The following is a 43,236-nucleotide window of genomic DNA, read 5'->3' as shown; positions in this document are numbered from 1 at the left end:
ACCGTGTCAACCCATTTTTTTCAAGAAATTCACAGCCTTATCAACCGTTCCTTCCTCAATACATCAACAAAGCTTTCACCCCGTCAACGCCGCCAAACCAAACAATTAAAACCGAAATCTCAATCGCCTAACTCAACTCCAAGGACAAACCATTCTGTCGCTTGCGACGCTCGCCGCCCTCGGTGAGCGCCATATAGACCCCACAAAGCAAAACTGTCAACGTTCATTCATAAAAAAATACAAAGTTTCTTTCCACAGACAAAACCAGGCAACTTTACCAAACATTAATCAACCAAACCAGCATGATTCCAAACCAAAAACACAAAGGGCGCTCTACGCGCCCTCACCCAGCTCAATCTCTCTATATATAATAGCACTCAGCGCCGCGGCGGGCTGAACCAACCCATCCGCTCCGCAACATTATCCGCCAATGCACGTACCCGCGCGCCCATCGTCTCAACAATCTCCGGCCGAGCCTCAACCGCCATCATCGATAACGCAATCCCAGCCGATGGATGATTGGGTCGATCACAAATCGATGCCCCAATACAAAACATACCCTCTCGCAGCTGACCATCATCAACCGAATAGCCCCTCTTCTTTACGTCCGATATTTCAGAACCAAGCTGCTTCAAAGATTGAACACTCGAAGGCGTAATAGGCGTCGGCCAATCGGAAGGTAGGTGGCGAGCAAGCTCCTGCTCAGACATTGCCGCCAACATCGCCTTACCCGTCGCAGTAAAGACAGCCGGTACACGCATACCAATACGGAACGTGATACCAAGCGGTGCAGAAGAGTTGCGGCAGGACAGATAGATGACTTCTGGGCCTTCAAGATGGGAAAGCGTCAATGTATATGCACCAAGCTCTTCCGCTTCTGCCACCGCTTCATGAAACGCATCCACAATATCGCTGCTTGCCAGAAAGACATTGGCCCAGCGAACCGACTGCGCGCCCATTGTAAAGCTTCCATCGCTATTGAGCTTCAATAACTTCAAATGCGTAAGAGTCTGGCAAAGACCGTGAACACTGCTTTTGGGCAGGCTGGTCTGGCGAACGAGATCGGAAAGTTTGATGCCTTCGCGGCTCTCGGCAACGCAATCAAGAATTTGCGCTGCCCTGACCACAGCCGGAACCAGTTTCAAGGAACTTTCTTCATCGAGTACGGTTTTGTCCATATGCCCTCTTTGACCAATCGACAGGCGAATTGACTTTAGCGCTGTCGGCTGATTTATTCAGTATATCGTATGTCGTTCAATATAATGAACGACCGTCTGACGCAACATCGGGATGGAATATCAAATATGCTCGCTTTGAAAGACCCCTCACTGCTTAAATCGCAATGCCTTGTGGATGGAAACTGGATCGACGCAGCAGACGGCAAGACCATTGACGTAACCAATCCGGCAGATGGTTCTGTCATTGGCACCGTTCCTTCCCTCTCTGTCGATACTATTAAAGAAGCAATCAACGCTTCGAACAAGGCACTTCCGGCATGGGCTGCGAAGACCGCCAAAGAACGCGCTGGAATCCTGCGCAAATGGTTTGATCTGATTGTCGCCAGTGCAGACGACATTGCCCTTATCATGACATCGGAACAGGGCAAACCACTCGCCGAGGCGCGTGGTGAAGTTCTTTATGCTGCATCTTTCATTGAATGGTTCGCAGAAGAAGCCAAACGCGTCTATGGCGACACAATTCCGGCAACACAGCCCGGCCAGCGCTTGACCGTCATCCGTCAGCCAGTCGGTGTGACCGCTGCAATCACGCCATGGAACTTCCCGGCGGCAATGATTACGCGAAAGGCAGCGCCCGCACTGGCTGCTGGCTGCACGATGATCGTCCGCCCGGCTGATCTCACCCCGCTAACCGCGCTTGCGCTTGGTGTTCTGGCTGAAAAGGCTGGCATTCCTGCAGGCGTTCTGCAGATCGTGACCGGCAAGGCCCGCGAAATCGGCGCCGAACTCACCAGCAATGACATTGTCCGCAAGCTTTCCTTCACCGGCTCGACCGAAGTTGGCCGCCTGCTGATGGCGCAGTGCGCCCCAACCATCAAGCGCATCTCACTTGAGCTTGGCGGCAATGCACCCTTCATCGTGTTCGACGATGCAGACATCGACGCTGCTGTGGACGGCGCGATGCTTTCCAAATATCGCAATGCCGGTCAGACCTGTGTTTGCGCCAACCGCATCTATGTTCAGCGCGGCGTTTACGACAAGTTTGCTGAAAAGCTGGCAGCGAAAGTGAAAGAACTCAAAGTCGGCAACGGCACCGAGCCGGGCGTCGTCATCGGCCCGATGATCGAAGAAAAAGCCATTACCAAGGTCAAAGCGCATATTGAAGATGCGGTTTCAAAAGGTGCAAAGCTCATCTCAGGCGGCAAGGAACTAGGTGGCCTGTTCTTTGAACCGGGCATTCTGACCGGCGTTACCTCGGATATGCTTGTTGCCAAGGAAGAAACCTTCGGTCCGCTTGCACCACTCTTTGCTTTCGACACAGAAGAAGAAGTGATCGCTGCTGCCAACGACACGATCTTCGGTCTAGCTGCTTACTTCTATACCGAGAACTTCAGCCGTGCGATCCGCGTCAGCGAAGGCCTGGAATATGGCATGGTCGGACACAATACCGGCCTGATCTCCAACGAAGTCGCACCATTCGGCGGCGTGAAGCAGTCGGGCCTCGGTCGCGAAGGCTCGAAATATGGCATCGAGGAATATCTCGAAACCAAGTACATCTGCAGCGCCTACAAGCCCTGAAATTACGCTTAGCGACATTAAAAGGTGGCACGCATTGTTCGTGCCACTTTTTTTATTTATAGACGACGCAGACAATCCCTGGGTGCTTGCCCGCAAAAAATCCGGAAAACTTCATGCTGCGCCGACTCTATGACTGGACGATCTCGCTTGCTGCCCGAAAGTCTGCCGAATATTGGCTCGCTTTCATCGCTTTTGTAGAAAGCTCGGTATTTCTGGTGCCAGCCGATGTGCTCTTTCTTCCTATGGCGCTCGCGCGGCCTGAACGCGCCTATCGCTATGCGCTTGTAGCGACGATCTTTTCCGTTCTTGGCGGCATAGCGGGATGGTATCTCGGCTATCATGCTTATGAACAGGTCGCCAAACCTGTGCTTGAAATGTATGGCAAGCTCGACACATTTGAGCAAATGCGCGGAACGACCAGCGCCGACATGATTTTGCTGATGCTCATCACATCCGGCCTATCGCATTTGCCGCCAATCAAGGTTGTCACAATTCTGTCCGGTGCGGCGGGCATCAATATCTGGCTGTTCATCGCATCAGCCATCATTGCACGCGGCGCACGCTTCTTCTTCCTTGCATGGCTGTTGAAGCGTTATGGTGAACCGATCCGCCACTTTATTGAAAAGCGCCTCGGCCTGCTGGCTGGTCTGGTTGCCGTCGTGCTAATTGCACTGTTCTTAGCGGTTAAATATCTTCACTTTTGATTTTGCCTCAAGTCAGTCAAATTTAATTGCTTGGAAGCAAAGCAGTATTTTTGATTACTAGAGCGCATCCCGAAAAGTGGGAACCGGTTTTCGGAACAAGATGCGCGAAAAAATAGACAGAGCCAGTGTGGCGCAGGAAATTTCATATGGCATTTGCACTTAACAAACCGGTCGGCAAAACGCAGGCTTGGACCGCAGGCATCATGACGGTGGGCCTCGCCGCAACTGTCGGAACGGCTTTAGGCTTTGAGCATCTGGCTGGCTTCATGCCCTGCAAGCTCTGTCTTGAAGAACGCACGCCATATTATGTCGGCGTCCCGGTTCTGGCTGCGGCCTTTATTTCCTATGTCTTGAAACTGCCACCGGTGCTGATACGCGGTCTTATTCTGGTCGGCGCGCTGCTGATGACCTTTGGTTTGGCGCTTGCCATCTATCACACCGGCGTCGAACTCAAATACTGGCCAGGTCCGGCTGATTGCAGTGCGGCCACCATGAAGGTCACACTCGATGCAGGCAATCTGCTCGGCGATCTCAACGCGACCCACCCGCCTGCATGTGACAGCGCGCCGGGCTTCTTCCTCGGCCTGTCATTTGCCGGATGGAACGTCGTCGCAAGCCTGCTCTTTGCAGCGATTGGCTACTACGGTGCTTTTGCAAAAGGTGGGAAGTAAGAGCGAATTCTGAGGAAGTTTTTCTTTCTTCTCAAGAGGTCAAGTATCTTGATCAAAAAACGGCAGGCCGTGGCGAAAATGGTGATTTTCAAGTACCGAAGCGGAGTGTACTTTTGGGTACATGAGCATCGGAACGCAGACAAATTGCCATTTGCAGACCGGCATGGCGACTTTTGGAACAGATACTAAGGCTCCAATTCGACATCCCAGTAAAGAAAGTCGAGCCAGCTGTCGTGGAGATGGTTGGGTGGGAAAAGACGCCCATTGTTATGCAGATCCTGCACAGTGGGCTGGACCGGCTTCTGGCGCGGCCACATATGCGCGCTTGCCGGCATCAAGCCGCCTTTGCGCAGATTGCATGGGGAACATGCGGCGACCACATTTTCCCACGTCGTCTCGCCGCCATGGCAACGCGGGGTGACGTGATCAAACGTCAGATCATGCGGTGAGCCGCAATACTGACATTCAAAACGATCACGCAGAAAAAGATTGAAGCGCGTAAACGCCGGATAGCGCGGCGGCTTCACATAATCCTTCAGACAGATCACGCTTGGCAAACGCATGGAAAACGATGGCGAGGATACGACCTGATCGTATTCCGCCACGATATGCACACGTTCAAGAAAGACCGCCTTGATCGCATCCTGCCAGGACCAGAGCGATAAAGGATAATAGCTGAGCGGCCGATAATCCGCATTGAGAACCAGAGCAGGCAAACCACTGCTCGAAACGGTTCGGGGAGAGACGGCTACATTCAAGGGCGCACCTCCTTCAGAGCAACTCCGAAAGGAAAAGTGCGAATGGCTTTCCGTACGGAATTGCGCTCTTCATCGAAGCGCTGCGCGTCCATTCTGGGCGCAACCTACAACGCTCCAACCTTGTAATAGCATTTCCAGCAAAAGTGCTAAGCGGTTTTGCGTAGGATAATGCGTAGAAACAGATGGTTACAGCGGGGCCACCGCTGTAAGGCGGCAGTGCGATAGGCAGGATACCAAGTTTCTGCGAATCGAAATGCCGTCATTCACCTGATGCAAATAATGTAATCCCGACGTGACAGCATTGTGAAGCAGAAACGCATTTATGTCCCCGGAAACACGCAACTTTTACAGAAGGGGCGCAGCCTCCCGTCCCTTGATCGCAGCGTAATATGCCCAGAACAAACGTGCTGCCACACCGCGCCATGGTGCCCAGTCTTCTGCAAGCAAGCGAAGCGCCTTTGTATCGGGTCTCGTTTCATGCGCAAAAGCGTGACCGACAGCCGTTTGCAACGCCACATCGCCAGCCGGAAACACGTCGGGATGACCAGCGGCAAACAGCAGATAGACTTCAGCCGTCCATGGACCGATGCCCTTGATAGCGGTCAGCGCCTTGATCGCTTCTTCGGCAGGCAGATCGCACAGCCCATGCAGATCGATTGCCTCTTCTTCCAAAGCTTCACTCAAAGCAAACAGCGTTCTCTGTTTTGGTCGCGAAAGCCCGGCAAAACGCCATGCCTCTTCCCCGCCTGCAATATAAGCTTGCGGTGTCATCGGTTCGATCACCTGTTTGAACCGCGCCCATATTGCTGCCGCGCTTGCAGTTGAAACCTGTTGCGCAACGATAATTGAGGCCAGACTTTCAAAGCCCGGCTGAGACCTTCGAAGCGGAACAGCGTGGGACCGACTGCGGATATCGAGCAACCGTTTGTCGGCTAATCCCAGTGCGTCAAGCCCGGCTTCAATATCGTCCAATGTATCGATCCGCCGCATCGCCTGGCCTTCCATTTCAGTTAGAGCGCCGTGCGTCCTTTCGGACGCAAAAAGGACGCTCTAAACTATCGAACCTACGCATCGTGCTTTCCGAAAATCGATTCCGATTTTCGGGCCAATGCTGTAACTGCAAAGTACCAATGCAATCAGATGACAATCAACTGACATGATCATGACCCAGCCCGTATATCGCTTCGCTCCAAGCCCCAATGGTCAATTGCATCTTGGCCACGCCTATTCCGCACTTCTCAATGCACAAATGGCACGGACAAGCGAAGGGCGCTTTCTGCTTCGCATGGAAGACATCGACACCGCCCGCTGCACACCGCAACTTGAACAGGGCATCTACGATGATCTCCACTGGCTCGGGCTTGAATGGGAACAGCCGGTACGCCGCCAGTCAGAGCATTTCGGCGAATATCGCAATGCACTGACCAAGCTTGCCGACAAGGGGCTCGTCTATCCCGCCTTTCTGAGCCGCACCGAAGTGCGCGAGATCATCGGCGAAGCACATGCCAAAGGCCAGGAATGGCCCGCCGACCCTGACGGTACACCGCTTTATCCGCAGGGCGAACGAAACTTGAGCGAAAAAGAGCAGATGGAACGCATCGTCTCCGGTGCCCCCTATGCATGGCGGCTCGATATGGAGAAAGCGCTTGAGGTGGCTGGCGAAACGCTGTCCTGGAACGAAATCGGCACCCAAATCAACACTAGGCCCATTAAGGCAAATCCTGCGCAATGGGGCGACGTGGTGATCGCCCGCAAAGACACCCCCACCAGCTATCATCTTTCTGTCGTGGTGGATGATGCGCTGCAAGGCATCACGCATATTGTCCGCGGACGCGATCTGTTTCATGCAACATCCGTGCATCGGCTTCTGCAAAAGCTTCTGGGCCTGCCGGAACCGCTTTATCATCATCACGATCTGGTGCTGGGCGACGATGGTTTGAAACTATCCAAAAGCCGCAAGGATACGGCACTCAGCAGCTTGCGCGAACAGGGCTTTACGCCTGACGATATCCGCGCAAGACTGTCGCTGTAAAAACTATTTTCGCCGCAGCGTCACAGATGATGTGCCCGCACGCTGATTGACGAAAGCGCGCTAAAGCGGTTCAAAGACAGCATGATAGCTGGCACTGAAGAGTGCTGGCGGTGATTTTGTTTATTTTGAAGGAGGCAGAGCCATGGTTTCTCAGAAAGCCGGTAACTACGTTGAGATAGAAGGCTTGCGCGTTGCCCCTGAACTGGTGGAGTTTCTGGCCAAGGAAGCCGCACCCGGCACTGGCATCGAACCAGACGCCTTCTGGAAGGGCTTCGCCGCCATCATCCGCGATCTCGCACCGAAGAATCGCGCCCTTCTCAAGAAGCGCGACGACCTGCAGGCCAAGATCGATGCCTGGTACAAGGACAATCGCGACAAAGGCTATTCGCAGGCTGACTATCAGCAATTCCTGAAAGATATCGGCTATCTCCTGCCCGAAGGCGGAGAGTTCAAGGTCTCGACCGCTAATGTCGATCCGGAAATCATGCATATTGCAGGACCGCAGCTTGTTGTTCCGGTCATGAATGCCCGCTATGCGCTCAATGCCGCCAATGCACGCTGGGGTTCGCTCTATGACGCGCTTTACGGCACCGATGCTATCTCTGAAGATGACGGCGCGGAAAAAGGCAAAGGCTACAACCCGAAGCGCGGCGAGAAAGTCATCGCATGGGCCAAGAATTTCCTCGACGAAAGCGCACCGCTCAATGCGGGCAAGTGGGCCGACGTCACCGGCCTTTCCGTCACGGACGGCAAACTCGCTGTAACGCTTGCCGACGGTTCGAGCACCGCCTTGAAGGACGGTAGCCAGTTCAAGGGATATAATGGCGATGCGGCGGCACCGACCAATGTGCTGCTGGCCAAGAACAACATGCATGTTGATATCGTAATCAATGCGGACAGCCCGATCGGCAAGACCGACCCGGCGCATATCGCAGACATGGTTCTGGAATCGGCCGTCAGCACGATCCAGGATTGCGAAGATTCGATTGCAGCAGTCGATGCGGAAGACAAGGTTGCCGTCTACCGCAACTGGCTCGGCCTGATGAATGGCAAGCTCGAAGACACCTTCGAGAAGGGCGGCAAGCAGATGACGCGCCGCCTTAATGGCGACCGCAGCTATAAGGCTGCCGATGGCTCGGAACTCAGCCTCAAGGGCCGTTCGCTGATGCTGGTGCGCAATGTCGGCCACCTCATGACCAATCCGGCGATCATTGATGCCGAAGGTCACGAAGTGCCGGAAGGCATCATGGATGCCGCCTTCACCAGCCTGATCGCACTGCATGATATTGGCGCGAATGGTCGCCACATGAATTCGCGCGAAGGCTCGGTCTATATCGTCAAGCCAAAGATGCACGGGCCGGAAGAAGTGGCATTCGCCAATGAAATCTTCACCCGCACCGAAGAGCTGCTTGGTATGAAGCCGAATACGCTGAAAATCGGCATCATGGATGAGGAACGCCGCACCACGGTTAACCTCAAGGAAGCGATCCGCGCCGCCAAGGAACGCGTCGTCTTCATCAATACCGGCTTCCTTGATCGCACCGGCGACGAAATCCATACCTCGATGGAAGCTGGCCCGATGATCCGCAAGGGCGATATGAAGCAGGCTGCCTGGATCGGCGCTTATGAGCAGTGGAATGTCGATATCGGTCTTGAATGCGGCCTTTCCGGCCATGCGCAGATCGGTAAGGGCATGTGGGCCATGCCGGACCTGATGGCTGCGATGCTGGAACAGAAAATCGCCCATCCGAAGGCTGGTGCGAACACCGCCTGGGTGCCATCGCCAACCGCTGCAACGCTCCACGCAACTCATTATCATCAGATTGATGTTGCAAGCGTTCAGGAAAAGCTTAAGAGCCGCCCGCGTGCCAAGCTCGACGATATTCTGTCGGTGCCGGTCGCCCCGCGTCCAAACTGGACGCCGGAAGACATCCAGCACGAAATCGACAACAACGCACAGGGTATCCTCGGTTATGTCGTGCGCTGGGTTGATCAGGGCGTTGGCTGCTCGAAAGTGCCGGACATCAACAATGTCGGCCTGATGGAAGATCGTGCAACGCTGCGCATCTCGGCACAGCACATCGCCAACTGGCTCTATCATGGCGTGGTTTCGGAAGCGCAAGTCATGGAAACGCTTAAGCGCATGGCAGCTGTTGTGGACAAGCAGAATGAAGGCGATCCACTTTATCGTCCGATGGCCGCAAACTTCGACAAGTCGATTGCTTTTCAGGCCGCTTGCGATCTGGTTTTCAAGGGCCGCGAACAGCCGAATGGTTACACCGAGCCAGTCCTGCACCGCCGCCGGTTAGAACTGAAAGCGCAAGGCTAATCAGGAATTATTCGGACAGAAAGAAAGCGGCGGGAGAAATCCCGCCGTTTCTGTTTTCGAAATCGCTTGACTCCATTATAATAGATATTAATTCTAAGATAATGGAAAACATGAATGAGCATCTCGACAACGCCATTGGCGAAAATCTGCGCCGCCTGCGCCTTGCGCAAGGTATGACGCTGGATGCGCTTGGTGACGCGTCAGGTGTCAGCCGCGCCATGATCTCGCGGATCGAGCGTGGCGAAACCAGCCCGACCGCACAGCTTCTGGCGCGCATTTGTGCAGCGCTCGGCACATCGCTCTCAGCCTTCTTTGCCGATGCGGAAGCCCCAGCCTCTCCCTTGCTCACGCATGATCGCCAGCCAGTCTGGCGTGATCCGGATACGGGCTATATCCGGCGGTCTGTTTCACCACCGGCGACGGGATCGAATATCGACATGATCGAGGTCGAATTTCCCGCAGGCGCCAGAGTGATCTTCGCACCACAGGCGGCCAATGCAGGCATCACACAGCATTTGTGGCTCCTGAATGGGCAGATGGAAATCACCGTTGGAGCAACCGCCTATCAGCTCCATACCGGCGACTGTCTTTATATGCCGCTCGTTGAAGGCATCACCTTTCATAATCCCGGCACCTCGACCGCCCGTTATACAATCGTACTCGAACGCCGCAGCAGTCTCTGAAAGTACAATATGATTCGTGTCCTTAACTACGAAGACGTAGGCTCTGCCCTTCTCCCTCTGGCAGAAATCCTGACCGATTGCGTTAATGATGGCGCGTCAGTTGGCTTCATGGCGCCATGTGAATGGCAGGGCTTCATCCCCTACTGGAACCGCGTCTTTAATGAAGTAGAGCGAGGCGACACGGCCCTTCTGGTTGCCGAGCATTGCGGCGAAATCGTCGGTACGGTTCAGCTTGGTCTCACACAAATGCCCAATCAGCCGCATCGTGCCGATCTTAAAAAACTGCTGATCCATCGTAAGGCGCGCGGCCTTGGTCTTGCACGCAAGCTGATGGAAGCCGTTGAAGAAGAAGCACGTAACCGACGCAAGACACTTCTCTGCCTGGACACCGCAACCGGCAGTCCCGCGGAAGCAATTTACACCCATCTCGGCTGGGAGCGGGTGGGCGTTATCCCGAATTATGCGCTTTATCCTGACGGCAGCCCCTGCGCGACCACACTTTTCTATAAAGGCCTCTGAAATGACCCTCACCATTCGCTTTGCCAACGAAGCTGACCTCCCTGCTCTGCTTGCGATCTACAATGATGCAGTCGAGAACACGCTCGCCATCTGGAACGAAACGCTCGTCGATCTGGAAAACCGTCGCGAATGGCTCAAAGCCCGCAACCGTGACGGCTTTCCGGTTCTGGTGGCCGAACGTGAGGAACAGGTCGTCGGCTATGCGAGTTATGGCCCTTTCCGTCCGTTTGAAGGTTTCCGCCACTCATCGGAACTCTCTGTTTATGTGGCAAGCAATGCGCGCGGCGGCGGTATCGGACGCGCACTTCTGGCAGAGCTTGTGGAAGAAGCACGCGAGCGTAAAGTCCATGTGCTGGTCGCGGGTATTGAAGCAGGCAATGCCGCATCCATCGCATTGCACAAATCGCAGGGTTTTTCAGATTGCGGCACGCTGAAACAGGTCGGCCAGAAATTCGGACGCTGGCTTGATCTGACCTTCATGCAAAAGATACTCTAATCAGCACCGTGCAATAGAAAGCGCAGCGGGCCATTGCCCTGCTGCGCTTTTTTTGTTTATACAGACGTATTCGCAAGGACCCGGTGAAAGCCCGGGTGGCTCTTCTGGCCGCCTATCCGCCAGACAACGCAACAACATTCCCCATTTTTACAATCGGCCATGTTGAATCGGACGGCTCTCAACGTCCGTCTTCTATTTGCGGAAAATTCAATGACACGTCTTGCTGCCTACCGCCGCGAGTGGTTCTCCAATATTCGCGGCGATATTCTTTCCGGCATCGTCGTAGCACTTGCCCTTATCCCGGAAGCCATCGGCTTTTCGGTCATCGCTGGCGTCGACCCCAAGGTCGGTCTCTTCGCCTCTTTCGCCATTGCCTGTGTTTCGGCCTTCACCGGTGGACGTCCTGGCATGATCTCTGCTGCAACCGCTGCAACTGCTGTGGTGATGGTCTCGCTCGTCAAGGAACACGGTTTGCAATATCTCTTTGCAGCCACGATCCTGATGGGCATTCTGCAAATCTTTGCAGGCTTCCTAAAACTCGGGCGCCTGATGCGGTTTGTATCGCGCTCGGTCATCACAGGCTTCGTGAATGCGCTTGCTATCCTCATTTTCATGGCGCAGTTGCCTGAACTTATTCATGTTCCGGTTGAGACCTACTGGATGATCGCAGGCGGTCTCGCCATCATCTATCTCTTCCCTCGCTTAACCAAAGCCATCCCCTCGCCGCTGGTTGCCATCGCCGTGCTCACCACGCTTGCATGGACAAGCGGCATGGATTTGCGAACCGTTGGCGATCTCGGCGAGTTGCCATCAGCATTGCCGATCTTCGCGCTTCCACAAGTACCGCTGACGCTGGAAACGCTGCAGATCATCCTGCCATATTCGATCACGCTGGCAGCTGTCGGCCTGCTTGAATCGCTGATGACGGCCCAGATTGTCGATGACATGACGGATACCAACAGCAACAAAAACCAGGAATGTATTGGTCAGGGCACCAGCAATATCGCATCCGCCATGATTGGCGGCATGGGTGGTTGCGCCATGATCGGACAGTCGGTGATCAATGTGTCGTCCGGCGGTCGCGGCAGGCTTTCAACTTTTGTTGCTGGCTCTTTCCTGCTGTTTCTCATTCTCGTTCTCGACGATCTGGTGCGGATCATTCCGATGGCCGCACTGGTGGCCGTGATGATCATGGTATCGATTGGCACCTTCTCATGGCGCTCGATCCTCGATCTGCGCCGCAACCCGCCATCCTCCTCCATTGTCATGCTGGCAACCGTCATAACGGTGGTTTCAACGCATGATCTTGCCAAGGGTGTTCTGGTTGGCGTGCTGCTTTCCGGCGTGTTCTTCGCAGGAAAAGTCGCAAAGATGTTCCGCGTGAGCGAAACAACGAGCGAAGATGGAACCGAGCGCACCTATACCGTTCAGGGCCAGATCTTCTTTGCCTCGGCACAAAACTTCATTGCAGCTTTCGATTTTTCATCACCTGCAAAAAAGGTGACGATCGATGTCAGCCATGCCCATCTGTGGGACATCACCTCGGTCGGTGCGCTCGACAAGGTGGTGCTGAAATACCGTGCCAGCGGTACGGATGTTTCGGTGATCGGCTTTAATGAAGCAAGCAGCGATATGATCGACCGCTTCGCTGTCCACGATAAGGAAATCGGCGCCGCAAAACTGGCGGTACACTAGAGCATGTCTCCCAAAAGTGAGAAGCGGTTTTGGGACAAAGACATGCTTAAAAACAAAGAAAAAGGGCCGCTTTCGCGGCCCTTTTTTATCAGTTCGGCTGTGGAACGGCAGTCCCGGTCGAAAGCTCTGTCAGACCGATATCACCTTCTACCTGATCGCTGCGGGCCATCAGGTAGAGGCCGAGCACAGAGGTCAGAACCGCGATGAACACCAGATACCAGGCATGTGCCATCGGGTTAACCGCCAGAAGCGAGGTTACGATCACCGGCGTCAGTCCACCAAAGACCGCATAGGAAATATTGTAGGAAAACGAGAGGCCCGAGAAGCGAACGGGTGCCGGGAATGCGCGCACCATCACATAAGGGACCGCGCCAACCATGCCCACCGAAAGACCCATCACCGCATAAAGCGCGAACAGAACAGGCAGGGAAACCGCCGCATAGGTGTAGAACACGAAAGTTGCAACACCGAAGAAAATGCCTGCAACCGCAAAGAAGCGGCCACTGCCAATGCGATCAACAATCGCGCCTGCGCTCACCGTTCCGAACATCAGAAACAGCGTGCCGAAGCTTGTGGCGGCAAGCGACTGCAAAGGCGTGTAACCATAAAGCTTCTGCAGGAAGGTCGCAGTCATCAATGTGGTGACGACGATGCCAGCCGACAGAATCCATGTCAGCAGCACGGAAATGATAACGCCATGCATGTGGTTGCGAAGAACAGTGCCGAGCGGCAGCTTGTCCTTAAGAAGATGGCTGTTCTTCATCTCGGTGAAGATCGGCGTTTCAGCCAACCAGCGGCGCAGGTAAACGGCGAACAGGCCGAAAACACCACCGATGAAGAACGGAATGCGCCATGCGTAACCGGCGAGTTCTTCCGGCGTGAAAATCCAGTTGATGGCGGTCGCAATCAGCGAGCCGATCATGATGCCGAGCGTCAGGCCCGAGCACAGGAAACCACACGCCATGCCAACACGATTGGCGGGAACATGCTCCGCCACAAAGGTCCATGCACCGGGGACTTCACCACCGATGGCAGCGCCCTGCAACATGCGGAAGATGATCAGCAGGATCGGCGCGCCAACACCAAGCGTTGCATAGGTTGGCAGGCAAGCCATGGCCAATGTCGAGATCGACATCAGAAACACCGAGAAAGCGAAGACGCGCTTGCGGCCAAACTTGTCGCCAAAATGCGCCAGCACGATGCCGCCAATCGGGCGCACCAGATAGCCGGCTGCGAAAATGCCAAAAGTCTGGATCAGCACCAGCCAGTCCGGCATATCCGGCGGAAAAAACAGATGTCCGATAACGCTCGCGAAAAATACAAAGATGATGAAATCATAAAACTCCAGCGCGCCGCCCAATGCCGAAAGGCCAAGGGTGCGGAAATCCTGCCGGTTTAGCGGTCGGGGATTGATGCTTGTAGGGGAGTTTGTCGATGCCATCGATTCGTTCTCTTCTGATCGGGTATCCTGATATGAAGCCCTGTTTAAGGGCTTCGGTTTAATGCGCCAATTGTGCCTTCGCTGCAAGGCTTGACTTTAAGCCAACAAAACTTATTTTAGAACTATTCTAAACTATGGATTTGAGAAATGCTCAGCCGGTTCTTCAATAATGGTCGCCGCCCCTTTGATTCACTCTCCGAACAGGAGATTCTAGCGCTCGCAATTTCGTCCGAGGAAGACGATGCGCGCATCTATCTTGCTTATGCGGATGGGCTGCGCGACGAGTTCCCGCAATCGGCGAAAATCTTCGAGCAGATGGCCGCAGAAGAGCATGAACATCGCGATGCATTGATTGAGCGGCACCGCGCACGCTTTGGCGACCGCATCCCGCTTATTCGTCGCGAACATGTCAGCGGCTATTACGAACGCAAGCCGGACTGGCTGGTACGCCCGCTTGGCATCGACAAGGTGCGCGATGCAGCAGCGCAAATGGAAGAGCAGGCCTACCGCTTTTACATTGAGGCCGCAAAACGTGTGACAGATGCACAGACCCGCAAGCTTCTGGGCGACCTGGCACAGCAGGAAAAAAAGCACGAGGCCAAGGCTGAGTCGCTTGAGAACGAACTGACGCCGAATAATGTGCAGGACGACGAGCGTGCGGCCGAACGCAAACAATTCATCCTGACCTATGTGCAGCCGGGTCTCGCGGGATTGATGGACGGTTCCGTTTCCACCCTCGCACCAATCTTCGCGGCAGCTTTCGCCACTCAGGATACATGGCAGACGTTCCTCGTCGGCCTTTCAGCCTCGGTCGGTGCGGGTATTTCGATGGGTTTCACGGAAGCCGTGCATGATGATGGCAAGCTTTCAGGCCGTGGTTCACCGATCAAGCGCGGCATTTCCTGTGGCGTGATGACGACACTGGGCGGCCTTGGCCACACCCTGCCCTATCTCATCAAGGATTTCTGGACCGCAACGAGCATCGCTGCAATCCTGGTTTTCTTCGAGCTCTGGGCCATCGCCTTCATCCAGAACCGCTATATGGAAACGCCGTTCTTCCGCGCAGCCCTTCAGGTTGTCTTCGGCGGCGCGCTTGTTCTGGCAGCAGGCATATTGATTGGTAGCGCTTAAACCCGTACCTCGTCACGAGGCTGAGAAACCGGGCCTTCAAAGACATCAATCGCAATGCGGCCCTGCCGGGAAACGGTGACAAAACTGTTTGCCGGCACAGCCATCCAGTTGGCAGCCTCACCGTCAAGCGGCTCGGATACAACACAGATGCCGGATACACTGCCCAGCGTCGCCGTATAAAGCGTCGGCGCAAAGGCATCGGTAGCATAACGGATTGCATAAAGCTGATTGCCATCCGAAAAAGCAGCCGTCAGCCGCAAGAATGGTGGCACCCCGGCGCGCACGGCCTCTTCCACGATTGTCCCGACCATGCGCTTCATGGCTAGAACCGGATCACTTTCGAGACCAAATTCCAGCATCAACAGAAAGATCAGCTCAGAATCCGTTGCGCCATGCTTCTGAACATAAATCTCATCGCTCAGATGGCTTTCAAGCCTGCGGCGCAACCGGTCAAAATCCCCGATCTGCCCATTATGCATGAAGCTCCAGCGCCCCGAGACAAACGGATGACAGTTGGAACGACTTGTCAGCCCACCTGTTGAGGCGCGGACATGCGCAAGAAAAAGGCGCGACCGGATTTGCCGTGCAAGGCTGCGTAAATTCTGATCGGACCAGGCGGGCAAAATATCCCGATAAAGCCCCGGCTCGCTTCGGTTGCCATACCAGGCGACGCCGAAACCATCGCCATTGGTACGCGTTTTCGCTTCATGCGCGTCGTGGCTTTGCGCCACGAGCGAATGACATGGAGACGATATGATGTCTTCCAGATAGGTTTCAGGTCCGAGATAGGCGGCCCAACGACACATTTTCGATCCGGTGTTTACCGGCCCCGGTTATGAGTCCGCTCATAAAGCTGGCGAACGATTGTGCTCGCAGTCTTCTCGAACAAAAATGGCAAAATTGCATGAATGAGTGCGGCGAAGGCTGCACAAAAAAGCTTGAATGAAAAGCGACCAGCAAAGGCCATATGCTGAAAATAGGTTTCGTCAACTGACTCTGGATGTTCAGTAAAGAGGCGTGTGATGCGAGTGGTCATTGGAAATACTCCCGTCAATGAGCAATTCGTTCCCTTTTGTCCGGTGCTCTAAAGCGCCTTACTAGAAAATCATTCTAGCAAAAGCAGACGAGATGAAATCTCAATTTATCCTTGATAATTGACATTTTATGAGACAATCATCCCAATATGAAACTCACTTTAGACGAAATTGACCGCAAAATCTTGGATGAATTGCAGATTGACGGCACTCTGTCCGTTGATTCTCTCTCCGAGCGCGTGCATCTTTCCCGCAATGCCTGCTGGCGACGGGTCAAGCGCATGGAAGACGCGGGGATCATCAAGGCGCGTGTCGCTCTGATTGATGCCGAGATGGCTGGTTGCGGCCTATCCGTCTTCATTCTGGTTCGCACATCGAGCCACGACCCCGATTGGCTTGGCAAGTTTCGCAGCGCCATGGCACGCTTTCCGGAAATCGTCGGCGTCTACCGCATGACCGGCGATCTCGACTATGTGCTCAAAGCGCGCGTTTCCGACGTCAAAGCCTATGACCGCCTCTATCAGCGATTGATTGCCAGTGTACCCTTATCGGATGTATCAGCGTCTTTCGTCATGGAGGAGATCAAGGAAACGACAGCCGTGCCGCTCGATACGATTTGAGTGCTGCGCGACCGTCACGCAACAGCAAGGACATCCAAATGAGCCGGTTTCACAATAAGCGCATTCTGATCACAGGCGGAACGAGCGGCATGGGCCTGGCGGGTGCCCGCCGGATCATTGCTGAAGGCGGTCATGTTGTTCTGACCGGTATGAACAACGAACGAATTCACTCAGTCCGTCAGACGCTCGGTGAGAAGGCTGAAGTCATTCGCAATGACGCTGCCGATCCTGATGCAGCAAACAGTCTCGCTGAAGCGGTGAAAGCCATTGGTCCGCTTGATGGGCTTTGGCTGAATGCAGCCTTTGCTTCGCTGGGAGCGCCTGAAGACATCACGGCTGCGGATTTCGATGCCATGATGGCAACCAATGTTCGCGGGCCAATGCTCCAACTGGCCAGCCTTTCGCCATATCTCAATCAGGGCAGCTCGGTCGTCGTCACATCGTCCAGCTCAACCTATGAAGGCGCTGCAGCCACCAGTCTTTACGCTGCAACCAAAGGCGCGGTCATTGCCATGACACGCTCCTGGGCGTCCGCGCTCGCACCCCGTGGCATCAGGGCCAACGTCATCGTTCCCGGACCAATAGAAACGAATTTCCGGCATTTTCTGCCCGATGAGGCGCGAAGCGGATTTGAACGTTTTGTCGTCGATCAGGTGCCGCTCGGGCGTGCAGGTACGGCTGATGAAGCAGCAGCCGTGGCTCTTTTCCTGCTTTCTGATGACGCATCCTATGTTACCGGCAGTCAGTATGCTGTGGATGGCGGGCTCATTAAATACTGATCCATCAGCAAAAAGCATGATCCTGTGCCGCACTATCATTGCAAAACTGAAAATAGGCGGTACACCTTTCATGTGTTTTCACGTATGAGCGTCGCCAATTTAACTTCACGTAGGAAAGGCCCCCTCATGACAGCACCAACGCTCGGCATCATTCGCCTTGAACATGCGGAAGGCCTTGAACTCCCCGCTTACGAAACTTCCGGTTCGGCTGGCATGGATCTTCGAGCCGCCGTCGCCGAAGACCGCCAGATCGTACTTCTGCCGGGTCGCCGCACTCTGGTGCCAACCGGTCTCATCTTTGAAATCCCGGAAGGCTATGAAGTGCAGATCCGCCCTCGTTCGGGCTTGGCTTTCAAGAACGGCATCACCTGCCTCAACACGCCGGGCACAATCGATTCTGATTATCGTGGCGAAGTGAAGGTACTGCTCATCAACCTGAGTGACGACGATTTCCGCATCGAACGCGGTATGCGCATTGCACAGGCCGTCTTCGCGCCAGTCGTCCAGCCAAAGATCGAAGAGCGCTCACAGGTCAGCGAAACCGCACGCGGCGCTGGCGGCTTCGGTTCAACCGGCACAGCCTGATTAGGCAATCCAACCATTATGATAAAAAGCCGGAACCTCGTTCCGGCTTTTTTATATGCACTCTCTAAAGCGCCATTTTTAACAGTGCCCAAGCCTATGACCATTAGGCGCATGACAAATAATTAAGATGAATTCCTGAGTTGGTCGGCATAGATATCCGCAGAACACTATTTTTTATAATGAATTCTCAGGGGTTTCAGGGTGCTTAGATCCACCGATTCACAGGCCACGGGTCCAAAGACGACCGCATCAGGTAAACGCGCATCGCGTGGGCGTAACCGCTTGTGGGTCTGGCTGCCGATAGCGGCCATTGCCTTGGGCGCGGGCTGGTATTTCCTGAGTGGGCGGGAAGCCGGCAGCCAGAAAAGCACCTATCTGGCTGAAACCGTTGAACGCGGCAACATCGAAAACTCGATCACCGCAGTCGGCACGCTGAGCGCGCTGCGCAGCATCAATGTTGGCGCGCAGGTCTCGGGACAGCTGAAAAGCGTCAAAGTTGAGATCGGCGACGAGGTCAAGCAGGGCGATCTGATTGCCGAAATCGACCCGTCACCCTTTGAAAAGAAGGTCGAGATTGCCAGTGCACAGCTCGATAATCTCAAGGCACAGCTTCTGAGCAAGCAGGCGCAGCTGACATTGAAAAAGTCCAATGCCGCTCGCCAGCGCTCGCTGCTTGCGACCCGCAACGCATCGCAATCGACCATCGATCAGGCCGATGCCGATCTCGCCATGGCGGAAGCCGATGTGAAAGCCCTGAGCGCGCAAATCCGTCAACAGGAAGCACAGCTCGCCAGCGACAAGGTCGATCTCGGCTACACCAAGATCTACAGCCCGATGGTCGGCACTGTTGTCGATCAGAGCGCCAAGGAAGGCGAAACGCTCAACGCAGTGCAAAGCGCACCGACAGTTGTCACGGTCGCTGACCTCAAGGTAATGACCGTGGAAGCACAGGTTTCGGAAGCCGATATCAGCAAGTTAAAGCCCAATATGCCGGTCTACTTCACATTGCTCGGTCAACCAGACAAGCGCTTCACCGGCACTCTGCGTCAGATCAAACCTACCCCGCAGACCGACAACAACGTCGTTCTCTATTACGCGCTGTTCGACGTTCCGAACCCAACTGGCGAACTCATGATCAATATGAGCGCACAGGTCTATTTTGTTCTCGACCACGCAGACAATGTGCTGATTATTCCAACTGCCGCGCTGAACCAGAAACGCGAAGGTACCGGCAAGCCACAAACGACCGTTCAGGTCGTGGATAAGAGCGGCGCAACCGCAGAACGCGTTGTGGAAATTGGCGTTCGTAATCGCGTGCAGGCAGAGGTTAAAAGCGGCCTTGAAGAAGGCGACAAGGTGGTCGTCACATCCGCATCTGCGACGGCAGGCTCAACTCAGCGCGGCCGCAGACCGGGCGGCATGTTCTTCTGATGAGCAACGCCATGAATGACGCGCCCCTCATCAGATTGCAGGACATACGCAAAACCTATCACAATGGCGATTTAGCCGTTGAGGTGCTGCACGGGATAACGCTCGACATCAGGGCCGGTGAATTCGTCGCCATCAAGGGTGCGTCTGGCTCCGGCAAGTCAACACTGATGAACATTCTGGGCTGTCTGGACAGCCCCAGCGGCGGACAATATCTGCTCGATGGCGAAGACGTATCAACGCTTGATGCAGATGAGTTGGCAGCACTACGCCGCCGCACTTTCGGCTTCGTCTTCCAGAGCTACAATCTGATAGCAACATCGACCGCGCAGGAAAATGTCGAGGTTCCGGCTATCTATGCGGGTATGCCTGCTGCAGAACGCCACGAACGCGCAGCCGAGCTTCTGGGATCGCTGAAACTGGGTGACAGGCTGGACCATCGGCCCAATCAGCTTTCTGGTGGCCAGCAACAGCGCGTCTCGATTGCGCGCGCCTTGATGAATGGCGGACGCATCATTCTCGCCGATGAACCGACCGGCGCGCTCGATAGCCAGAGCGGTGAAGACGTCATGGCGCTTCTGCGTTCCATGCATGAGCAGGGTCATACGATCATCGTCATCACCCATGCGCGCGAAGTTGCGGAACGGGCTGACCGCCTGATTGAAATCCGCGATGGTCAAATCCTGTCCGACACCACGAAGCGTGAAATGCCGGATACTGATGCGCCTAAAACGCTGCAACAGATGACCCAAAGCGGCGCTGCTCATATCGCCGATATTTCTGAAGCGGTCAAAATGGCGATGCGTGCGCTGCGCGCCAATATTTTCCGCACGGTCCTGACACTGCTTGGCATTATCATCGGTGTTAGTTCGGTTGTCACCATGCTTGCAATCGGCACAGGGGCGCAGAACTCCATTTTGGATCGCATCAATGCGATGGGCACCGACCTTGTTCTCATTCGACCGTCGATGCCGGGCTTTCGGGGTTCTGGCTCCGTCGCAACACTTGTCCCGGCTGATGCCGATGCAATCCTGCAATTGCCAAATGTGAAGACAGCCGTCCCGGAAGTGACCGGCAGCGTAACCTTGCGGCGTGGCAATGTTGATTATCAATCGCAGGCCAATGGCACGGTTGCAGCTTTCTCTGAAGCCAAGTCGTGGAAAGTTACAACGGGTGACTTCATCACCGAACATGACATGGAAACCTATGCGCCGGTTGCCGTGCTTGGCTCGACTGTAGTCAAAACCCTGTTCCCTGATGGCTCGAACCCGATCGGCCAATATATCCTGATCCAGAAAATACCGTTTCAGGTGATCGGCACTCTGGAAACAAAAGGAGCAGGTTTCGGCGGTTCCGATCAGGATGACGTGGTTATCGTCCCGCTATCAACCGGCAATCTCCGGCTCTTTGGTCAGAAATATGTCCGCACCATCACGGTTCAGGTCAAAGATCCCGATCTGATCGACACGACGCAGGACCAAATTCAGGAGCTTCTTGACCAGCGTCATAAGCAACGCGACACGATGATAACCAACATGTCGTCCATTCGTGACGATGCGGCAGCCATGGGCAGTACGCTCACACTGTTTCTGGGATCGGTTGCAGCAATATCGCTGCTGGTCGGCGGCATTGGCGTGATGAATATCATGCTTGTAAGCGTAACTGAACGCACCCGCGAAATCGGTGTCCGCATGGCCACAGGCGCGCGCCGGCGCGACATTCTGCTCCAGTTCATTACCGAGGCTCTTACAGTCTCTGCGATTGGCGGTGCGTTTGGCGTAATACTGGGTGTTGGTGCAGCAACCCTCATATCGCTTGCAGGCGTATCGGTAGCCTTCAGCGCGGGTCCTGTATTGCTTGCATTTACCTGTGCGTTCGCGACAGGTCTGGTATTTGGCTTCCTGCCAGCCCGCAAGGCTTCACGGCTGTTACCGGCAGTGGCACTGTCGTCTGAATAAAAACAACTGCATCCGGAACGTAAAAAGCCGGTCTGGACACAGACCGGCTTTTTTATTGAGGGATTGCGTTGCTTACTTGAAAAGCAATGGCAGAGTAATCGGCATACGCGCTTTCGCCATTGCTGCGGGAGGTGCAGGAACCGGAGAGGCGCGACGCGCAGCTTCCAGTGCCATCTGATCCACAGTTGGATCACCCGATGACCCTGCAAGGCGTGCAGACAGCACATTGCCCGACGGATCGATGACGAAAGTAACCTGCACCAGCCCCTTGGAATTTCTGCTCGCCTTACGCTGCAAGAACCGTACATTACGCGCCATATGGGCTTGCAGCTTGGAGGTCCACTTGGCGGAACTCACCCCGGCTGAGGCATTATTCTCACCACGGCGATTGGCTGCAGCCCTGGCGCCGTTATCGGCATCCATACGCGGAGCGCTGGCCTGTCTGGTTTCCTTGGCTTTTTCAGCCTTTTTGGGCTTGGGTTTTTCAACCTTCTGCACCGGCTTAGGCTTTTCAGGCTTAGGCTTTTCAACTTTCTTTTCAGGCTTTGGTTCAGGCTTTTCAATCGGCAGCGGCACGGCCACTTCCGGCTTAGGCGCTTCAACCACATCCGGAACAACTTCTTCAGGTTCCTGAACAGGTTCTGGCTCAGGCTCAGGTTCCGGTTCTTTGATTTCTTCAGGTACCGGCTCAGGCTCGACCTGCTCTTCAGGCTCGGCAGCGGTTTCCTGCTGCGGTGCTTCTGATACCTGCTCTTCCATCGGCGCTTCGGGCTCGGGAGCAAGCTCAATCACCATCGCGGCGATCTGCGCGCCATCCGGCTGGTCTTCGTCCCTGGTCATATGCACGGCATAAGCACCAGCCGCATGAACGCTGAGCACGATAATGCCTGCACCAAGCCAACGCCCTGCATCATGCCAAAAGGAATGATGATGGCTATCAGCCGACGCCACATTCTTTATTGGGGGATGTTCGGGCGGAAGCCTGCTCATTTTACTGTGCTCCCTGCGTCGCTGGAGCTTGTGTAGCGGGCGCTTGCGTAGCGGGAGCCGAACCATCGGGCGTCGTCGCTCCGAGTGTTTCAAGGCCCACCAGCGCAATCTTGAGATAGCCTGCTGCACGCAACAGGTTCATCACACGCATCAACTCGCCATAGCCGACATTTTTGTCAGCGCGCAGGAAGACGCGTGCTTCCTTGTTCTTTTCGGATACGACGTCGAGTTTTGGTCCAAGACCTTCACGAACGACAGTGTCGTTGCCAACGCTGATGCTGAGATCTTCTTTGAGCGTCACATAAATCGGCTTGTCAGGGCGCGGCGCAGGTGTTGCGCTCGATGCAGGCAAGTCCACATTGATGTCAACCGTTGCCAGTGGTGCGGCAACCATGAAGATGATCAGCAGAACCAGCATGACGTCGATAAACGGCGTCACGTTGATTTCATGGTTCAGCTCCAGATCGTCGCCGCCGCCTTCGCGAATTTTGCCAGCCATATTGCTTACTCCGCAGCGTGTAGCTTGCCTTCAGACACACCAGCTGTTCTGAAGTCGAGATCACGGCTTACGAGGCGTTCAACGCCTGCCCCGGCATCAGCCAGCAGCGAGCGATAACCGGTGATGGCGCGGGCAAACACGTTATAGATCACAACAGCCGGGATAGCGGCAACGAGGCCAATAGCTGTTGCCAGCAGCGCCTCAGCGATACCAGGGGCAACAACCGCAAGGTTGGTGGTCTGTGCCTGGCTGATGCCGATGAACGAGTTCATGATGCCCCAAACAGTACCGAACAGACCGACGAAAGGCGCGACCGAGCCGATGGTTGCAAGAACGCCCGTACCTTTGGAAAGGCGGCGGCCAGCCTTGGCTTCAATTCGCGACAGACGCGAAGAAACACGTTCTTTAAGTCCTTCGCCACCGGCGCGAGCCAGAGCAGGACCGGAGAGGCGCACTTCGTCCTCCGCCGCACGCACGAGGATTGCAGCAGGTCCTTTCGCACCTTCAAGCGAGCGAACTGCGTCTGACAGCGTTGCAGAATGTCCGATGATCTTCAAAGCGCGCTTGGCACGGCTGCGTGCGCCAGCCAGTTCGAGCGACTTGGCAACCCAGACGGTCCAGGTTGCAAGCGATGCAAGAGCAAGGCCGATCATGACCGACTTGACCACCCAGTCAGCCGCCATGAACATGCCCCAAGGCGACAGATCGTGTGGCAGTACAAATGCAGGCGCTTCTGCTGCAGGCGCAATTGGCTGCGCTGCTTCAGGCGCTGGCTGCTGTGCGGTGGCTGGTTCAGTCGCAGGCGCCGGATTGGCGGCAGGAGTCTGCGATGCAGGTTCCTGGGCAGCTGGCGCCGGGGTTGCAGGCGCTGTTGGCGCAGGACTGGTCGCAGCCGGATTATTGGTTGCAGGTTCAGACGCGCTTTGCGCAAGTGCAGAACCCGCAAATGCCAGCAGCCCCACGCCCATCGCCGCAGCCGTGAAGCCTTTTCGCCAGAAACCAGTCATTTTGATCGCCTTTTGATTGTTCAGGTCCGAGCGCGCATAACAGATGGTCCATGCAGACCGTTGCGCCGCTTGTTGGGCCTTTTCTTACCTCTCATTAACATGATGATGCAAGTCATGTTTTGAATTTAGTGACAATTTCCCGCAGTCAGGAGCCCAAAATCTAGGTAGAGCACGTAAGAAATACCTATTGCATAAAAACTTCAAATCAGACGTGATATAGATAAGACGGACAGACCTGACATTTCTCGTGAATTGCGCGGGTTTGCGTGAGGCTTGTGGAGGACATGCCAATGATGCTCAAGGATATTCAGGTGCTCGAACATGCAGCACGCACAGCCATGGCAGGCAATGAAGATCCAATGCCTGTGCAGCAGCGCCTGCTCAAGCCAGCGCATTACGGTCTTGCAGTCATCACGATCCTCGGTGCTGCTTACCTGCTCTTCGCTTGATTAAAGCATTTCCAGCAAAAGTGCGAAGCGGTTTTGCGTCGGATAATGCTTAGAAACAAAAAGATAGAGCGGTTTCAATGATTCCTATTAAATGGAACCACTCTCAGTGAGCGCATCTGACGATATTTACCATGACTGATAGAAGGTCGTGCATTGAGTTGCTGTTGCGCCTCTTTGCATGCAACCATTGGGCCTGACCAACGTTATATTGGCTGAACAACAGATGTTGCAGACCAGTGATCGAACAGGAGGCCTGACATGGCGCGCGGAACAACCAATACGCGTAAGATCGAGGAAAAGATCGAAGAAGCACTGACCGATTCGACAACCGAAGACCTTCAGGCTCAGGTCGAACAGCTCAAAGAAGATATCGCAGCCATTGCTGCAACCCTGGCAAATCTCGGCACGCAGACGGTTCGCGACGCCAAGCGCACGGCAAAGGAAACCTATAAAAGCGCATATCATCAGAGCGAAGATGTTGTCGGCGACTTGAAGAACAAAGCGCAGGACGTCGAAGCACAGCTTACTGAAACCATCCGCGAACGCCCGATTGCATCGATAGCGACAGCACTTGGCGTCGGCTATCTTCTTGCGCTCCTCTCGCGCCGCTGATCCGCGCCATGCTGAAACTTCTCGCGCCAGTCGTGACATCCCTTGCCGGTGAAGAGCTGAAGCTCCTCACCGGACGCGCCAAGCGCGCCGCTATTTTCGGTGCGGCAATCGCTGTTTTCGGCCTTATCGCGGTGGTGTTTCTTTGTGTTGCTGCTTTTCTGGCGCTTGCAGAGAATTACGGTGGCCCGATTGCAGCGCTCATTCTGGCGGGCTTGTCGCTGATCCTCGCTCTGCTCATTCTCGCAGTTCTGAAAATTCAGGCTGCAGCTGAGGAGAAGAAGCGCAAACAACGCATCGAAGCAGATAAGTCGGCTTTGATGGCCACTGCAGCCATCGCAACTGTGCCTTCGATTTTGAAACGGCCGATTTTGGCAGTCGCATTACCACTTGCAGGTATTGCTTTGGTTAGTCTGCTTTCAGACAAAAAGAAGCGCAAATAATATCGGACGGCTATGGTCGATAATAGCCATAGCCGTCTTCTTCATTGCTAATCAATTTTACTTTGTTGCGTCGTCGGATTTCACATTTGCGAGGGATGCGAGCCGCACGATGACGCGCGTGCCTGAGCCGTTCTCAGCCAAAGCATAGACCGGCTTTTCGCCAAACTGCATACAGAGCTGCTCGACAACCAGCGTTCCGAGACCCGTCTGTTCCTTAACATCCGCCGTGCTGTTCTTCTGCCAGCCCACGCCGTTATCCTCTACGATCAGCGCAGGAGTTCCGGTATCGTCATCAAGCGTGAAGCTTACGGAAATCTCACCTTCGGAACGACCCTTGAAGGCGTGCTTGACGGCATTGGTTATAAGCTCTCCCAAAATGATGCCGATGGTGGTGACATCTCGCGCCTTCAGATCAAGCGGTGCAAAATCCGTATGGAAGCTGATCTTGCGGTCCTCGCCAATGGCATTGCGAATATCTTCGATAACAGTCTCGAGGAATTCATCGACACGGGTCGATTCCATATCTTCGCCAAGCCTTAGCCTGCGATGCGCCGTCGAAACGGTCTGAACTCGGTCGCGTGCAGCAGACAGCGCAGCGCGTGCTTCTTCACTCTGTGTCTGGCGCAATTGCAGCCCAAGCAGTGACGACACTGTTGCCAGCGAATTGCCGATGCGATGATTGGAATCCTGCAACAAAATCTCGACGCGCTTGCGCTCGTGTTCAGCGATGGCGCGTTCCTGTTCCAGTTCCATCGTCCGTTCTCTCACACGCTCTTCAAGAAGCTCCTTCTCCGAGCGCAACACAGTCTGCCCTTCAATGAGGGCGCGCGCTGTACGCTGAACGCGTGTGAAAAGCAAAAAGCCCAGCATGACAGCCGATATCAGCGCAACGATCGACGCAGCGGTCATCCAGTAGCGCATCCGATCAATATGCGCGTTGCGTTCAGCCAGTTCACGTTCTTCGATATCGATAAACTGGGAAACGGTATCGGAGAGCTGGTCCATGAGGATTTTGCCCTCATCACCCCTCACCTTGTTGATCGCCTCCTGCACCTTACCGGCCTTGGCAAGATTAATCGTTTCACGCACGTCATCATGCGCGCGCTCGACCAGCGCTTTTATCTTTCGAACACGAGCATCCTGTTGTGGATTGTCCTGCGTCAGCGCCGCAAGGTCGGACATGGTCTGATCGATGTTCACGATAGAGCGCTGATACAGTTCAAGATAGGTATCATCGAGCGTCAGAAGATAGCCGCGCCGGCTCATCTCGATGTTATAAGCAATTCTGGTCACGCGTCCGACTTGCTCACGCAGCTCGAAATTCTTCGATATATCAACGACCTGACTGTTAACGCCGGAAGAAAGAAACAGCGTTATCAATGCCGAAAGCAAAACCAGACTGAGCGACACGATAAGAGCAATCGGTCGCCATGACGGCTTAATAACACGGTTTGAAAAGGCTGCTGGCAAAGGTCGGTCCACGATAAATCTAATAGAGCATTTCCTGCTTTGATTGGATCATTGAAAATGCTCGATCCGTTTGTTTTTACGCGCATCTTGCTCCGAAAACCGCGCCGCACTTTTCGGAATGCGCTTTAAGCTTTGGCCTCGCGTTTCAGGCATCCCTATCCGGTCCGCACGTCAACGTTTTGAAGCTGCAAACCAGCGCCAGAGAGCGTGAACGTTCTCTGGCGCTGGTATAGTTAACAAATATTAGCAAAGCGAAATCTTCAAGTCGATAAAGCCTAGAGGCCGTTTTTAGTTCCAACATTTGCTCAGCGCATGAGCCGCAGGAGGCAAATGTTGAAGTCAGACGACGACTGTCAGGCAAAACTTCTCAAAGTTACGCGAGAGGAATCGGCATCCGGACCATAATCGCCATCGCCTTCAATCTTCAAAATCTCTTGCAGACGCGTACGGGCGCGGCTCACACGGCTCTTGATTGTGCCAACAGCACATCCGCAAATCTCTGCAGCTTCCTCATAGGCAAAACCCGATGCGCCAATCAGAATAATGGCTTCGCGCTGGTCATCCGGCAACTGTTCAAGAGCTGCCTTGAAATCCTGCAGATCAAGCGTGCCATATTGGGAAGGATGCACTGCAAGCTGTTCGCTGAAGATACCATCCGTATCTTGCACTTCGCGACCACGCTTACGCATCTGCGTGTAGAATTCATTGCGCAGAATTGTAAACAGCCAAGCCTTCATGTTGGTGCCCAACTCGAAAGAATCCTGCTTGGCCCAGGCTTTCATGATTGTGTCCTGAACGAGATCGTCGGCGCGGTCATGCTTACCGATCAACGATACTGCAAACGCGCGCAAGCTCGGCAAGGACGCGAGCAGTTCGCGCTTGAACTGCGCCAACTCCTCAGCCGACGGAACCAGTGTTCTGCTCACGCATACTCTCCTGTTCAACCTGATCGAGTTTTTCCAGCAAATCCAGAAAACGATCCGGAATGGTCTCGTCCTGTATCGAAGTATAAAGCGCTTTTAGTTTGAGACCCACTTCGCAGTTCGGACCCAAAATGTCCTTCCGGACGCGCCCGTTAAGCCGTAACCCAGCCCCGTTCGCATGAAGGTTTTTCTTTTCAGTCATCTCTAATTAAATCCAGGCATCAAGCCATGTTCCACTGTTACCAAGCCCCTGCTCGACAGCCTAAATGCACCCGATCTCAAAAAGTTCCCTAATTTATCGCATCTGCATGGAACTTTTTTAAATCCGTGGCGTTTTGAGTACCATAATGCCGCGCTCTATAACATTCTCCAGAAACTTTCGGGTTTCAGCGGTGTATGTAGAAAAACAAGAATTGCGGCAGTGAGGAGTCTCAGAATCATGACGTTATCGACGCGTATTGCACCGCACCTTCCCTATCTTCGCCGTTTTTCGCGCGCCCTCACCGGGTCGCAGGCTTCGGGTGATGCATATGTAGCAGCCACATTGGAAGCCCTGATCGCAGATATAAGCATTTTCCCGCAGGCCTCCGCAGACCGGATCGCGCTTTATCGACTTTTCTGCAATCTTTACAAAACGGCCTCTGTTCAAATTCCGGAACCTGCTTCCGAGTTTGCTTGGGAAAAACAGGCAGCGCGCAATCTCTCACATATTGCCCCCTTGCCGCGACAGGCATTTCTCCTCGTCGCAGTCGAAGGTTTCAACGATCGTGAAGCAGCCGAAATTCTCGAACTCGAAGATGGTGAGTTCGGGCGAATTCTTGCAGCAGCTTCCACCGAAATCTCGAAGCAGGTTGCAACCCGCATCATGATTATCGAAGACGAGCCGCTCATCGCGATGGATATCGAGCAGATGGTGGAAAGCCTCGGCCATGAGGTCGTGGGTATTGCACGCACCAAAGATGAAGCGCTTGAGCTTTATCGCAAAGAAAAGCCGCGCATGGTTCTCGCCGACATCCAGCTTGCCGACGGCAGTTCGGGTATCGATGCAGTCAACGAAATTTTGCAGGACGATACCGTTCCCGTGATCTTCATCACGGCCTTCCCCGAACGCCTCCTGACGGGAGAACGACCAGAGCCGACGTTCCTGGTGACGAAGCCATTTAACCCGGACATGGTCAAAGCGCTCATAAGCCAGGCTCTGTTCTTTGAGGAAGCTGCGCAGGTTGCTGCGTAAAGTTTCTGCACATATAGCGACCTTTGTGCTGTAGCCGGTAAGTTAGCCCCCCTGTAAAGATCCGCTCTTTTCAGGGGGATTGGCTTTAAAGCGCATAGCGAAAGACCTGAATTCGCTTTCTCATAGCTGCGCACGAGGCAAATAACCATCCGTTTGAAAAAGCGTGATTTTTTTGGGGGCGGGACCTGTAAATTGTCTATTTCGAGGAACCAAAAGCATAGATCGAACGTTTCTCTTTCAATCAGTGAAGAGGAGATTCAAAATGCTTTATTACGCTCTCGTTTTTCTCGTCGTAGCTCTGGTAGCAGGTGCTCTGGGCTTCGGTGGTATCGCCGGTGCTTCAGCAGGTATCGCTCAGATTCTGTTCTTCGTATTCCTTGCCCTGTTGGTCGTATCTCTGATCGCATCGGCCATCCGCAAGGCGTAATAGACAGAAATCTGCTTACAGGCGGGGGGCGCTATATCGCCTTCCATAAGTCCAAAGAACCATCGCGCCGTTGTATGGCCTCAAACAACGGCGCGATTATTGGTTTTCATAACAAATCAAAACCTTTGAGCACTATGACAGTCAGCATCCATCCTAACACAATGCCGAGTGTCGTTCATTTTTCCAGTACCAGCTTTTATAAATCACCAGTCAATTTTGATTCTAAAACGGGCGGCAGTTGAGGCATTCATGGCAGCATCACACCAATCCCTCAAAGACACAGAGCCCGATGCTTCACGTTTGCGCGCACTGCTGAGAGCTGTCCGTAACAGCAATGTTTGCGTTCTGTATCAGACGCCCGACCTTTTCTATGCCTGGGGTGAAAATATTCCCTCCTACTGGCAGGAAAAATGGAGAGTTGGCGGTCAGGATTGCGATTTCATTTTCTCAACCTCTATGTCCCGGCTCGATCACGCCAAACGCACAGCGTTGGAAAGTGGAACCGCACAGAATGTCGAGCTCGCCATCAACGACGGCGACAAGCTGCGCTGGATAGAATTTCACATCGACTGCGATCGTGATTCTGAAGGCAATGTGCTCGGTCTTGTTACGACCGCACTTGAGATCAGCGAAATGAAACGCCGTGAGCAGGTGTTGAAAACACTGCTCCGCGAAGTCAGTCACCGCTCCAAGAATCTGCTCGCCATCGTGCAAAGCATTGCGAGCCAGACTGCTCGCTTCACCGATTCTGTTGATGATTTCCTTCTCAAATTTCGCGGCCGCATACAGTCCCTCTCCTATTCACAGGACCTGGTGACGGATTCCAATTGGCACGGAGCGTTGTTTCTCGACCTCGTTCATTCGCAGATCGAGAAATATATCGACATCAATGATGACCGCCTGACTGTCGAAAGTGATAATCCCTATCTCTTCCCGGGCGCGGCTTTGCATGTCGGCTTGGCGCTGCATGAACTGATTATCAATGCGACCTCTTTTGGCGGCCTCTCTATCCCTTACGGTCGCGTGGTGATTTCTGCAAAAATCCACCGCTCCGAAAATGGCGATGAAGAACTCGTCATCCATTGGGAAGAAACCAATCCGGCCATGCCAGAGGTTTATAATCATGACCCGCGCTTTGGCAGTGCAGTCCTGCAACGGATCGTGCCAGCAGCAGTCGGCGGCAAGGCAGATTACCGCGTCGATGGCGCAGGTGCCGTCTATTCTCTGACAGTGCCAGCCGAACAGTTCGATTCCTGAGCTGCATATTTTAAACATCAATTATACCAAGGCGGCTCAAGATGCTGACGTATCACGCCTGGAACAAGTTCAGTTGCCACTTGAGCTTGAACAAAACTCCATGAGTCATACTCGTGGAGTTTTTGCATTAACGCGCATCCCGGAAAGGGTGAAACGCGCTCTACAGCATAATTCCTTAAACTTGAATCAGTTTAAGGAATTATGCTGTAAATTTAGAGTGTTAGAGAGACCTTTATGCGCCCGAGAGGGCGCATGGCGCTCTAAAGCTGGATAAAAGAGAAGCCGTTATGGTCCTCACCACAACGGCTTTTCTTTGAATATGCGGAACGCCAGCTGCATAAACGGGGGCGTCTGCGCGGCATTCTCGCTGCCCACTTCATACGGGGAGATTGAAGCGGGCGATGAAGACCACTTGCGGGGCGGGTTGTGGTCTTCATATGCAAAACGCCGATGAGCGATTTTAGTTCCGTTAGGATTTTATTTTTTTACAATAAAGTTCGAGACGGTGATGAACGATCTCATAACCGAGCGTGCGGGCGATTTCTTCCTGCAGTTTTTCGATCTTGTCAGAGCGAAATTCGACGACCTCGCCACTGTCCATATCGATGATATGGTCATGATGGGCGCCGCTCGCCTGTTCAAAGCGCGACGGCCCGCCAGCAAAAGCATGACGATGAATTGCGCCGCGCTCTTCCAGCAGCTTCATTGTCCGATAGACAGTCGAAAGCGAAATGCTGGTATCAATCTCGACCGCGCGCCGAAAAATCTCAAGCGCATCCGGATGGTCTTCCGTTTCGGTCAAAATATTGAGAATGATGCGGCGTGGCCGTGTAATTCGGACCCCAGCCTGCCGTAGCTCATACTCATAATCGGGTTTTTTGTGCGATTCACTCATAGCGCGATTATGCACCTCCCGAGCGCCAGTTGCAAATTTTCGCAACTGGCATTGGAACATCTCCCCAGACCATTTATCGATCACGCCTGCTGAGGAACCCTTTTCATCGTGTAATCACAGATAGACGAGGGGCGAAAGGCTCAGAACCAGCCCTAGGAAAGCAACAGAGCTGCGCCAGTAAAACAGGCCCCAAAGACCAAAAAGGATCCCTACCGGCGCCGTATAAACACAGAAAATGACGAGGTAGCCGTCGCTACCCACGCCGAAGAAGACGATGTAATAGAAAATGAATGCCGTCACGGCCCCAAAAATCAGGGATATGATCGCCGAGAAGCACCAATTCCGCTTTCTGACAGATTTCGATTGGTTCATGCCCGGCCAGTTCCTCGATTAAGTTCCTGAGCAGAACAAAATATAACGGCACGCCGGCAACATCAGCGGCTAAGGGGCACCCATCCGGAAATACGTGCCAGCCGCAGTGCCAAAGCCACCTGATGTTGTCTCATCGCAGAACGGTGTCGGAACATTGAGCGTAGCCCCGTCGAGACGCAACACCAGAGGGCCACCATCACCTTTGAATTCAGCCTCACTGGCTGATTTCTGCTCAAGCGCACCACTGAAGCTGCATACCCAGGTGCCGTTTGCCTGATCGGCAACATCAAGGCTCACGGTGAGCTTTCCGGATTGGTCCTTCTCGACATTAATGACGCCCCAGGCATTGCTCCATTTGCCTTCAAGCGAAGTGTTGTCGACAACCGACACCCAGTTCAGGAACTCCGCGCGCATCTCTGTCCGGTCATGCAAGCCGGTCAGTCTGTTGTCCAGATTGGACAGATTGCTTTCAAATGCTTCAGACCGGGTCTTGATAAAGGCGGCCTGATCGTTGCGAAGCGCCGTCTTCAAGGCCGGGCTGGATCTTTCAAGCAGTGCAGAATAGGCCAGCGACATCGCGCGATCCGCTTCGGCAATATCCGGCTTGGAGCAAATTGCTTTTTCCGTTGCGCTCGAAGCTTTACCACAGTCGAACCCGGCCTGAGCCAGTGCCGGAACCTGCAAGGGTGCGTAAATTCCCAAAGCGGCGCTTAAGATAAAGGCGTATTTCGTAAGACGCATTTTTTCACTCTCAGTATTCTAGCGGTTCGACTTGTGTCGACCTGTCTTTAATCGGGAGTAGATTTGTCGCAAACATTATCAGTTACTTATTTCATTAAGCGACGTTGAGATGGAATGCTAGAGACATCAGGCATCTCAAAAAGTGCGCGTGCATGTTTGCCACAAATTGACGTCATATCAATTTGCAATTCAGCAGGTTTGATTGAAACTGTCTGGATGATTGGTACGCCCAAGGGGAATCGAACCCCTGTTTGCGCCGTGAGAGGGCGCCGTCCTAACCGCTAGACGATGGGCGCGGAGCAAAAGCTACTGCCGATATAAGCCTGAAAAGGCCCGAGTGCAATCAAGAGCACAATAATATGCTAAAATTGAAAAAGGCGGCATCGCTGCCGCCCTCAAACTCATCGATTACTCGACATTGCCGAGTTTAATACGGCCAACGATGCGAGATTCGCGATAGTCGTAAACGATAATTTCCGTGCCGCCATCCGGCAGCAATGTTTCCAGCGAAAGCTGCTGACCAGAAAGGCTCTGCGACAACAAGCGTGTGCCCGGTGCAAGTTCGATCTGCGATTCGATCAACTTGACTGGTTCCGGCTGAGGGGGTGCAATTGCAGCCTGTCCTGGAATGTCGGAACGGGCAGCTTCGGTCTCTGTTGCGTCCGGAGCACGATTGATCTTGTAGACAACTGCGACAAGCACAGCCATAAGACCAATCAACATAACACCGATGGAAACCGCAAGCAGACGGATCATCTTGCGACGGACTTTCTCCATCGCTGGATCAAGCGGGGGTTCCGGCTGTTGCTCTTCCGGATAATAGCCCTGCTGATAGTCCTGATATCCGGAATCCTGCTGATTCTGATATCGGGGATAGTGTGGATCCTGCATTAAATGACTCCGGTTCATGCACCCGCGTGGGCGCGTGATAACGAAGGGAAGAGACAATTGAAAGAACTAATTGCCGACCTCGATGCTGCAGGCAAAAGATTAGACCAGTGGCTGGCCGCAGCATTGGGGCCGGAACTCTCCCGCAGTCGCGTCCAGTCCCTGATTGCTGATGGCCATGTGACCATCGATGATGTCCCTGCCAGTGGTGCAAAGCAAAAGCTGCGCGAAGGTATGAAGATTACCGTCGTGCTGCCAGAGCCTGAACCTGCCGACCCGCAAGGCGAAAACATCCCGCTGGATATTCTCTATGAGGACGATGATCTCATCGTCATCAACAAGCCCGCAGGCCTGGTTGTCCATCCGGGCAACGGCAACTGGACGGGAACGCTCGTCAATGCCCTCATATATCATTGTGGCGATAGCTTGTCCGGCATCGGAGGAATCCGCCGTCCGGGCATCGTTCACCGTCTCGACAAGGATACCAGCGGCGTCATGGTCGTTGCCAAGAACGACCATTCCCATCGGCATTTAAGCGAGCAGTTTGCAGATCATGGCCGTACCGGCGATCTGGAACGCGCCTATCTCGCGCTTGTCTGGGGCATGACCGAGCGTCCGCAGGGCAATATCGACGCCCATCTTGGCCGCTCGCATCGCGACCGCACCAAACAGGCAGTCGTCAACGAAGAACGTGAAGATGCGCGCCATGCCATCACACACTATTCGACGATTGAAAAATTCGCCCCGCGCGAAGATGCGACAGCCTTGGCCTCGCTCGTCGAATGCCGCCTTGAGACCGGACGCACCCACCAGATCCGAGTCCACATGGCTCATATCGGCCATCCGCTCGTCGGCGACATGGATTATGGCAGCGCATACAAGACCAAGGCAAACAAGCTGCCTGAGCCCTTGAAAAACGCGGTGCAGGGTTTCCATCGTCAGGCGCTACATGCCTTTTTGCTGGCATTCACCCATCCGACAACGGAAGAAATCATGCGTTTTGAAGCGGATGTACCCGAAGATATGGAGCAGCTTCTGGAAAATTTCCGCCAGCACTCTATATAATACTGATAAATCTAGCAGTTTCACACTGCATGAAACGACCTGTAAAAATTGCATTTTCAGGGCGGAAACACGGTATCTTAAAAGGTTGCAGCCCATTTGGTGCAGCCCTTTAAGCTTGGGCAACTGTTCACATTCTAGTGACACATTGTTTCATGGGGTTAAGGATCGTGTTTTCGCCAAAATCATACCTATATATGTAAGCTCACGATGGAAGTGCAGGAGGCAGCCAGCGTGACAGGTTCGCCAAAAGGGAGCCTGAAATTATAAAGGAGGGTGCTCTATGGCCCAGGTTAATCTCCCAAGCATCACATCCGGTGACGGTGGCCTAACCCGTTATCTGGAAGAAATTCGCCGCTTTCCAATGCTTCAGCCGCAGGAAGAATACATGCTGGCGAAGCGCTATCACGAGCACACTGATCCGAAAGCCGCACACAAGCTGGTGACCAGCCATCTTCGCCTCGTCGCGAAGATTGCAATGGGCTATCGCGGTTATGGCTTGCCAATTGGCGAAGTCATCTCCGAAGGCAATGTCGGTCTCATGCAGGCAGTCAAGCGCTTCGAGCCGGAACGCGGCTTCCGCCTGGCCACATATGCGATGTGGTGGATCAAGGCTTCGATCCAGGAATATATCCTGCGTTCGTGGAGCCTTGTGAAGATGGGTACGACTGCCAACCAGAAGCGCCTGTTCTTCAATCTGCGCAAGATGAAGAGCAAGATTCAGGCGCTGGACGATGGCGATCTCAACCCGGATCAGGTCAAGCAGATTGCGACCAAGCTGAAGGTTAGCGAAGACGAAGTGGTGTCCATGAACCGCCGTCTGTCGGGTGACGCTTCGCTCAATGCGCCACTGCGCGCAAGCGAAGGTGAATCGGGCGAATGGCAGGATTGGCTCGTTGACGATAGCAGCAGCCAGGAACAGGTTCTGATCGAGCAGGACGAACTGGAAAGCCGCCGCTCGCTGCTTGAACAGGCCATGGACACGCTCAACGAACGTGAACGTCGCATCTTTGAAGCCCGCCGCCTTTCGGAAGACCCAATGACGCTGGAAGATCTTTCCGGCGAGTTTGGCATCAGCCGTGAACGCGTGCGCCAGATCGAAGTGCGTGCCTTTGAAAAAGTACAGGCTGCCGTCAAGGCTGCAGCTTTCAAACAGCAGAAGGCGTTGAACCATGTCGAGGAAGCTCACGCCTGAAACTGATAATTTTCAGACCTTCTACTGCCGCAAAGTGGGAAACCGTTTTGCGGCAGTTTGCTTTTGAAATGTATCAAGAAAAACAAAGTCTGATTTTCATACAGGATCGGGTTTCGAACCGCCTAAGCATCATTCGATGCAACCTGTCATCCAACCGATAAAAAACCGTCAAATAACTGTAATGGAATGGCTTTAGGCAACGTGACGTGTTTCACCGAAGCCTGAAGGTCTCCCAATGAAAAAGCTCCTGCTTGCTGCAACGCTCGCTCTTACTGCTGCCACTGCTGTATCTGCGTCTGAATATGTCTCTTATCTGGACTATCCTCAGAAAGAGCAGGACGGAAAAGAATTCTTCACTGCCATTGAAATCCCACAGGGCAGCTTCACCAAATACGAAATCAACGACAAGACCGGCCACATCATTGTGGATCGCTATCAGTCGATGCCAGTCGTCTATCCGGCCAATTACGGCTCGATCACCAGCACGCTTGCAGGCGACGGCGATCCTCTCGACGCGCTCGTCTACACCCGCGAACCAATCGTTCCAGGCGCAATCATCAAGGTTCGCCCAATCGGCGTTCTTAAAATGATCGATGGCGGCGAGACCGACGATAAGATCGTCGCTGTCCCTACCTCGAAGATCGACCCGACCTACGACAACATCAAGGAAATTGCCGATTTGCCAAAGATCGAGCAGCAGCGCCTTGAAGCTTTCTTCCGCGTTTACAAGCAGCTGCCTGAAGGCCGCAAGTCCGTTGAACTCGGCGGCTTCGATACTGCTGAAACCGCAGCAAACGAAGTAGCCAAGGCGATCAAGGCTTTCTCTGAAAAGAAATAATCAAGCGTATATCGCTGAAACGAAAAGGCCGCTCAAAGCGGCCTTTTTTATTTCGTCTCGTTTAGCTTGCGCCCAGAACGTCGTTGAAGACTTTCTCGCCCGGAACACCTTTTTCAAGGCTGATCAGTGCGCGACGGCCATTGCGATAGGAAATCGGAATATCGATCCACTGCAAACGACGCATCAGCGAAAGATTGGTGTCCTGTGCAGTCTTTGCGTCATTAAGCCAGATAATGAAGAAATTATCCGCAATCTTGGAAGGAACTGCAATCAGCGGATTGCCAGCTGCCTGTTCCGTATCTTTGAACGTTATACGCTGCACATTATCGACGACACCGCCGGCAAAATTATCTGGAACGGTGAAGACCATTTCGATCAGATGGCTCGCTGGAATCGACTGATCCGTATTTTTGCGGACCGTCATTTTCAGCTCAACCTTGCTGTCAGGCATGGTCACGCTGGCGCGAATAGCTGGGGCTGCAGGTTCACCCTCACTCGGGCTTTCCTGAATTTCCGACCAGACGACATTGCCGCGTTCAACAGAACCTGATTCCGTGCCGCCACGTTCTTCATAAAGCAGCGCCTGCTGGCCAACGGCCACGGCCTGCTGAGGCTGCTGCTGATTCTGGGTATTGGTTTGTTCGGCACCAGGCGTTGAAGCCGCTGTTGATTTGCCTTCACCCAAACCGTTCTGACCGCCTGATGGGCCGTCATCGACTTCGCTGCCATCCGGCATCAGACGCTGCGTCATCTTCTGTTCTTCAGGCGTTGACGGCTGCTGACCGGTTTGTGTCTCGCCCGTCTGCGGCTGTTCGGAGCCTGCAGTCTGTCCCGCCGGAGGCGTTTGCCCGTCCGGCTGTTGCGCTGTACCGCTATCGCCGCTTGCCGGTGCGTCGCTGCGACCAAGGCTTGATGCCAGCTCCTGAAGCTTGTCCTTGTTTGCCCAAACGCCATAGCCTGCGCCACCAAGAGCGAGTACAGCAATAAGACCGATGATTAGCCCCTTGTAGGAACGCTTTTCCTTCGGGCTGCTGCGTTCGGTATATTCACCGCGACGTGCAAAGGACTTTTCGTCTGCGCGATTCTGGTCGCGTTCCACTCCCCAGTCATCGCGACGACCGGGCTGAACCTGCGATGCTTCATCTTCTTTGTCATGGTCATCATCCGAGTAGCGGGGCTCGGTTGCGATCTGCGGTTCGCGATCTGCATAAGAAGATGTGTTTGCCGCACGCGTTGATTCGTGCAGAAAATCTTCCAACGGATCGGTCTGGGGTTCTTCAAAAGCCGGTTGGGAAGCTGGAGGCGCATAAAAGGCTTCAACTTCTTCAATAGCGTCTTCGAGGATTTTGCGCTGGCGAACAGCGACAACTTGCGAGGCATTCGCCGTCACAAGCTTCTGTTCAATCGTCGCGCGTGCCTTTGCATAGACACGCTGCCGCAGTTCAGGCGATTTGTCTGCCTGCGCATCGATTGTCTTTTTCAGAACCGCTACAAAATCCGCCATGCCGTTTTACCCAGTTTCCGCGAGTTCGAAATGCAGTAAATGTCTCAATAATCACAATAATCGATGGAAAGCAAAGGTTGCGGCAACGATTAAGTGAACGCTTTCAAAATGATCGCGAAAAAACCTTAAAAAAATACCCGGTCCGCCATGATGACAAACCGGGTGTTTTATTTTTGCAGAACCGAAGTTCAGATCAATCAATCCTGAAATGGATCGGTAACGAGGATCGTGTCTTCGCGTTCAGGGCTCGTCGAAAGCATTGCAACCGGCGCGCCGATCAGCTCTTCGATGTGGCGGACATATTTGACAGCCTGCGCTGGAAGATCGTTCCACGAACGTGCACCAGCTGTCGTTTCCGACCAGCCCGGCAGCGTTTCATAGATCGGCTTCACGCGGGCCTGGGCACCCATCGAGGATGGCAGATAGTCGATGCGCTTGCCATCAAGCTCATAGGCCACGCAGATCTTGATTTCTTCAAGACCGTCGAGAACATCAAGCTTGGTCAGTGCAATACCGGTGATGCCCGAAGTGCGAACCGTCTGACGAACGATAACGGCATCGAACCAGCCGCAACGACGCTTACGACCCGTCACCACGCCAAATTCATGGCCCTTGGTGCCGAGGAATTCACCGATTTCATCGTTGAGTTCGGTCGGGAACGGACCTTCACCAACGCGAGTGGTGTAAGCCTTGGTAATGCCGAGAACATAACCGATTGCTGTCGGACCAAGACCCGAACCGGCAGCTGCCTGACCGGCAACAGTGTTGGACGAGGTAACGAACGGATAGGTGCCGTGGTCGTTATCAAGAAGCGCGCCCTGCGCACCTTCGAAAAGGATGCGGTCGCCAGCCTTGCGGCGTTCGTCGAGAACGCGCCAGACCTGATCGATATAAGGGAGAATCTTGTCTGCAACCGAGGTCAGCTCTTCAAGAATGGTCGCAACCGCGATTTCCTCAAGGCCCATGCCGCGACGCAGCAGATTGTGGTGAGCAAGCAGACGCTCAACCTTTGGCTCTAAGGTGTCCGGCTCGGTCAGATCGATGACGCGGATCGCACGACGGCCAACCTTGTCTTCATATGCAGGGCCGATACCGCGCTTGGTGGTGCCGATCTTGAGGCCTTCGGTAGCGCCTTCACGCATCGCATCCAGTTCGCGATGAACGGACAGAATAAGCGGTGCGTTTTCTGCAATACGCAGAACTTCAGGGGTGATTTCGATGCCCTGGCCGCGCAGCTTTTCGACTTCCATGACGAAATGGTGCGGGTCGACCACAACACCATTGCCGATCACGCTCAATTTGCCGCGTACAAGGCCGGATGGCAGAAGCGAAAGCTTGTAGCTGACGCCATCGATGACAAGCGTATGACCCGCGTTATGACCGCCCTGATAGCGCACGATCACATCGGCGCGCTCGGACAACCAGTCCACGATCTTTCCCTTGCCTTCGTCGCCCCATTGCGACCCGACGACAACTACATTCGCCATTGAGAAAACTCCTCGGTACGGCATCTCAGCCGTAAATATAACCCAAGGATCGCAAGCAAACCCCGTCAATGAAACGCGGGGTGCTGATCCCTCGTCTCTATACAGACTCAATCACGCTTGCGCGACTCTTTCATGCAGAAAATGCGAATATTTTCACGAAAACGTGGGAAAACGGCTCGCAAAACGTGGAAAACCGTGGCTAAGCGGTGTCAAGAATAGGGCTATTTCGCGGCAAAACGCCTCTTAGCCAGCGCGGACCATATAGAGCGCCTCGTCCGAATAGCCTTTCAGCTTTTCTTCGAGCGCGGTCACATCACGGGTAACAAAGCCCTTTTTCTCCCAGAATCCCTGAGAACCATTAACGGCAACAAGAGCCATGGTGACGAAACCATCCCGCTCTGCCTGAGCGGCCATCAGTTCGACCACACGCGATGCCTGCCCGCCTGAGCGGACCACCGGTAGAAGTGCGATGTCGTGAATATAATAGGTGCTCGTTTCCTTCGGCAGCTCACCGAGAATCGAATTCAACGCAGGCACCGAATCGAGTTGCCATGGATGGCTGATGCCGTAACCGAGAATTTCGCTGCCATTGGCCAGTACAAAACAACCGGCCGGATAGACTTTGAAGCGGTCCCGGAAGACCGCCTCATCCTCGAAGAAGTCGGGGTGAACGACATTGGCCACGGCTGTTACGCGCGCTATGTCCTGCGCTTGCATTCGCCGCCATTCTGCCTGTTCAATCCCGTCTGTCATGTCGCTCAAGCTTCCTCGATGTTAAATTCCAAAGGTCTTGCCGCCTTGATTGCCTCTTGAGCAATGAGTTCGTCAAGTGCTGCTTGTGGAATCCTGTCATCGACATAGAGCATCGCAATGGCATCACCGCCCGGATGATTACGTCCGAGAGCGAAGTTTGCGATATTGATATTGTGCTTACCGCAGATCGTCCCGAGCAGACCGATCATGCCTGGAATGTCGACATTGGTGACATAAAGCATGTGCGGACCGACTTCCGCATCAAGGTTGATTCCCTTGATCTGGATGAAACGGGCCTTGCCGTCCGAGAAACACGTTCCTGCAATCGAGCGTTCACGTTCAGTGGTCTTCACGGTCAGCTTGATATAGCCGTCAAAGATACCCGACTTGTCGCGCTTGATCTCGGAAACGATGATTCCACGTTCCTTGACCATGATCGGTGCGGAAACCATGTTCACGTCAGCAACCTGCGGACGGATCAGACCGGCAAGTGCGGCACTAACCAGAGCGCGGGTGTTCATACCAGCTGTTGAGCCGTCAAAAAGCACTTCGACTTCCTGAATTGGCTCGTCCGTCACCTGACCGACAAAGGCACCCAGAACTTCTGCGAGCTTGACGAATGGCTTGAGACGCGGCGCTTCCTCTGCAGTGATCGACGGCATGTTGATCGCGTTGGAAACAGCACCCTTGACCAGATAATCCGACATTTGCTCGGCCACCTGGATCGCCACATTTTCCTGCGCTTCGGAAGTCGAAGCACCAAGATGCGGTGTGCAGACCACGTTGGGCAGATTGAACAATTCGTTGTCTGTTGCGGGCTCAGTCTCGAAAACATCGATACCAGCACCGGCAACATGGCCGGATTTCAGTGCTGCAACCAGATCCTTTTCAACGATCAGACCGCCGCGTGCACAGTTGATAATGCGGACACCCGGCTTGGTCTTAGCCAGTGCATCGGCATTGATGATGCCGCGTGTCTTGTCGGTCAGTGGCGTGTGCAGTGTGATGAAATCGGCGCGCGCCAGAAGTTCATCAAGCTCCAGCTTTTCGACGCCAAGTTCCTGCGCCCGCGCTTCCGATAGAAACGGATCAAACGCAACAACATGCATCTTGAGGCCGATACCGCGCGCTGCAACCACAGCACCAATATTGCCGCAGCCGACCACACCAAGCGTCTTGCCTGTGATTTCCACGCCCATGAAGCGGTTCTTTTCCCACTTGCCAGCGCGCGTGGAAACGTCAGCTTCGGGAAGCTGACGCGCAACTGCAAACATTAGTGCAATTGCATGTTCTGCAGTGGTGATCGAATTGCCGAAAGGCGTATTCATCACAATGATACCACGGCGCGATGCTGCCGGAATATCGACATTGTCCACGCCAATCCCGGCGCGACCAATGACCTTGAGCTTCGTTGCTGCTGCGATCAGCTTTTCCGTTGCCTTGGTGGCAGAGCGGATAGCAAGACCATCATATTGGCCGATGACTTCGAGCAGTTTTTCTTTGTCCTTGCCAAGATCTGGCAGGTAATCAACTTCAACGCCGCGGTCTTTGAAAATCTGAACGGCGGTCGGCGACAATTTATCGGATACGAGTACGCGAGGTGCCATAAGGGCCTCCTTCGAATTGTACGATAATGAAAGGCAAGCAGGCTATGACCGTCCCAACTCCGGCCACAGCACTGTCATCGCTTGCGATTATGCAGCGGCTTTCAGGGCAGCTTTCTGTGCAGCAAAGGCCCAGTCGAGCCATGCAGTCAGGGCTTCAAGATCAGAAGCTTCAACCGTAGCACCCGCCCAGATACGCAAACCGGAAGGCGCATCGCGATACGCACCGATGTCGAAGGCAACGCCTTCTTTTTCGAGCGCCGAGACGATGCCCTTGGCAAAAGCTGCCTGTGCATCAGCCGAAAGCGCCGTCACTTCCGGATCAACAATCGTCACGCAAACAGATGTGTTGGAGCGCGTTTCAGGCTTCTGAGCCAGATTAGCGATCCATGGCGTCCGCTCGATGAAAGCATCAAGCACAGCAAAATTTGCATCCGCACGTCCGACAAGACCGTCGAGACCGCCGACAGAACGCGCCCAGCTCAGTGCATCAAGATAATCTTCAACGCAGAGCATCGAAGGGGTGTTGATGGTTTCGCCGACAAAGATGCCTTCGATCAGCTTGCCGCCAGAAGTCAGGCGGAAAATCTTTGGCAGCGGCCATGCTGGCTTATAGCTTTCCAGACGCGCAACAGCGCGTGGGGAAAGAATGAGAATGCCGTGTGCGCCCTCGCCGCCAAGCACTTTCTGCCATGAGAAAGTGACAACATCGAGCTTTGCAAAATCAAGACGCTGCGCGAAAGCAGCCGAGGTCGCATCGCAAATGGTCAGGCCTTCACGATTTGCAGGAATGAAATCGGCATTGGGTACGCGAACGCCGGATGTGGTGCCGTTCCAGGTGAAAACGACGTCACGGTCGAAATCAACTTCAGCAAAATCAACCAGTTCGCCATAGGGCGCAACAAAGCTGCGGGTATCTTCCAGCTTGAGCTGCTTGATCACGTCTGTGACCCAGCCGGAGCCGAAGCTT

44 protein-coding genes, 1 tRNA gene, 2 pseudogenes and 1 other annotated feature (1 of these 48 running past the window's edge) are annotated in these 43,236 nt (G+C 54.1%); of the genes and pseudogenes, 24 read left to right on the top strand and 23 right to left on the bottom strand.

All coding sequences use genetic code 11. The features are described from left to right. Positions 1–377 precede the first annotated feature (377 nt). Entirely contained in the window at positions 378–1,178 is an 801-nt protein-coding gene (locus ABWV94_RS19035; protein WP_113497806.1) for an IclR family transcriptional regulator, read from the bottom strand. A 126-nt stretch (positions 1,179–1,304) separates the two neighbouring features. On the opposite strand from ABWV94_RS19035, the gene ABWV94_RS19030 reads away from it, so the two are divergent. The 3 genes from ABWV94_RS19030 (at position 1,305) to ABWV94_RS19020 (ending at position 4,131) form a co-directional block, all read left to right on the top strand. Next, a complete protein-coding gene (locus ABWV94_RS19030; RefSeq protein ID WP_113497804.1) occupies positions 1,305–2,756 on the top strand; it encodes an NAD-dependent succinate-semialdehyde dehydrogenase in 1,452 nt (483 codons plus the stop codon). 113 nt (positions 2,757–2,869) lie between these two features. Then, on the top strand, positions 2,870–3,460 hold the full coding sequence (locus ABWV94_RS19025; protein WP_094505423.1) for a YqaA family protein: 591 nt from the start codon (positions 2,870–2,872) through the stop codon (positions 3,458–3,460). Between the two features lie 146 nt (positions 3,461–3,606). Next, on the top strand, positions 3,607–4,131 hold the full coding sequence (locus tag ABWV94_RS19020) for a disulfide bond formation protein B (protein WP_079212243.1): 525 nt from the start codon (positions 3,607–3,609) through the stop codon (positions 4,129–4,131). Positions 4,132–4,316: 185 nt separating this feature from the next. Here ABWV94_RS19020 and ABWV94_RS19015 read toward each other — a convergent pair whose 3' ends face one another. Continuing rightward, positions 4,317–4,889: an HNH endonuclease gene (locus ABWV94_RS19015; protein WP_007876487.1), complete on the bottom strand. Its 573-nt coding sequence runs from the start codon at positions 4,887–4,889 to the stop codon at positions 4,317–4,319. A 345-nt stretch (positions 4,890–5,234) separates the two neighbouring features. Continuing rightward, a complete protein-coding gene (locus tag ABWV94_RS19010; RefSeq protein ID WP_113497824.1) occupies positions 5,235–5,879 on the bottom strand; it encodes a DNA-3-methyladenine glycosylase family protein in 645 nt (214 codons plus the stop codon). 172 nt (positions 5,880–6,051) lie between these two features. On the opposite strand from ABWV94_RS19010, the gene gluQRS reads away from it, so the two are divergent. From gluQRS to ABWV94_RS18980, 6 genes are all read left to right on the top strand, one after another. After that, positions 6,052–6,921 (top strand): tRNA glutamyl-Q(34) synthetase GluQRS, encoded by an 870-nt coding sequence (gene gluQRS / locus ABWV94_RS19005; RefSeq protein WP_113497822.1) that lies wholly within the window; start codon positions 6,052–6,054, stop codon positions 6,919–6,921. Between the two features lie 142 nt (positions 6,922–7,063). After that, positions 7,064–9,250 carry a malate synthase G gene (locus ABWV94_RS19000; protein WP_113497802.1) on the top strand — a complete coding sequence of 729 codons (2,187 nt, stop codon included), beginning with the start codon at positions 7,064–7,066 and terminating at the stop codon, positions 9,248–9,250. Between the two features lie 110 nt (positions 9,251–9,360). Then, positions 9,361–9,933: a helix-turn-helix domain-containing protein gene (locus ABWV94_RS18995; RefSeq protein WP_113497800.1), complete on the top strand. Its 573-nt coding sequence runs from the start codon at positions 9,361–9,363 to the stop codon at positions 9,931–9,933. Positions 9,934–9,942: 9 nt separating this feature from the next. After that, entirely contained in the window at positions 9,943–10,452 is a 510-nt protein-coding gene (locus ABWV94_RS18990; RefSeq protein WP_113497798.1) for a GNAT family N-acetyltransferase, read from the top strand. 1 nt (position 10,453) lies between these two features. Continuing rightward, on the top strand, positions 10,454–10,948 hold the full coding sequence (locus ABWV94_RS18985; protein WP_079212248.1) for a GNAT family N-acetyltransferase: 495 nt from the start codon (positions 10,454–10,456) through the stop codon (positions 10,946–10,948). 73 nt (positions 10,949–11,021) lie between these two features. After that, positions 11,022–11,077: a sequence feature (sul1 is cis-regulatory element that is thought to sense ions involved in sulfur or methionine metabolism; They are found in Alphaproteobacteria), on the top strand. Between the two features lie 81 nt (positions 11,078–11,158). Beyond that, positions 11,159–12,643, top strand: coding sequence for a SulP family inorganic anion transporter (locus ABWV94_RS18980; RefSeq protein ID WP_079212249.1), 1,485 nt, complete (start codon positions 11,159–11,161; stop codon positions 12,641–12,643). Between the two features lie 88 nt (positions 12,644–12,731). Here ABWV94_RS18980 and ABWV94_RS18975 read toward each other — a convergent pair whose 3' ends face one another. Further along, a complete protein-coding gene (locus ABWV94_RS18975; protein ID WP_039860153.1) occupies positions 12,732–14,084 on the bottom strand; it encodes an MFS transporter in 1,353 nt (450 codons plus the stop codon). Positions 14,085–14,231: 147 nt separating this feature from the next. Here ABWV94_RS18975 and mbfA point away from each other — a divergent pair, with 147 nt between their 5' ends. After that, positions 14,232–15,215 (top strand): iron exporter MbfA, encoded by a 984-nt coding sequence (gene mbfA, locus ABWV94_RS18970; RefSeq protein ID WP_113497796.1) that lies wholly within the window; start codon positions 14,232–14,234, stop codon positions 15,213–15,215. Here mbfA and ABWV94_RS18965 read toward each other — a convergent pair. Both ABWV94_RS18965 and ABWV94_RS18960 read right to left on the bottom strand, forming a co-directional pair. Then, positions 15,212–16,021 (bottom strand): class II glutamine amidotransferase, encoded by an 810-nt coding sequence (locus tag ABWV94_RS18965; RefSeq protein ID WP_007876510.1) that lies wholly within the window; start codon positions 16,019–16,021, stop codon positions 15,212–15,214. The genes mbfA and ABWV94_RS18965 overlap by 4 nt on opposite strands. Positions 16,022–16,035: 14 nt before the next feature. Continuing rightward, positions 16,036–16,251 carry a DUF6356 family protein gene (locus ABWV94_RS18960; RefSeq protein WP_064321024.1) on the bottom strand — a complete coding sequence of 72 codons (216 nt, stop codon included), beginning with the start codon at positions 16,249–16,251 and terminating at the stop codon, positions 16,036–16,038. 147 nt (positions 16,252–16,398) lie between these two features. Here ABWV94_RS18960 and ABWV94_RS18955 point away from each other — a divergent pair, with 147 nt between their 5' ends. The 5 genes from ABWV94_RS18955 (at position 16,399) to ABWV94_RS18935 (ending at position 21,619) form a co-directional block, all read left to right on the top strand. After that, complete coding sequence (locus ABWV94_RS18955) at positions 16,399–16,869, top strand: Lrp/AsnC family transcriptional regulator (protein ID WP_007876512.1); 471 nt, start codon at positions 16,399–16,401, stop codon at positions 16,867–16,869. A gap of 38 nt (positions 16,870–16,907) precedes the next feature. Next, a complete protein-coding gene (locus ABWV94_RS18950; protein WP_007876513.1) occupies positions 16,908–17,648 on the top strand; it encodes an SDR family oxidoreductase in 741 nt (246 codons plus the stop codon). A 126-nt stretch (positions 17,649–17,774) separates the two neighbouring features. After that, positions 17,775–18,233, top strand: a complete 459-nt coding sequence (gene dut / locus ABWV94_RS18945; RefSeq protein ID WP_007876514.1) for a dUTP diphosphatase — start codon at positions 17,775–17,777, stop codon at positions 18,231–18,233. A 201-nt stretch (positions 18,234–18,434) separates the two neighbouring features. Continuing rightward, positions 18,435–19,664 (top strand): efflux RND transporter periplasmic adaptor subunit, encoded by a 1,230-nt coding sequence (locus ABWV94_RS18940; RefSeq protein WP_064321028.1) that lies wholly within the window; start codon positions 18,435–18,437, stop codon positions 19,662–19,664. 11 nt (positions 19,665–19,675) lie between these two features. Then, on the top strand, positions 19,676–21,619 hold the full coding sequence (locus ABWV94_RS18935) for a MacB family efflux pump subunit (protein WP_113487121.1): 1,944 nt from the start codon (positions 19,676–19,678) through the stop codon (positions 21,617–21,619). A gap of 72 nt (positions 21,620–21,691) precedes the next feature. Here the strand turns inward: ABWV94_RS18935 and ABWV94_RS18930 are convergent, their stop codons facing one another. The 4 genes and pseudogenes from ABWV94_RS18930 to ABWV94_RS23360 form a co-directional block, all read right to left on the bottom strand. Further along, positions 21,692–22,609: an energy transducer TonB family protein gene (locus tag ABWV94_RS18930; protein ID WP_064321030.1), complete on the bottom strand. Its 918-nt coding sequence runs from the start codon at positions 22,607–22,609 to the stop codon at positions 21,692–21,694. Between the two features lies 1 nt (position 22,610). Beyond that, positions 22,611–23,108 carry a TonB system transport protein ExbD gene (exbD, locus tag ABWV94_RS18925; protein WP_113497792.1) on the bottom strand — a complete coding sequence of 166 codons (498 nt, stop codon included), beginning with the start codon at positions 23,106–23,108 and terminating at the stop codon, positions 22,611–22,613. Positions 23,109–23,113: 5 nt separating this feature from the next. Further along, positions 23,114–23,827, bottom strand: a pseudogene (exbB, locus tag ABWV94_RS18920) (tonB-system energizer ExbB); the annotation flags it as partial. 105 nt (positions 23,828–23,932) lie between these two features. Then, a pseudogene (locus tag ABWV94_RS23360) lies at positions 23,933–24,115 on the bottom strand (tonB-system energizer ExbB); the annotation flags it as partial. 290 nt (positions 24,116–24,405) lie between these two features. Between ABWV94_RS23360 and ABWV94_RS18915 the strand changes: the two are divergent. The 3 genes from ABWV94_RS18915 (at position 24,406) to ABWV94_RS18905 (ending at position 25,616) form a co-directional block, all read left to right on the top strand. Then, a complete protein-coding gene (locus ABWV94_RS18915) occupies positions 24,406–24,564 on the top strand; it encodes a hypothetical protein (protein WP_007876521.1) in 159 nt (52 codons plus the stop codon). 258 nt (positions 24,565–24,822) lie between these two features. Next, positions 24,823–25,176: an ElaB/YgaM/YqjD family protein gene (locus tag ABWV94_RS18910; RefSeq protein WP_007876524.1), complete on the top strand. Its 354-nt coding sequence runs from the start codon at positions 24,823–24,825 to the stop codon at positions 25,174–25,176. 8 nt (positions 25,177–25,184) lie between these two features. Then, the gene (locus ABWV94_RS18905; protein WP_353414918.1) at positions 25,185–25,616 is read left to right on the top strand and encodes a phage holin family protein; all 432 of its coding nucleotides are present in this window, start codon (positions 25,185–25,187) and stop codon (positions 25,614–25,616) included. Between the two features lie 57 nt (positions 25,617–25,673). Here ABWV94_RS18905 and ABWV94_RS18900 read toward each other — a convergent pair whose 3' ends face one another. The 3 genes from ABWV94_RS18900 to ABWV94_RS18890 form a co-directional block, all read right to left on the bottom strand. After that, positions 25,674–27,086 carry a sensor histidine kinase gene (locus ABWV94_RS18900; RefSeq protein WP_113158614.1) on the bottom strand — a complete coding sequence of 471 codons (1,413 nt, stop codon included), beginning with the start codon at positions 27,084–27,086 and terminating at the stop codon, positions 25,674–25,676. Positions 27,087–27,439: 353 nt separating this feature from the next. Next, positions 27,440–28,012, bottom strand: a complete 573-nt coding sequence (locus ABWV94_RS18895; protein ID WP_007876535.1) for an RNA polymerase sigma factor — start codon at positions 28,010–28,012, stop codon at positions 27,440–27,442. Next, positions 27,984–28,211 (bottom strand): NepR family anti-sigma factor, encoded by a 228-nt coding sequence (locus tag ABWV94_RS18890; protein ID WP_007876536.1) that lies wholly within the window; start codon positions 28,209–28,211, stop codon positions 27,984–27,986. Before ABWV94_RS18890 ends, ABWV94_RS18895 begins: the two co-directional genes overlap by 29 nt. 237 nt (positions 28,212–28,448) lie before the next feature. Here ABWV94_RS18890 and ABWV94_RS18885 point away from each other — a divergent pair, with 237 nt between their 5' ends. The 3 genes from ABWV94_RS18885 (at position 28,449) to ABWV94_RS18875 (ending at position 30,927) form a co-directional block, all read left to right on the top strand. Further along, positions 28,449–29,243 (top strand): response regulator, encoded by a 795-nt coding sequence (locus ABWV94_RS18885; protein ID WP_007876537.1) that lies wholly within the window; start codon positions 28,449–28,451, stop codon positions 29,241–29,243. Between the two features lie 262 nt (positions 29,244–29,505). Beyond that, the gene (locus ABWV94_RS18880) at positions 29,506–29,670 is read left to right on the top strand and encodes a DUF1328 domain-containing protein (protein ID WP_007876538.1); all 165 of its coding nucleotides are present in this window, start codon (positions 29,506–29,508) and stop codon (positions 29,668–29,670) included. A gap of 249 nt (positions 29,671–29,919) precedes the next feature. After that, positions 29,920–30,927, top strand: a complete 1,008-nt coding sequence (locus tag ABWV94_RS18875; RefSeq protein WP_113497788.1) for a sensor histidine kinase — start codon at positions 29,920–29,922, stop codon at positions 30,925–30,927. Positions 30,928–31,396: 469 nt separating this feature from the next. Here the strand turns inward: ABWV94_RS18875 and ABWV94_RS18870 are convergent, their stop codons facing one another. From ABWV94_RS18870 to ABWV94_RS18850, 5 genes are all read right to left on the bottom strand, one after another. Next, positions 31,397–31,822 carry a ferric uptake regulation protein gene (locus ABWV94_RS18870; protein ID WP_007876540.1) on the bottom strand — a complete coding sequence of 142 codons (426 nt, stop codon included), beginning with the start codon at positions 31,820–31,822 and terminating at the stop codon, positions 31,397–31,399. A 114-nt stretch (positions 31,823–31,936) separates the two neighbouring features. Continuing rightward, positions 31,937–32,194, bottom strand: a complete 258-nt coding sequence (locus ABWV94_RS18865) for a hypothetical protein (RefSeq protein ID WP_039860144.1) — start codon at positions 32,192–32,194, stop codon at positions 31,937–31,939. Between the two features lie 69 nt (positions 32,195–32,263). Then, complete coding sequence (locus tag ABWV94_RS18860; RefSeq protein WP_007876542.1) at positions 32,264–32,935, bottom strand: lysozyme inhibitor LprI family protein; 672 nt, start codon at positions 32,933–32,935, stop codon at positions 32,264–32,266. A 221-nt stretch (positions 32,936–33,156) separates the two neighbouring features. Next, positions 33,157–33,231, bottom strand: a tRNA-Glu gene (locus ABWV94_RS18855). Between the two features lie 112 nt (positions 33,232–33,343). After that, positions 33,344–33,826: a hypothetical protein gene (locus ABWV94_RS18850; protein WP_007876543.1), complete on the bottom strand. Its 483-nt coding sequence runs from the start codon at positions 33,824–33,826 to the stop codon at positions 33,344–33,346. Between the two features lie 3 nt (positions 33,827–33,829). Here ABWV94_RS18850 and ABWV94_RS18845 point away from each other — a divergent pair, with 3 nt between their 5' ends. The 3 genes from ABWV94_RS18845 to ABWV94_RS18835 all read left to right on the top strand — a co-directional run bounded on the left by ABWV94_RS18845 (position 33,830) and on the right by ABWV94_RS18835 (position 36,918). Further along, complete coding sequence (locus tag ABWV94_RS18845) at positions 33,830–34,888, top strand: RluA family pseudouridine synthase (RefSeq protein ID WP_215775686.1); 1,059 nt, start codon at positions 33,830–33,832, stop codon at positions 34,886–34,888. 280 nt (positions 34,889–35,168) lie between these two features. Further along, complete coding sequence (rpoH, locus tag ABWV94_RS18840; protein WP_007876548.1) at positions 35,169–36,080, top strand: RNA polymerase sigma factor RpoH; 912 nt, start codon at positions 35,169–35,171, stop codon at positions 36,078–36,080. A gap of 235 nt (positions 36,081–36,315) precedes the next feature. Beyond that, on the top strand, positions 36,316–36,918 hold the full coding sequence (locus tag ABWV94_RS18835) for an inorganic diphosphatase (protein ID WP_007876549.1): 603 nt from the start codon (positions 36,316–36,318) through the stop codon (positions 36,916–36,918). A 61-nt stretch (positions 36,919–36,979) separates the two neighbouring features. Here the strand turns inward: ABWV94_RS18835 and ABWV94_RS18830 are convergent, their stop codons facing one another. The 5 genes from ABWV94_RS18830 to ABWV94_RS18810 form a co-directional block, all read right to left on the bottom strand. Further along, positions 36,980–38,422, bottom strand: coding sequence for a transcriptional regulator (locus ABWV94_RS18830; protein ID WP_113497786.1), 1,443 nt, complete (start codon positions 38,420–38,422; stop codon positions 36,980–36,982). A 197-nt stretch (positions 38,423–38,619) separates the two neighbouring features. Further along, the gene (locus ABWV94_RS18825) at positions 38,620–39,909 is read right to left on the bottom strand and encodes an adenylosuccinate synthase (protein WP_007876553.1); all 1,290 of its coding nucleotides are present in this window, start codon (positions 39,907–39,909) and stop codon (positions 38,620–38,622) included. Between the two features lie 243 nt (positions 39,910–40,152). After that, positions 40,153–40,662 (bottom strand): GNAT family N-acetyltransferase, encoded by a 510-nt coding sequence (locus ABWV94_RS18820; RefSeq protein WP_007876556.1) that lies wholly within the window; start codon positions 40,660–40,662, stop codon positions 40,153–40,155. Positions 40,663–40,667: 5 nt separating this feature from the next. Next, on the bottom strand, positions 40,668–42,269 hold the full coding sequence (serA, locus tag ABWV94_RS18815) for a phosphoglycerate dehydrogenase (RefSeq protein ID WP_064321036.1): 1,602 nt from the start codon (positions 42,267–42,269) through the stop codon (positions 40,668–40,670). 87 nt (positions 42,270–42,356) lie between these two features. Further along, positions 42,357–43,236, bottom strand: partial view of a phosphoserine transaminase gene (locus ABWV94_RS18810; RefSeq protein ID WP_007876560.1) — the 3' portion only. 296 nt of this gene lie beyond the right edge of the window; the window shows 880 of its 1,176 coding nt (coding positions 297–1,176); its start codon lies off the right edge, out of view; it ends in the stop codon at positions 42,357–42,359.

The sequence above is a fragment of the Brucella sp. NBRC 12953 genome, assembly GCF_040369775.1.
GTDB lineage: Bacteria > Pseudomonadota > Alphaproteobacteria > Rhizobiales > Rhizobiaceae > Brucella > Brucella pseudogrignonensis.
This window is presented reverse-complemented; position numbering and strand designations above follow the sequence as displayed.

Excerpts from the sequence above, each read along its gene's own strand:
- ABWV94_RS19035 (WP_113497806.1), bottom strand. The coding sequence starts at position 1,178 with ATGGACAAAACCGTACTCGATGAAGAAAGTTCCTTGAAACTGGTTCCG.
- ABWV94_RS19030 (WP_113497804.1), top strand. The coding sequence starts at position 1,305 with ATGCTCGCTTTGAAAGACCCCTCACTGCTTAAATCGCAATGCCTTGTG.
- ABWV94_RS19025 (WP_094505423.1), top strand. The coding sequence starts at position 2,870 with ATGCTGCGCCGACTCTATGACTGGACGATCTCGCTTGCTGCCCGAAAG.
- ABWV94_RS19020 (WP_079212243.1), top strand. The coding sequence starts at position 3,607 with ATGGCATTTGCACTTAACAAACCGGTCGGCAAAACGCAGGCTTGGACC.
- ABWV94_RS19010 (WP_113497824.1), bottom strand. The coding sequence starts at position 5,879 with ATGCGGCGGATCGATACATTGGACGATATTGAAGCCGGGCTTGACGCA.
- gluQRS (WP_113497822.1), top strand. The coding sequence starts at position 6,052 with ATGACCCAGCCCGTATATCGCTTCGCTCCAAGCCCCAATGGTCAATTG.
- ABWV94_RS19000 (WP_113497802.1), top strand. The coding sequence starts at position 7,064 with ATGGTTTCTCAGAAAGCCGGTAACTACGTTGAGATAGAAGGCTTGCGC.
- ABWV94_RS18995 (WP_113497800.1), top strand. The coding sequence starts at position 9,361 with ATGAATGAGCATCTCGACAACGCCATTGGCGAAAATCTGCGCCGCCTG.
- ABWV94_RS18990 (WP_113497798.1), top strand. The coding sequence starts at position 9,943 with ATGATTCGTGTCCTTAACTACGAAGACGTAGGCTCTGCCCTTCTCCCT.
- ABWV94_RS18985 (WP_079212248.1), top strand. The coding sequence starts at position 10,454 with ATGACCCTCACCATTCGCTTTGCCAACGAAGCTGACCTCCCTGCTCTG.
- ABWV94_RS18980 (WP_079212249.1), top strand. The coding sequence starts at position 11,159 with ATGACACGTCTTGCTGCCTACCGCCGCGAGTGGTTCTCCAATATTCGC.
- ABWV94_RS18975 (WP_039860153.1), bottom strand. The coding sequence starts at position 14,084 with ATGGCATCGACAAACTCCCCTACAAGCATCAATCCCCGACCGCTAAAC.
- mbfA (WP_113497796.1), top strand. The coding sequence starts at position 14,232 with ATGCTCAGCCGGTTCTTCAATAATGGTCGCCGCCCCTTTGATTCACTC.
- ABWV94_RS18965 (WP_007876510.1), bottom strand. The coding sequence starts at position 16,021 with ATGTGTCGTTGGGCCGCCTATCTCGGACCTGAAACCTATCTGGAAGAC.
- ABWV94_RS18960 (WP_064321024.1), bottom strand. The coding sequence starts at position 16,251 with ATGACCACTCGCATCACACGCCTCTTTACTGAACATCCAGAGTCAGTT.
- ABWV94_RS18955 (WP_007876512.1), top strand. The coding sequence starts at position 16,399 with ATGAAACTCACTTTAGACGAAATTGACCGCAAAATCTTGGATGAATTG.
- ABWV94_RS18950 (WP_007876513.1), top strand. The coding sequence starts at position 16,908 with ATGAGCCGGTTTCACAATAAGCGCATTCTGATCACAGGCGGAACGAGC.
- dut (WP_007876514.1), top strand. The coding sequence starts at position 17,775 with ATGACAGCACCAACGCTCGGCATCATTCGCCTTGAACATGCGGAAGGC.
- ABWV94_RS18935 (WP_113487121.1), top strand. The coding sequence starts at position 19,676 with ATGAATGACGCGCCCCTCATCAGATTGCAGGACATACGCAAAACCTAT.
- ABWV94_RS18930 (WP_064321030.1), bottom strand. The coding sequence starts at position 22,609 with ATGAGCAGGCTTCCGCCCGAACATCCCCCAATAAAGAATGTGGCGTCG.
- exbD (WP_113497792.1), bottom strand. The coding sequence starts at position 23,108 with ATGGCTGGCAAAATTCGCGAAGGCGGCGGCGACGATCTGGAGCTGAAC.
- ABWV94_RS18915 (WP_007876521.1), top strand. The coding sequence starts at position 24,406 with ATGATGCTCAAGGATATTCAGGTGCTCGAACATGCAGCACGCACAGCC.
- ABWV94_RS18910 (WP_007876524.1), top strand. The coding sequence starts at position 24,823 with ATGGCGCGCGGAACAACCAATACGCGTAAGATCGAGGAAAAGATCGAA.
- ABWV94_RS18905 (WP_353414918.1), top strand. The coding sequence starts at position 25,185 with ATGCTGAAACTTCTCGCGCCAGTCGTGACATCCCTTGCCGGTGAAGAG.
- ABWV94_RS18890 (WP_007876536.1), bottom strand. The coding sequence starts at position 28,211 with ATGACTGAAAAGAAAAACCTTCATGCGAACGGGGCTGGGTTACGGCTT.
- ABWV94_RS18885 (WP_007876537.1), top strand. The coding sequence starts at position 28,449 with ATGACGTTATCGACGCGTATTGCACCGCACCTTCCCTATCTTCGCCGT.
- ABWV94_RS18880 (WP_007876538.1), top strand. The coding sequence starts at position 29,506 with ATGCTTTATTACGCTCTCGTTTTTCTCGTCGTAGCTCTGGTAGCAGGT.
- ABWV94_RS18875 (WP_113497788.1), top strand. The coding sequence starts at position 29,920 with ATGGCAGCATCACACCAATCCCTCAAAGACACAGAGCCCGATGCTTCA.
- ABWV94_RS18870 (WP_007876540.1), bottom strand. The coding sequence starts at position 31,822 with ATGAGTGAATCGCACAAAAAACCCGATTATGAGTATGAGCTACGGCAG.
- ABWV94_RS18865 (WP_039860144.1), bottom strand. The coding sequence starts at position 32,194 with ATGAACCAATCGAAATCTGTCAGAAAGCGGAATTGGTGCTTCTCGGCG.
- ABWV94_RS18860 (WP_007876542.1), bottom strand. The coding sequence starts at position 32,935 with ATGCGTCTTACGAAATACGCCTTTATCTTAAGCGCCGCTTTGGGAATT.
- ABWV94_RS18850 (WP_007876543.1), bottom strand. The coding sequence starts at position 33,826 with ATGCAGGATCCACACTATCCCCGATATCAGAATCAGCAGGATTCCGGA.
- ABWV94_RS18845 (WP_215775686.1), top strand. The coding sequence starts at position 33,830 with ATGACTCCGGTTCATGCACCCGCGTGGGCGCGTGATAACGAAGGGAAG.
- rpoH (WP_007876548.1), top strand. The coding sequence starts at position 35,169 with ATGGCCCAGGTTAATCTCCCAAGCATCACATCCGGTGACGGTGGCCTA.
- ABWV94_RS18835 (WP_007876549.1), top strand. The coding sequence starts at position 36,316 with ATGAAAAAGCTCCTGCTTGCTGCAACGCTCGCTCTTACTGCTGCCACT.
- ABWV94_RS18830 (WP_113497786.1), bottom strand. The coding sequence starts at position 38,422 with ATGGCGGATTTTGTAGCGGTTCTGAAAAAGACAATCGATGCGCAGGCA.
- ABWV94_RS18825 (WP_007876553.1), bottom strand. The coding sequence starts at position 39,909 with ATGGCGAATGTAGTTGTCGTCGGGTCGCAATGGGGCGACGAAGGCAAG.
- ABWV94_RS18820 (WP_007876556.1), bottom strand. The coding sequence starts at position 40,662 with ATGACAGACGGGATTGAACAGGCAGAATGGCGGCGAATGCAAGCGCAG.
- serA (WP_064321036.1), bottom strand. The coding sequence starts at position 42,269 with ATGGCACCTCGCGTACTCGTATCCGATAAATTGTCGCCGACCGCCGTT.